This window comes from Paenibacillus sp. ACRRX (assembly GCF_022346885.1).
Classification (GTDB): Bacteria; Bacillota; Bacilli; order Paenibacillales; family Paenibacillaceae; genus Paenibacillus_B.
In genome coordinates, this window is sequence record NZ_JAKRNK010000005.1 from 230,686 (window position 1) to 288,356 (window position 57,671).

Genomic DNA, 57,671 nt, shown 5'->3' on the forward strand with positions numbered 1-57,671 from the left:
TTATACCATTCCCTTGTAGTTGGATCAAAGTTGGTGTCTGTCGAGCGATCACTGTCATAAAATACCCCGTTCATGATCGTATACGCAGACAAAATATCATGATTGTCCTTAGCCATTCCTTGCAATCGATTCAACAATACCGATTTGTCTTGAATCAGACTCGCACGATCCTTCTCCAGACTGTTTATCATGTATTCAGCATCTTCATAAATGTCGCCCAGTACCTGTTCAATGGTTACTTTCATCTGATTGGCTTCATTACGAATCAGCTCGCGCGTATGACCTGCCGATGTTTCCGCAAGCCCGTACACTAAGCCCATTGTCGGCAGTACAATCAACACAATAAGCATAAGGATAATTTTCAATCTTAGCGATTTGCGTATGTTACGAACCCAACCGTAATTCATGATGCGCCCCCTCGTTGCTCTAAGTCCTGAAAATTACACATTTTCTTACCTTTATCGGTATTTTGGTCTTACTTGTGAATACTTGCACCACTATTAATAGCTAGGTAAATAATGGAATACTTATCACACTCGCAGCGTTTTCTTCATCCATTACATCCGCAAACGTCTTTATGCTGGCTCCCTACTGACAGTTCCAACCTAAAAAGGCCCCCGCTGCGCGAGGACCCAAAGGCTTAGCCGTTGCCTTAAGTTTGAAACAGTGAGGCTTCTCCACGTTCTATGCCACACTTCTATTCGACGGCCGCAGGGCAGCTGAACCGATGCCAAGAAATATAATTGTAAATAAGAGCAGTACACCGGCGTGGATCATTACTGACGCCATGCTGCCGCCAGATGCTAACTTTTCAATCGCATCCAACGCCCATCGCTGCGGGACAAAATAAGAAACCTTTTGCATATAAGGCTCCATAATAGATATTGGCCAGTAGCAGCCTCCAAGCATACTTGTTGGCACCACAAACACAAATCCAATCTGAGCATAGGCCTCCGAGCTCGGAAACAGTGCGCCAAGCATACAGCCAATGCTAAGTCCCGCCCATAGAAACAACTCCAAGAACATAAATTGCTCGATACCCGATATACCCATATCAATACCGAGCAGCACCCTTGTTAATAATAAAACAATACCAATCTGGATTGAACCGTACACAACCGCGCCTCCAAAGTATCCGACAGAAATCTCCCATGATCGAACTGGAGCTGCATACGTGCGAATCATCGTATATTTCTGCTTATCCTCCAGCATGACTGTGATCGAATTCAAGCCTGTCATCAACATAAACATCATAAATAGCCCCATGGAAATTCGTAAATTGACAGGTATTTTCTGACTGTTATCCAGCTTCTCTACTACAGGTTTATTGTTCATGTAGGCATGTATGCCCTGCTCGGCATGTGCCTCACTATCCAACTTACCGGATTGCGCCAACGCCGATGCCAATGCAGTCCATTCTCGTGTTCGCTGCTCCAGTGCCAATTGGATCATCACGCTGCTTTCATTTACACCAAGCCGCATCAGTCGTACGTTCGGCATTTGACCAGCCATCAGACGATCACCATAATCTTGAGGGATAAGTAAAGCGTGGCTCAACTTTCGGTCCGTTAATTTGGTTTCCATTAAGCCAGCATCGGACTCAGCCGACAACACAAACGATTCGCCCAACTGCTTAAGCAGTGCTTTGGACCACACGCTTCCATCCTGATCAACATATGCAACCACAGGCTTCGCTTCCTGGTGTACATTAACTTGAAACATAATAAAAGCAACCAGACAGGAGGGTAATATAAATGTAAAGACCCACGAACGTTTATTCATGAGCAGTCGGTATATAAAGTGACGTGCAATATGAAAAGTGTTCATCGGATGACCGCCTTTCGGTGAAGAAGAAATGAGATCACAGCTATAATTCCCGTAATAAACGACAGCTTAAGCACCGATGCAAATACCTGCACGGAACCTTTTCCCATCATCATATCCAGCAAAGACTGCATCCCCCAGTATGGGATCGTATAAATGCCGATTGATTCTTGTATAGACGGGATCACAACGTAACCACCACTGACAGCAACCATCGAAATGATCAAGGTCTGCATAAAAGAGAACATCGTTTCCTGATTCTTGAACCAACCAACTGCCAGTAAGCCTATACAAAGAGAACAAAAGATGATCAAAGCTGAGACAGCCGTTATGATCCCCAAACCCCCATGCCACTCCACTCCAAACACGAAGCGGGATACGAACACGATGACGGCAGCTTGAACAAGCCCAACTATAAAATGGCCCAACATCTTGCCGAGTGCAATCTCATACGGTCTAGTAGGAGCGGCCACCATACGCATTAACGTTCGATTTTCCCGATCCTTATACATGGATGCCCCAAAACTCAGCCCCGTATAAAATAAGAACATGACTAGTATGGACACGGAATAGTACTGCATTGCGCTAACTGATCGGCCAGCTGTCGTTCCCACCACAACACCATTTGTAGCATTTACCGCACTGACAGTCTCTGTCGGCTTGAACTCTATTTTTTCATGAGGCTGCAAGGAAGCTATGGTTTGAACCGCACCCATTTCACTAACAAAATATTCAAACATCGTCTCCATAGTCATATTAGCAACACTATCGTTCCCGCGTATTGTCACCAGCTTAAGAGGAAGACGACTTGATACCTCTGCAGCGGGCACGATTATCCCATAATCAACTCGTTGATCCTTTAATTCATTATCCAGCTCCTTACGATCCGAATAACTTTTGAATGCTGCATACTTCATCACTCGTTCATCTTTCGTCCAAGCCTCAAACGCTTTTTTTAATGCACCTGTATCCTGTTGAACGACACCTACTTTAACCACCTTGATCTCACGTTCCGTTTGCTGAAAGACTTCCATCCCTGACAAGGAAGAGCCGAGAAGAAAAATAAGCAACACCGGCATTATAAAATTGCGAATATTGGATCCTTTATCACGGTAACGAAGCGCCAGCTCATGACGTGCAATTGTCCATATTGTCACCCGTAACTCCTCCTTAGTCTCTGAGTTGGCGTCCAGTTAGCGTCAAGAACAGCGTCTCCAGATTGGGCTCTTCTCGCTTCATCGAGCGGATCGACAGTTGATGCTTTGTCATAATAAACAAAATATCTTGTAAACTTCCTTCCCCTGGCTTTAACAAGAGCTCCATCGTATTTCCAACCAAACTTACTTGACGAACATGCGGGTGCTTCTGCAGTTCGTCAATAGCTGCCGCCCCATTGTGCTCGAGCGCTTCAACAGTCTCAATCGTGAGTTTATCGTCTGTTCCGAACTGTTGGCGAAGCTCCGCTTCCGTCCCGGTGGCGATAAGCCGCCCGTCATTCATGATGCCGATTCGAGTGGACACGGCAGACACCTCTTCCATGTAATGGCTCGTATATATAATCGTAGAACCATCCTCGTTCAGCTTCTTCACCGAGTCCAAGATGTGATTGCGCGAGTGCGGATCAATCCCTACCGTTGGTTCATCCATAATGATGAGTGGTGGTCTATGTGTAATCGCACAAGCAATATTAAGTCGACGCTTCATGCCGCCCGAGAATGAAGATGCCAAATCATGCTGTCGTTCAAACAGCCCGACACGTTCCAAGGCTTCATCAACCCGTTCTTGCAGCAGCTTGCCGCGAAGTCCATACAAACGTGCAAAGTAAAGCACATTATGTCTTGCAGATATCATTTCATAGATAGCCAGATCCTGCGGCACGATGCCAATCTTGCGCTTCGTCTGAAGCGGGGATTGTTTAACCGATTTCCCCTCCAACACGATATCGCCACTATCAATGGGAAGCAGCCCCGTAATCATCTGGATAGTCGTACTTTTGCCCGCTCCATTAGGACCAAGAAGTCCGTATATTTCACCCTTTTCGATCTGAATATTTAAATGATCTACCGCTACGCGGCTGTCAAACCGCTTTACTACTTGCTCAATGCGCAACAAGCTCATGTACATACAACCTCCCTTATTTTGCAGTCAACTCATATCGGATCTTTCTCGTTATCCCGAGTTCAATCAACACTTATCGTCATATCCGGTTCTTGGTTCAAATATATCCCATTCCTGTCTTTACATCAGGTAGAGCAAGTCACTTCATAGGGATGACTTAAGTCATATTTACATCCGTTCGCCATATGACTCTCCTCCAGCATGATATAATAAATCAAATAAACGAGACGATGAAAGAAAGAGAAACAAAGGAGTCGATACACTCTTGGCCGTGTGGATGCAGTTTTTGTTGCGATACAGCTTTACTCTTGTTCCGTTTGTATACGTATTGTATTCGGACATCTTTCCTTATCAGGGGGATGACGTGCAGCATTATATGTTTGGTGGTCTGCTGATCATGGGCTTAACCGAATTCCGTCGAGCATGGGGTGGGCCTTATGTGCAATTGCTCATCTTTCTCGGCGAGATCGTAACAGCCGGCTGGCTGACGTATACTTGTTCCGGCATACTCGCGTTCCTTATGATGGCTTCGGTCATATCTCTGCCTACACACTGGTCCCGTTCCATGGCCTTTGGCGGCTGTTCTACCGCTTGGATTGGAATGAACCTCGCGCTGCAGCCTCATGAGCCAATGTGGTATGTCGTCATGAACATCTGCATGCTGGCTGTCGCCGCTTTTGTCATGCACACCTTTTATCAGCAGCGGCTACACAAAACGATTTTAGACAACAACGATGACCTTCGCAGGCAAACGTATGAGTTAACGCAGGCAAGACAAGAAGTGATGCAGTACGCGCGCATGGTAGAACATATCGCTCAGGCAGAAGAGCGCAATCGAATCGCGCATGATCTGCATGACGAACTTGGACATCAGCTCGTCCGATTAAAGATGATGATGGATGCCTCTGTTGAAGTGTCACGTATGAATCCCGAGCAGTCCGTAAAGCTGTTCTCGGAAGTACGAGACCAATTAAGCGGATGCATGGAACTGATGCGCTCCACCGTCAAGCGTATTAAGCCTTCTGATGCAAGCATTCGTGCCTATTCGCTTGAAAAGCTTGCGCTTGATAGTGGCAATTCCCATCTGAGGGTGACATATCAGATAGCGGGTATCCCATACACCTTATACCCAAGCATGGAGATCACGTTGTTTCGTAACGCGCAAGAAGCAATTACGAATGCTATCCGTCATGGAGACGCGACTGAAGTTCATCTGATGCTTCAATATGAACCGGATCGGCTCATTCTTGAAGTGTCCAATAATGGAAAGATTCCTGAGACTTTGATTGCCGCAGGAATGGGAATTAGAGGAATGAATGATCGGGCCGCCGCTCTGAAGGGGCGGGTGGAGACCGTATTTGAACCCGCATTTTTGGTTCGGACCATTGTGCCGCTGCATGATACAGGTACTGTCAAGGGGACATCCTAATTTAACGTTAAGGGGACACAAGAGGATGAACAAGTCAATCCGAATCGTCATTTGTGATGATGATATATTTATACGTGAGAGCTTAAAATTAATCATTAATTTGCAGCCCGATATAGAGGTAATAGGAACTTGCAGCAATGGCCGTGAAGCCGCAGACCTTGCATCAGCTACAGCCGTGGATCTTATCCTAATGGATATGCGGATGCCGGAATACGATGGTGTAGAGGGCACACGCCTCGTAAAATGTGGCAGTCCATCCACACGCGTGCTTATCTTAACTACGTTTGACGATGAGCAATACATTATTGACGCGCTGCGGTATGGGGCAAACGGCTATCTCCTAAAAAACAGCCCTCCCGAACGACTAATTGATTCGATACGCAGCGTGCATGCAGGGAACGTGCTTATGGACCCTGCCATAGCGCTGAAGCTGACTCAGCTTCTTCAGACACCGAAACAGCAGGAAGCGGCCATGCACACTTCCGGTGCAGCTTCGCTCAGACCAAATTGGAGCAGCTTCGACCTGACCCCGTCAGAGCAAGCCGTCATTAAACATATTGCGGACGGCATGACAAATAAAGAAGTTGCCTCTGCCCTATTTTTAAGCGAAGGAACCATTAAAAATTATGTAACTGACATATTGTCCAAACTGGCACTTCGTGACCGAACACAGTTGGCTATCTGGTATTGGAAGCAGCGTGACCACGCCTAGCACAAGTAACTGCTGTAGGACTGACTTCTAAATGCTAAATGCTTCTAGGTGCTTCTAACTACTTGCGGCTTGTTTTTACGTACTTGCCCTTATTTTCGGTTGTGCTGCTCTTGCCCTCGTACTCTCGCTGTATTCGCTCTTCCCTTGGAACTGCGTCTCGTACAGCAACGCGTACAGTCCGTCCAACTTAAGCAGCTCTGCGTGATGTCCACGCTCTACAATACATCCTGCCTCAACGACCAAAATCTGATCCGCTGTCAAAATGGTCGACAAACGGTGGGCGATCACAATGGTTGTTCGCCCCTTCATCAGTTCGGACAGCGCTTGCTGGACATAGGCCTCTGATTCAGAGTCCAGATGCGAAGTTGCTTCGTCCAAGATGAGAATGCGCGGATCATTCAGAATCGCGCGCGCAATCGCCAGCCGCTGGCGCTCACCGCCTGACAGACGGTGCCCGCGTTCGCCAACTATCGTGTCATATCCTTGCGGCAGGCTTGCGATTAAGTCATGAATATGCGCCTGCCGGCAAGCATTTTCCAGTTCCTCTTGCGTCGCCCCTTTCTTGGCAAACCTGAGGTTGTCTCTGACCGTCGCATGAAACATAAAGGATTCCTGTGTGACATATGCAATTTGTGCGCGCAGTTCCTTTATCTGTACATCTCGGACATCCAAGCCATCGATACAAACCGCACCCCCGGTCACGTCGTACAACCTGCTTATCAATTGAATAAGCGTAGACTTCCCTGCGCCACTGGGACCTACCAATGCAATCATTTCACCTGGCTGTACATCAAACGACACATGCTTCAGCACAGCTTCATCGTTCAAGTCATAGGCAAATGATACATTATCAAATGTGATCCTCCCCATCACTTGCGGCAAAGGAAGTGCATCTTCAGGACTCGTTACGGCTGGCTGCATATCCATATATTCAAATATACGTTGAAATACCGCTTTTGCCGTATTAACCTCAATTTGCAAATTGAGCAAAGTACCAAAGGGCTGGTACAAGCGGGACAAATAAGCAGCAAACGCTACTATAGCCCCAATTGACATCTCACCCTGCATCACCGCGTATCCCCCATACAAATAAATAATGGCTGTGCCAAGCGGGCCTAGCGTCGTCACGAACATAAAAAACCAACGGCCGACGAGATTCAGCCTAATTTCAAGGTTCATAACCTGCTTATTTTGCGCTTTAAACTGTTCTGCCTGCGAAGCCTCTCTACCAAATATACGAGTTAGCGTGGCTCCAGAGATACCAAACACTTCTCCAAGCTGGGAGGACATATTTGCCCTTACGCGTTGTGTCTCACCGCGCAGTCTCTTCCGGATCTTGGATACTTTACGAACTGGAATCATAGATAATGGCAAAATAAAAACGGCAATCAACGCAAGCTGCCAATCGAGTGCAAATAATATCACGACTGTGGACACCACTATAACCGCCTGCGTCAGGGAGGAAACAATGACACTTGTGACCACATTTTGTATGGCAGCAACGTCATCTGTCACCCGCTGTATAACTTCACCAGAACGTGAAGCGGTGAAGAAACTTATCGATTGACGCTGTAGATTGCTAAATAAGCCTTCTCGCAAATTGGCCATAATGCTTTGTGTTACTTGCGTGTTCAAGTGGCTTTGCCATACGCTAATGACCCCGCTTAACACAGGTAGTGCGACCAGAAGTCCCGCCATCATGATCAGCGCACCTGTATCTCTCGCTGGTATCGACACATCAATAATTCGCTGAATTACAAGCGGAGGCAGCAAGCCAATGATGGCCGCTCCAAGCGCCAAACTTATAATAAATACCAGTCGACCGCTATATGGTCGGAACAACCCCCAAATTCTGCTAAATGGTACCTCATCGACTTCCGTCTGATCCCCTGAATGCTTAGGCTCACGATATCGAATCGTGCTCCCGTCCCATGCATGACGCATGTAATCCCCCTCCAGCCATATAAAAATATGTAAAATTTTTATGGTTGCTTAGGCCAAACCCCATCTTATATACTGTTCAGTATATTGTAAAAATGATGCGCTGCATCATCATAGTGCAAATAAATCCTCATCCAATTCTGATGAGGTAGAGGTTGCGATCGTTAGGAGTACCGCCGGCGGAGACAGGAAGTGTCGCTGATGCCGCGGAAAAGGAACGACCGCCGAAATCCATAGGTCCGCTTCCGGGCGTAAGGGTTGGGGCTGTTGCCGAAAGGTGCAGCACTGTCATGCAAGTATTACCCGTATCTGCATGGTGCGCTATCTTTAAGGAAGGGTATGATGGGGACGGCATAGGATTAACCGTTTAAGCATCTAACGCTTTTATCGGTTTTTTTGTGTTGTAACCTGCTCCTTTCCAGCTCATACTACACGTATTAAGGAGTGAACTGGACTCATGAGTCAAGGCAACCAACAACAATTAAAAAGGCATCTCAAGACGAGACACCTTACGATGATCGCGCTTGGCGGTTCCATCGGAACAGGCCTTTTTCTTGCCAGCGGCGGCGCTATTGCGCAAGCAGGACCGGGCGGAGCACTACTCGCTTATGCCGCGGTCGGCATTATGGTTTATTTTCTGATGACAAGCTTGGGAGAGCTTGCAACGTATATGCCGGAATCCGGCTCCTTCAGCACGTATGCAACTCGATTTGTCGATCCAGCGCTTGGCTTTGCGCTCGGCTGGAATTTCTGGTTTAACTGGGCGATTACGATCGCTTCTGAATTAGTAGCAGCAACCCTGATCATTAAATATTGGTTCCCTTCCAGCAACTCCTTTTTTTGGAGCGTACTGTTTCTTGGAATTATCATGTTCTTGAATCTCCTGTCTGTTAAAGGCTATGGAGAATCGGAATACTGGTTTGCCATTATCAAGATTACAACCGTTATTATTTTTCTCGGCGTCGGTATTCTCATGATCTTTGGTATTCTTGGCGGCGAAAAAGTTGGTTTTATCGGGTTCGACAACTTTACGATAGGCGACGCGCCGTTTCATGGCGGATTTTTTGCACTGCTCGGGGTCTTTATGGCGGCAGGTTACTCATTCCAGGGAACTGAACTCGTAGGGGTAGCAGCTGGTGAAAGTGATAACCCACGAGAAAGTGTTCCACGTGCCATTCGCCAAATTTTCTGGCGTATCCTATTGTTTTATATTTTAGCTATCTTTGTAATTGCCATGCTGATCCCCTACACAAGTCCGAACTTGCTTAAGGGTGATCTTACCGATATTAGTGTAAGTCCATTTACGTTAGTGTTTGAAAAAGCGGGCATTATTTTTGCCGCTTCTGTGATGAATGCTGTTATTCTGACTTCGGTACTGTCTGCCGGCAACTCCGGCATGTACGCTTCTGCACGTATTTTATGGGTACTTGCCAAGGAAGGGAAAGCGCCTCGTTTCTTGGGCAAATTGAGCAAGCGTGGCATTCCAGTAAACGCTATTCTCATGACAAGTGCAGTTGGTATGATTGCATTTCTGGCTTCTTTCTTTGGTGATGGCGTCGTCTATTTCTGGCTGTTGAACGCATCCGGAATGTGTGGATTTATTGCATGGCTAGGCATCGCCATCAGCCACTATCGATTCCGTCGCGCCTACGTAAAACAAGGCAGAAGTCTCGCCGACTTGGCCTATACGGCTCGTTGGTTCCCATTTGGGCCTCTATTCGCCTTTGCCTTGTGTATTGTCGTCATCATCGGCCAATCACTGCCTATTGTGACAAGCGGTGACTATCACTGGCTTGACCTGCTTATGCCTTACATCGGTTTACCGCTGTTCCTGCTGGTATGGCTGGGCTACAAGTTAAAACATAAGACTAAAATCATTCCATTGGAGCAATGCCAATTGGATTAAACATGTAACAATTCTAATTTATACAAATGTTATCAAGCTCGTCTCGACCCTTACTTTAAGGTTGCGGCGGGCTTTTTTTGTGCAACTATCATGCTATTTGCACATAGACCACAACCCACACCAGTTGCACAGTTAGCAGCACTATAAACTAGATGGAAACTGTTGCATAAAAAGAGCATTACATCCACACACTAAGACCGTAAATTGGAAAATGGCGGAAGGATGGTTGATGTAGACGTGGATGCAGTAACGATGGCCCGTGCCTTGTTTGGCACTTCAATGGCCTTTCATATTATATTTGCCACGCTTGGCGTAGGATTGCCCCTTATGATTGTGTGCGCGGAGATCATGTACTGGAGGCGTAAAGACCGAGATTACGCGATTCTTGCCCGCCGTTGGACAAAGGCGCTTGGCATACTGCTTGGTGTTGCGATTCCATCGGGCACAATTGTTGGTGTCATGCTAGCACTGCTTTGGCCCGGATTCATGGAAATTGTAGGACAGGTCATTGCGCTGCCCTTCCAAATCGAGATGTGGGCTTTTTTCTTTGAGGCATTGTTTATGGCCATTTATATTTACGCAGCGGACAGGTTGTCCAACGGCTTGCGGTTGCTGAGTGTCTTCTTTGTCATGGTCGGGGCCAGCGCGTCAGCCGTCCTGATCACGGACGCGCAGGCCTGGATGAATACACCTACAGGATTTAAGATTATTAACGGTCAGATTACAGATGTTGATCCGTGGGCAGCTTTCTTTAATCCTAGCTTTTTTACCTCCGCGCTGCATGTGCTTACAACCAGCTATATGACAGGTGCCTTTTTTATCGTGACCAGTGCTGCTTATTATTTGCTGAAGCGCAATCAGGAAGCGCGAGTTATTGCCTATCATCGTAAAGGCCTGATGCTTGGTATCGTCGTTGGTTTGATCATGTCACTTTTGACGGCCATTAACGGCCATGAGACAGCCCAAGCCTTGCACCGCAACAACCCTGAGAAGCTGGCCGCAGCCGAGGCGCTGTTCGAGACGACAAGGCATGCGCCGCTGCTGATCGGCGGCATTGTGGATGCAGACACGCAGACCGTGAAGTACGGCATCGAAATCCCTGGTTTTCTCAGCTTTTTGGCAGGAAACTCCTTTGATACTGAAGTAAAGGGATTAAACGAAGTCCCGCGTGAAGACTGGCCGCCACTTTTCGTCCATACATTATTTAACTTAATGGTAGGAATCGGATTTGGCCTGTTAGCACTCGCCCTGTTTACGGTATTTTGGCGTTTCATCTACCGCAAGTCGGAACGGCAATTTCCGCGCTGGGTCGTATACGTCTTTTCACTGACAGGCCCCCTATCGCTGCTTGGCATTGAGATTGGCTGGATCTTCAGCTGCTCAGCTAGACAACCATGGACCATTTACCATGTACAACGCACATCGGAAGCTGCTCTGAAAAGTGACAGCATGGGCACTCTCTTTCTGCTGTTTGTGTCTGTCTATGTGCTGCTGCTTATCCTGACTTCACTTGTCATGCGATTCTATTTCAAGCGTCATCCAGTGTCGTCTGAATTGCGTGAGCACAAGGAGGCCTCCTTATGACAGATGCTACGATTGCCATTACCATTCTGTGGGTGTTTTTGTTTATTTACTCACTGCTTGGATCAGTCGATTTTGGAGCAGGCTTCTGGTCCATGCTGTTCGGTCGTGACACTAACGATAAGGATGCGCGAGCTGCTGTAGTCGCCAACAACTTCCTGTCACCATCCTGGAAAGTAACGAATACATTTCTTGTCTTGTTTGTGGTAGCACTGGTTGGCTTTTTCCCCGGAGCTACCTATTCACTGGCTTCCTTGCTGCTCGTCCCCGTCTGCCTTGTGCTTATATTGCTGACCATACGAAGCGCCTTTATGGTATATGCATACTCAGTATCCAAATACGGCCGCACGCTCCGAATTATATCGGGTATAACCGGGCTGCTCATCCCCGGCCTGCTTGTCGGTGTACTAGCCGTGACACTTGGCGGCTTTGTAGAGGAACTGCCGGATGGTGCCTTAGCCTTGGACTACGGCGCTCTGTTAAAAAGCCCTACGTTGTATGCACATCTCGCCTTCGGCTATGCAACTGAACTGTTCTTTTCCGCTTTGTTTCTGGCGGATTATGCACAGGAGGCGCACGATGCATCCACATACCGTGTCTATCGTCGTCTTGCTGTCATCTTCGGACCACTTAATCTGCTGACGGCCTTGCTGGTCACCTGGTCCATGCCAGCTGAAGCATCTTGGCTCGTCGAGAACCTGAAGCATGAGATGTTATGGTTCCTGCTGTCCATAGCTGCTTTTGCTGTTGGCTATTTTTTCTTGTTCGTGAAGCGAGCAGACGGCTCTATTGGACGCACCCGTATTACGGTAATCTGTGTTGCTATACAGTATGCAATAGCCAGCTTCGCATATGGTAGAGCACATCTGCCATACATTCTATATCCGTATGTCACATTGGAGTCCGGCATCACCAATCCGGCCATGTTCCGCTCACTCCTGATCGGTTATACCGTTAGTACAATACTGCTTATCCCTGTATTTATACTGTTTTGGAAACTGTTCTTGAAAGATAAGCGTTACCTTAAACAAGAATAGTTAGCACAGGGAATAACATAACAATCTGCATCTCTAAGTCGCACAATAAAGAAGTCCCTCTAGTTCGATAGACATGACATTTCGAACTAGAGGGACTTCTGCGTTATGTTCTATTCTAATACCTGCTTATTCCGTACAATCTCACTCGACACGTTCCTGCCGACCTGTCATAATGCACTTATTTTATAGAAAAAGCTTTGTCGGCACGGGGTGCTTTTAATAAATCCCAACTATGATCAATCCTCATTTCTTCATCTGACAGTAAGAAATAAGTGTACCGAATTCCATCCTTCTGATCTGGCACCGGATCATCCCACGTCGTATCGAGATGATACCATAGCCCCTCCACCTGCACGATATTCCAAGCGTGCAGCGTATCTCCAGCCTGACCTTCCAGCACAATGCTTGGTATGTCCGCTTCTTCCAGCAAGGCTTGCATCAACAAAGCATAACCTTGACATACGGTCTTCTTATCTACTAACGCCTCGTAAGCGGTAAACTTTTTCAAGCTTTCATCATAAGCAACATGAAGTACGACATAATCGTGGAGCCTCTTCACTGCCTCATAGTCGGACACTTTCACGGGCAGCAGTTCCTTAACGATTCGTTTTGCCTCTTGGCGGACATATAAAGACTCTGCATACGTTTCACGGTATTCAACGGTCACTGTAACCAATGCCGACTGCTCTGAACCTTTCCAATGAAAAGAATAACGGCTGACATTATAACGAATAAAGGGATCTGAGTGAAGAGCGACATTTATGGCCTCAGACAAATTTGCGGTCAGCTTCCCTGTATCTCCACTATAGTTAAATGCAAACATGCCTTCACGCTCAGCCAACTGTTCTGTAATCCACTGTCTCATTGAAGTCGATTCACTAAAGCTCATCTTGGCAGATTCCGCTTGCGCTGTAGACCATGATATGGTCTGAAAGACAAACAGAAGCAGCAAAAGCGTAACCAGCAGGCCTCGTATCACTTTGCTCCATAATCGTTTCGGACGAACTCGTCTAAGCTGCATGCCCACATGATCAGGGGCTTGACCAACGTGATGCCGACACACTTTCCCATTCAATACGATCACCTCCGGTACTGGCAAGCCCTTTACGGATGCGGTGATAAGAATGGTATCATAGCCCTTGTGAGAACACTGTCTAGTTATGGGAATGTTGTTACTATTGCCATTCGCTGTTGTTCGCTCCCACTCGACATTGACTGTCAAGACGCAACCTATGCCGCTTCTCATTCTCTTCACAATGGCATATTTGAGCAGGTTGGAACCCCAACTATTTGGCGAATGCAGACGTGAATTGACTGAAAATACTTTTGAAATGGCAGTATTTTGATCATCTGGCTTTGCACAAGCTCAACATTACAACCCCTGCCCATAAAAAAAGCCATCACCTCACGATGAACATGAGGTGATGGCTTCTCTATTAATCATCCTGCCAACAGTGCTGGACAGCATATAAGCTAACTTTATTCACGGGGAGCAAAATGTCCCAGTAAACTACACATCAGTAGACAACCGCGAGTACATCTGAAGGTCATTAAATGAACCTTTAGATCGTTCACACTGTCTAAGTGTGCCTTCATACGTAAAGTGGAGCTTTTGCAGCACTTTAATGGAATTAAGATTGGCCGGTTCTACTCTTGCTTCAATCCGATGCAAATTCAATTCTCTAAATGCATGCTCGACCAGGCAGCTGACCGCTTCGACAGCATAACCTCTGCCCCAGCATGGCTTGGCAATATCATATCCTATCTCGACCTTGCCGTGTTCGAAGTCCAGCTCGTTATAGCCACAGGAGCCAATCACTTCACGAGATTCCAGATCAACCATCGTATACCGAATAGCTTGGTTAGTCTGGGCAAGTTCATCTAAATATGTAATCATCGCGACTACCTGTTCTTCACTCGTAAAAGGACTAATATTCATAAATCGGGTCACATCCGGATCAGACCAGATGGTCAACAAGCTGGACGAGTCTGCTGCCTGCATTTGTCTCAGACATAATCTGTCTGTATACAACTCTGTAATCAACACTTTTACCTCCATTATTATCAAAATGTCTGGTTAAAATATTGATATCCATCTGCGCATCGTTCAGTCCCTTCGTAACAAAAGATATGCATATTATACTATATATTTACAAGCAAACAACAGCATCCATTCACTCGTATGTCTATACCGCTGCCGGTCTGTCTTTAACATACGTATCATAAAACGGCAGCACCGCGTCCCAGAACCGCTCATCTTGCTCGGAACAGCTATGTCCTGGTGTATCTACCAGAACATGCGGCTGCTGGTACGGCAAACGTTGTATCGTCCCTGTCAGTTCCGTTGCCGGAATAAATGTATCACCATTGGAATGCACCATCAGCACCGGAACTTGAGCATCGCCCTTATGCGCATTATTGCTAAGTGTAGATGCTAGATTCAAGCGGTCATAATCTGCCCATGGAATACGTGCTCGCCAGAGCCATATTCGTGGAATCATCCACGCGAGCGGGAATAATGGCAGCTTGCGCCTTCTCAACTCGGCAGCCACCATTGTAAAAGGCCTGGACGGCATCGAATCCGTGACGATTGCTGCCACCTCCAGTCCCTCATCAAGTGCCAGAAGTGTGCCGAAACCGCCCAATGAATGCCCCAGAACACCGATTCGTGCTGGATCAATCTCGGGGCGATTCCGCAAATATTGAACCGCAGCCTTTATATCGTCCCGAAACAGCAGGGCGGAAGGCGCTCTGACTGCTTCGCTTTCCCCATGGCTGGTCACATCATACAGCAGCAGGACATATCCCGCATCCGACAATCGATCTGCGTATCGAAGCACACGGGCTCTGTTAGACCCCCATCCATGCGAGATCACAATTGCAGGATATCGCTCTTGCTTGTCACTCGACGAATGCTTGATTTCGTCTGGCCAGACCAGCCAGCCAGTTAACTGTGCATTCCCCTCAAACGTTACAGTATCGTAGCGCTGCTCCGGCTTGCGGTGAATCGGAGCTCTGCGAGGAGACTGACTCTTGGCAGCAAGCCACCATATCACGCTCCAGCATGCTAGAAGCAATATTGCTGCCACAGTAATGACGATAATGATTATGCTCATGTCTACGCCTCCTCTATCATATCCGATTCAGCAGCCTTACAGTTGTCTCTGTACTTACTCTCTGTCACTATACCTAGGATAAACTGTATTCCCACTTACATATCACATCTATTGTAACATGGAATTTAATGTAACATAATATTTCTGATGCAACTTTACACTGTGACTTTATCTTTTATGCAGCCCTTATTTAGGAAAGCAATACTGCATCCCATCGCCATACCGTCTTAAAACGACTGCACCGTCTGTACCCAATGCCTGGCGTGATCCTCCAACTTATCGAACTGACGATTATGAATATAATCGGCGCGCGCCAGCTTCGAACCGAGGCCAAACGCTGATGCTCCCGCTGCCCAATAAGAGGCTGCGTTCCCAAGATCAATTCCTCCTGTTGCCAGAATCGGGATATGTGCAAGCGGGCCTCTCACCTCACGGATATACTCAGGCCCGAGAGCACCAAGTGGAAATAGCTTCAGCGCCTTAGCGCCCGCCTTCCATGCACGAACCATCTCGGTAGGTGTAAACACACCCGGCCATACATCTATCCCGCGTGCTGAAGCATATTCGATCACCGCTTCATCCAAGTTAGGTGAGATTAAAAACTGTGCACCACTTGAGATTGCTTCACGCGCCATCTCTACATCCAGCACAGTTCCGGCTCCTATAAAAGCTCTATCCTCATAAAGCTGCCTCCATCTGTATATGATGGCTGGAGCGCCTTCCGTATTCATCGTCACCTCCAATAGTCGGATGCCGCCCCTTATTAATGCTGAAGCAGCTTCATCCGCCTGATCGCCGGTATAACCACGAAAAATGGCCACAATCCGCTCTGCTAACAATCGTTCCGTTATACACCCAGATCCATTTGTTTGAGTGCTTTGTTCAGGTATAAGACTGGACATGAATGGCCCTCCTTCATCTTTATGTTCGATTAGACGTGAGATTAGACGTGAGTTGCGTCCCCATAAGGCACATCAGACCATTTTTCTACCCGACTTTTCGCAAATGCCGCACTGCCAATCACGCCGCCATCATCAATAAGCTCCCCTTGACGAATCGTCAATCGCTCAAGATAGCCATGATACACCGAAGATTTTAAAGTCTCGCGAACAGAGGCAAGCAAACGTTCTCCAGCCAGCGATGCGCCGCCACCAATGACGACTACGTCGGGACTGTACAATGTGATCGAATAGGCCAACCCTCTGCCTAGCACTTTCCCCGTGTGCTCCATTATTTCCTGTGCGAGCACATCCCCTTCATCATACGCTGCTGACACGTCAGCAGCCGACAGTGTTCCCTGCTCATATGCAGCACGCAGCAAGCTGTCTTTGCCTGCTTCCAGCGCTTCACGAGCTTGTCGCACGATCCCTGTTGCTGAGACAACCGTCTCTAGACAGCCTACCAAGCCACAGCCACATGGCGTCTTTTCCCCATCAATGACCACATGACCAAGCTCGCCTGCCATAAAGTCGCCGCCGTAATAAAGCTCCTCGTTCACCACTGTCGCACACGCAAGCCCTGTACCGATTGTGACGCCGTGCACTACGTTTGCACCGCGTCCTGCGCCACTCATCGCCTCACCAAATATATACATACGAACGTCATTATCGATAAATACGGGAACGCCAACTTTATCTCCTAATATCCGTGACACCTCAACGTTGTTCCACTTTAGGTTAGAAGCGAATACGCTTACACCACGCACCGGATCTATAAATCCCGGACAGCCCGCGCCAACCGCAATAAGATCTTGGCGATCTACCCCCGCCTTCGCGAGCAGCTCCCCAATCATATTAGCCATCTTGGTCAGAACATGCTCACTGCCAAGCGCAGCCTCTGTAGGTGCTTTTATTTTTTCAACCAATTCATAATGCTCGTTCACCAATCCACATACAATATTCGTCCCGCCCAAATCCATGCCTACCATATAACGCATGATTTCTCCTCCTCAGACAACGACTCTAATTGATTTATGACATAACCTATATTATAGCATTATCATACTAGCTGTTGATTGAAAATGTAATTGATTTTGTTTGAATAAAAAGCGGCGTCTTCCTTCCACACTTCCAGAATTGTCACTATTAATCCAAAAAATTGACGCAAAATTGACGAAAAAAAAGCAGCACTAGGATTGGCTGTAAGTTTATAATAATGTGTATACGCAGGTGTGATCTACATCACACCACAAAGGCGGCGATACGCCTGCATTCTGGATTGCGATACAAGAGGTGGAAAGTATGACCTACGTCAATATTAGCGACATTAGCCCACAGTTGTTTGTCACGGTGCTATTTTTCTTGCTCATCGTTTGTCCTTTAATAAGCTTAGGCGTCGTACGTTTATTTCAACAAAGAGTAAAGAGTGGCATCAGCTATATTATTTCTGCCATTATCTCCTATGTTGTGTTTATGATCATAGCCGAGATTGTCGCAAAAACGTGGGGCTGATCGTCTATTGCCCTGACAAGCTGCTCCCAACTGCATAGCTTATTCCTGCAGCTCCCTTCTGAGAAGGGGGCTGTTTTTGGCAGATGACAGATACAACTCCTGTCATGATGCAATAAAAAACATCCTGCTCTAGGATAGACACAGGATGCTCATACTCCTATCGCATCGCATATACGAAGTCCTCTGCTGCTTCTGCCGTACAGCTTGATCTATACAGGCAGCAGATGAATATTAGCTTGCTCACACGACTCGATCACATGCTGCGGCCACACCGATACTTGTACCTCCCCGATATGGGCTTTATTTAGCAGAAACATACATAAGCGGGACTTGCCGATACCTCCACCGATTGTATAGGGGAGCTGGCCTTCAAGCAGTGCACGGTGAAAAGCAAGTTCAGCACGTTCCGGACATCCCGCTGCAAGCAATTGAGCCTTCAAGGTAGCTGCATCCACTCTAATTCCCATCGAAGACACTTCAAATGCGATCTCCAAGAGGGGATTCCACAGTATAATATCGCCGTTAAGCGACCAATCATCGTAATCGGGTGACCTTCCGTCATGCTTAAGGCCTGACTTCAATATGCCTCCAATCTGCATTACGAAGATAGCGCCCTTTTCTTTCGCATAGGCGTCCTCACGTTGTTTAGGAGTAAAATCAGGATACATATCCTCCAGTTCCTGCGTCGTCACAAAATAAATGTCCTTTGGCAGCTCGAGATGCAGCTGTGGAAACTCGTCTGCTATCGCCTTGCCGATCGTCTGCAGCACATTGTAAATACGCCGAACCGTATCCTGAAGAAAGTCGAGATTACGCTCCTTCACGGTAATGACTTTCTCCCAATCCCATTGGTCGACATAGATGGAATGCAAACTATCCACGACCTCGTCTCGTCTAATCGCGTTCATGTCCGTGTATAAACCTTCACCCGGCGCAAAACCTAATCGCTGCAAAGCCATACGTTTCCATTTCGCCAAAGAATGCAGAAGTTCAAGCGGCTGGTCTCCTACATCCGGTGCTGTAAATGCAACAGGTTGTTCCGTTCCATTCAATTGATCATTAATGCCAGTATAAGAAGGGACAAACAGCGGTGAAGGGACTAGCGTTACTTGCAAGGCCTCTGCAAACAAGGAGTCAAACAATCTTTTTACTGTATTGATGGCGGTAATGGTCTCCCTGTCACTCAATGTTGACTCATAGCTTTCCAGTAAAATGAGAGACTTCTCTAACGCTTTCATAGGTCAACTCCTTCTATCACATTTTGGCGAATCCTTGATTATTATCAACTTAATTGCTGCTCTATTAAAAAAAAATACTCAAATTATTGAGTATGATGCAGTTCATTTAGCACGTGCACCCATCAGGCAGCGGGAATCGCACATTAAATCGCGTATGCTGATTGCCCGACTGCACCTCCAAGTTAGCTCCATGTCGATTCACGATACTTAAGCAAATAGGAAGGCCCAGTCCCGCGCCATTTTCCTTGGTAGTTAAGAAAGGAGTGCCTAGCTGTTCTAGAATGTGGCCTTCGATCCCTCTTCCCTGATCCTCAATTATTAAGTTCACACCGTCAGCTGTCTTCATCGTACGAATGAAAACAGTTCCCCCTTCGTCCATCGCCTCGATGCTGTTGCGTACCAAATGATGAATTAATTTTCTAATTTCCGCCACATCCAACTGAAGATCAGGCACTGACTGCAGCTCTAGAAGTACAATCTGGCCATATTCAGCAGCTAATGCCTGCAGCAAAGGATACATCTGATAGAGAATCGAGTTTAGGCTTTGTCGCTTTAGCTCCGGCACTTTCTCCTGCGTAAGCAGCAAATACTCGGTCAAAATCGAATCCATGCGCTCGGCTTCTTCCATCATCATATGAAAATAACGCGCATCCTCCGCATATAGCGGCTTCAAGCTTAAAAAATGAAGAAAAAGTCGGATAGAGTGCAAGGGATGCCGGACTTCATTCCCCATCGTGGAGGCCATCTGTCCAATAAGCTGAAAGGAGCTTACTCGCTTCAGTTCCTCCTCCATACGATGATTCGTCCGCAAATTCTCGATCATAACGTTCAGACGCATTGCCAGTTGACCGATTTCATTGGAGGCTTGCACTGTTATACGCCGCGTGAGGTCCCCTTGGGATACGGCTTCTACGCCGTCTAATATTTGAGATAATGGATTTGATACCGATCTACTGACCCATGTTCTAACAATTTTGTAGCACAGCACAATTAGACACAACACAGTGGCAATACATCCAAGTAAAATATAAATAAGTTTACGCTCAATCAACCGTTCTGGAACTGCAACAATTAACGACCAATCAGCAGCAGGAATATGAGCAGAGAAAAAGTACATACCGTTTCTATTTACCGGTGTTAGATTATGTTTAAGTTGATTAGCTATGATGTCTTTGTATAACGTAACAAAGTCAGCATCATAGTTCTGATATACATTTAAATTCATCGTCAGTTTGGCATCTCGATGATAAATCACCCCGCCGTCTTTCCGTGTAATCAACGTGTAGCCTTGCTGCTGCTCTGTTAACTGTGCACCGAGTTGATACACTTCATCCAGCATCAGATTCATTCCCGCAACTCCCATCAATTGCTGCTGATTATCATATACAGGACTGCTGACTGAAATCATAGGAGTGTACATATAAGGATCAATATAGGGTGAAGTGATGTAGGTGTTGCCGGTTCGCTTGGCGCCGAAGTAAAAATCATAATCTGGATGATCCTTATTCTCAGGTTGAGAAGTATCTGCATCGTTGGGATTCATGAGGTCTTTGGAGTTATTTTGTACGATAGTGTTGTTTCTAGTTCTAGTATATCTAATATCCCCTTGGCCTTGATCTCGATAGGAGGAGTCGTAGGTGAACCAATAACCCTGAATGTGGTTACTCTCCTCCTCCATTAAATTATGAGTCACATTTGCAATTCGTTGACGATGATCGGGGGTATCATACAAGTACTCTATGCTTCTTGCATAGTGCTCCACAATAGTAATGTTCTTAGTAATAATCTTGTCTACCTTACTTGCCAAGGAACTTACTTGGCTGTTTTTGCTGGATACCGCATAATCTAGATATGTGGTTCTTGCCACCTGGTAGACAAATAAAAATAATAGAATAAACGCCACAACCAGCGAGATTGTAATCTGCAATACGATCTGCCAGTGAATTCGATATCTCATGAATTACGTTCCGTCCCCATCTTCAATTCATCGTTTGGTTAGAAAAGCCCCATTTTCTTGGCCTTATCTACCAGTTTCTTGGAATTATTTGTTCGCCAGCCTAACTTCTTTGCGATTCGTTGAAACTTGTTGCGAACCGACTGAAGCTCCATTACTTTTTTGTCTGCAATCTCTGAAAAGTTTAGTCCTCTATCAAAGTACTGCAGCAAATCTTTATCATCTAAACTGAGCTTGTTAATCAGGATTTCACGGTAAGTCCTTCTCATCTGCTCCCGCAAAATGTTCGAGGCCGATGCGTGAATGCTTGAATGATTCCCATGAGCTTCACGGATGGCTAGTGGAATGTCGAGATAGTTGTCCTTGAGGATATAATTGTAAGCACCATTGATGAATACTTCGGCTACAAGTTCCGGTTCGATGCAGCCTGATAATACGATAATTTTAGCGTTGCGGTCATAGTAATAAAGATCTAAAATTGTATCCATACTATCCAGCTTGTTAGGATCTAACTGCATGTCCATTAAGATCACATCAACATGCTCTTGCGCGTATAGCGCTAGCGCAGCTTCCCTGGATGAGCACACAGATATAAGCTGAATATCTACTTCCTTGTCCAATTGAGCGAGTAGTACACTTCCCCATGCCGGATCGTCCTCTAACAGCAGTACTTTAATGTTGTTCATTGCACATTCCTCATCTTTGCAATGTGATAGTTAAAACGGTGAAACTTTCGTTTTGTAGGAAATGAGTAACTATAAACTAACAACATAAAGCAACATGGTGTGTGTATCTTGAAGATAAGTCTCAGAAGTGTATCGCGAGGTGTATGTGACAGTAATACGTTAAAGTAGGGATTAAAAGTATTATCAAGGGAAAGAAGCATATAATCAAGTGTTTTAGGACCTAAACGGCATAATTATTATTTCTTTTTTGCTTATCGGACGCCTCTCCTTCCAATTACACAAACTTCCAATAAAAAAAGAAGGGTATTCACCCTTCATTCACCTTCTCTTCCGTTGTTCCTGAAGAGATGACTTCTGTAGGTTGAATACCCGCTGCTGTATAAAACTTCTGCTTCTTCTCATTAAATTGCTTAGTAAAATCGTTAAATTGCTGCTTCAGTTGTTCTACCTGCTGAAACACTTGGTTGCGAGCTGCAACCGATTCCTGAATAGACTTGATGTTTGTATCCGATGTCTTTAGCGCCTCATACACAGATTTCTCCGCTGCAATCAAATCCGTATACTGCTTATGAAGCGTTTGGAATGTATCATACCGCTTCGTATATGCCGTGATTACTTCGTCCGCCTGCTTCTTCAACTGGTCATCCTTAAGCTTATCTGCCGACTTCGTAAAACCCGAAGCCACCTTGTAACCTTCATCCAACTGCAGCTTTGCGTCATCAAGTGCTTTCTGACGATCATCTAATGCCTTGGACGTATTATCAATAAGCGTCTTCACGTTAACGTTGTTCTCTGCACCATTCGTCAAAATATTACCATATTGATTCTGATCCTTCGCTTCAAGCAGCTTTAATTGCTCAAATGAAGCAGGAACTGTCGTTTCCAATGCCGATGCCTTCTCAAATGAATCGAACAACTGTTGTGTCGGTGCCGTACCGCAGCCTGCAAGTGCAACGATAAGTGATACCATCATAGCCGTCGTACCGACCAACTTCTTCATAGCTGTCAAACTTGTTCCCTCCTATCCCAATCAAAGACGCTCATCTTTATGGAAATTGCATACAAAATGAGCATTCGGGTTGTACACTTCAAATTCATAGCCTTCAGAACGAATATAATCGATGACTTGCTGCAATTGGTTCAGCGTCTGCTTCCGATCATGCATTAATATCACTTCTGTATCTTCCGTCAATGTCGCCTTCACTTGCGCCAGAATTGCAGATGGATTGTTCGCATATTTCCAGTCCAACGTATCCAGCGTCCAGTCCCACATCTTAAATCCAGCATTAGCAATATCAGTACGGAAATCTTCCTTTATCTGTGGCGCACTGCCATAAGGAGCACGAATCAATATCGGCTTAAAGCCGGTTATTTCCTTCACAATGCCCTGTGCTTCTGTAAATTCATCGATAAAGTTCTTGCTGCTGCCGCTCTTGTACAACTTCGCAAAATTATGCGTCATACTATGCAGTCCCGGATAGTGTCCTTCTTCATACATACGCTTAACCTGATCCGGATTCTCTCGCATGTTATCGCCGAGCATAAAGAAAGTAGCCTTAATATTATTCTGCTTCAGCACATCCAGAATCTCATCTGTGTGGCTGTTCGGCCCATCATCAAATGTCAAATAAGCAACCTTACGCTTCAAGCCATTATATAAAGTAGGTGATTGCTTCTCCTTTGCAGCCGTTGCAATGACCGCAACCTCTGTCACAACCGTCGACTTCTGCTCTGAAGCTGCGTTAGCCGTTGTTCCCCACAGACTTTGACCTAGCGAATAAATACCGACTCCTATCGCTATGATCAAAAACAATAAAATGGTGCGCCCTATTAACTTCTTGTTTCTTCGCTGACGTCGGCGGCCTACCGACACGACGTTACGTCCTCCCATGTTGCAGCTCACTTCCTTTATAAACTTGTTTCGACTAAAAAATAGCTTTCGACAATATACTATATAGCAATTCTACCAGATGGTAATGACAGATTCATTACAAGAGCACTAGATTCGACAATAAAAGAGATACAATGTTGTTACTAAATGGAGAGCTAAATATGCTTATGACTGTAAATGCAAGGATATCATTTCCACACCAAATAAATTTGCGTCAAACATGAGCAGGCTTTGATTGTTACTCAGGAATGAAGTCCTAGTTCTGACTTCTTGCTGTCGAAACAAAATGGTACATACAAAGTTATACAAGATTTGCGAATCATTTGTTGCGATAATAAAAGTAAACGTTTTGTGAAAATGAGGAAAATTCGCTGCCTAATGAAGATATCGTCCGATGCATGCTGTGGTCGATCTCCCGATTTTTAAAAGCTGTTTTAGTTGTATGTAATGCATGCAAAAGTGTGAATGGACATGATCTGAATTACACGTTCCATGCCCCAAAACATACAAAAGCACCTCCACATCCAGTTAAATCCCAGGAAATGAAAGTGCTACGTATTCACAACAATCACATGTTCATAGAAGTCTGTTCCACTTTTTACTTTGGATCATGCAAGCTTCGGACAAGCCCCTTTAAAACCGAATGCCCGGCCAAATACTTCTAGCCAACTGTATTAATAGGACTACCAGCCAAGTATGCCTGAATATTGTCAGCCGCAATCTGCAGTAATCTGCGCCGTGCATCCTGTGCCGCCCATGCCATATGCGGAGTGATGACTGCTTTCTCCTGCTGCAGCAAAAGCTGACCTTCAGCAGGCGGTTCTTCTGTCAATACATCCAACAACGCAGCAGCTAACAACCCTTGCTGAAGCGCATGCGCCAGATCGGCTTCGTTTACAAGTGCACCACGAGCCGTATTAATCAATACCGCGGAAGATTTCATCTGCGCAATGAAATGCTGGTCTACCATTTTCCTTGTGTCCGCAGTTAATGGGCAGTGAAGCGACACGAAATCTGATCGATAGAGCAGTTCCTCCTGGGATACAGCCTCAACATGCGGGAACAGCATCACATCTGGCGAGCGTCTGGTCGCAACCAACACATGCATGCCAAAAGCATGCGCTAATCTGGACACTTGCTGCCCGATGCGACCGAAGCCGATGATGCCAAATGTCTTCCCCGCCAATTCCACCTGCGGGGAGAGCCAGAAACTGAAGTCTGGCTGCCGCGACCAGCGGCCACGCTTAACGGCATCGTCATGCCGTTCAATGCGATGGCACCAGGAGAGCAGCAGTGCCATCACGTACTGTGCAACCGCATCTGTACCATAGGATGGCACGTTGGTCACTACAATCCCTTGCTGCCCAGCAGCATGCACATCCACAACATCATAGCCAGTCGCCAAGACACCGATATATTGCAGCTTCGGCAATTGAGCAAATTCCGTACGACCAAGTCTTGTCTTATTGGTAAGAATGATATCCGCTTCACTAGCTCGTTCTACAATTTGATCCAGAGCTGTCCTCTCGTATACATCCATTCGAACCTCATTAAGAGGCAATCCGCCCGCCGCCGCGGCTGAGCGAATCTTCTCCCAGCTCAGATCACCGGGATTAAGTGTATAACCATCTAGAATAACAATATTCATGATGTCCCTCCCTCCGTTAAGAACAAGCGCCTGATCCTTATTCCGATTGTTGCTTTTCTAGAGCCGCCTTTAATAAGTCGCCCAAGTTAGAGCCAATCGACTCCTGTTTGCTGAATTGCTGTACAAGCTTACGCTCCTCGTGCTTACGCAGTTTTCCGCCGCTCGCGTCCAATTTCTCCACGAAATTACACGGCAAGCATTGAAAGAATTTGCCGGCCTTCCCTTGCTTAATTTCCATCTTCTTATGACAGGTTGGACACCGTCGATTAGATAACTGCTTCTCCGCTGAGCGCTTATATTCACACTCTTTGTTAGAGCAAATGAGCACTTTCCCTCGTTTGGTCTTGCGCTCCATGAGCCGTGAATTACAGTCCGGACAATGGCTGTGCGTTAAATTATGAGGTTTATATTCTGCCTCACTCTTCTTCACGCCACTAACTAATTGTTCGGTCATCTGACGAATTTGAGCCATAAAGTCTCCCGATCGACGATCACCACGGGCGATACGTTCAAGCTCCTGTTCCCACTTTGCCGTCAATTCCGGTGTTCGCAGCTCCGAGGATACCAGCTCAATCAACTGCTTGCCTTTGCCTGTCGGCTTCATCTGATTACCAACACGTTCAATCGTATCACTAGATATAAGCTTCTCGATAATGTCCGCACGTGTAGCGGGAGTTCCCAAACTATGCTTCTCCATCTGTGTTAATAGCGTCGCCTCCGTGTAACGGGCAGGTGGCTTGGTGCGATCACGCTGCACATACACACGTTTCACGGAAACCTTGTCGTTCTGCTGCAGCTGAGGCAGACGTTCTTGATCACGTTGTTCCACTTTATGAGCCTGATCCTCATCTTCTTCTTGCCAGTCGTTGTCATATGCCTGGCGCCAGCCGCTCTCTAGCGTAGTACGTCCCTTGGCTGTAAAAGTCTCATTCCCAATAGCTAATGACAACGACACTTGTTCATACACCACAGGTGACATAAACAAAGATAGGAATCGACGGGCAATCAAATCATACAGCTTGCGCTCTTCATTAGTCAGCTGTGAATAGCGGAGCGGCTCATCCGTAGGAATAATCGCATGATGGTCGGTTACTTTGCTGTCATCCACAATACGTTTAGTAACCACAAGCTGCGTCCGCTTTAACTGTTTGGCTAACGAAGCATATGGACCGACAGCCATCCCCTCAAGCCGATCCTTTAACGTTCCAACCATATCGGAAGAGAGATATCGGCTGTCTGTGCGCGGGTAGGTGACCACTTTATGTTGTTCGTACAGACGCTGCAGCACATTAGAGGTTTGCTTCGCCGAGAAGCCATATTTGCGATTCGCATCACGCTGCAGCTCAGTCAAGTCATAGGCAAGCGGATGCGGCTCCTGCTTCTTCGTCTTCTTGATCTCCCTTACAATCGCTTGCTTACCTGATAATTGCGCAAGCTTCTGCTGCGCTTCTGCCAAGTCAAACATCCGAGCATCTCCGCTGCTTCCACGCCACATTGCCTCAAATCCACCACAATCCGCAACAAGCAGATCGTATTCCTGCGAGCTGAAGTTCGCGATCTCACGCTCGCGTGTCATCAGCATGCCAAGCGTTGGGGTCTGAACACGGCCAGCTGACAATGGTGTCTCGAACTTACAGGTAAGAGCCCGGGTTACATTTAGTCCGATCAGCCAGTCAGCTTCCGCTCTACAGCGGGCAGACTCATACAGCCGATCAAAATCCGTACCCGGCTTTAATTTACGGAATCCCTCGCGAATGGCTTTGTCTGTCTGGGACGAGATCCACAGCCTCTTAAACGGCTTGTTCCACTTCGCCATCTGCATGATCCAGCGCGCAAGCAGTTCTCCTTCACGGGCTGCATCAGTAGCCACGATTAACTCCTTCACGTCTCCACGCTTGCATAACTGTTGAACAGCCTTATATTGATGTGCCGATTCCCGTAATACGGTCAGCTTCATTCGCTCGGGAAGCATCGGAAGATCTTCGAGCTTCCATTGCTGGTATTTACGATCATAATCCTCCGGTTCAGCCAGACCAACCAGATGACCAAGAGCCCAAGTCACAATGTACTCGGGACCTTCGATATAACTTTTATGCTTGGTGCTGCAACCGAGTACCCTTGCAATTTCGCGTGCTACCGAGGGCTTCTCTGCCAATACTAAAGATTTCATACGTTCTCCTTCCACTACGCACACATGATGTATTTGCTGCCTATATTACAATTCCAATCCTTTATTCGTGTGAATGCTTTATTCTAATCGCAGCTGTTATCATGAATGTCCATGACCGCCCATCCTATTCCGATTAATCTGGATGGCATTGTCATCATACAGCAGGGGCCAGTGACAGGCATTCATCCAATACGCCCGTATCACTCATTATATCATGTAGAGTTAACCGCTCACCTGATGACTACTTGGTTAAAACAAATACAGATAAGCCAGGAAATGCTGATTCAACACTACTTTAGAGTGCACGTACCGCTCCGCCATCTACCAAGAACGCTTGTCCCGTCATATAACTATTTGTTGGTGAAGCCAGAAAAGCAATCAATCTTCCCATTTCCTCTGGTTGACCATAACGTCCCAATGGGATTAACGCTTTCTCCCGCTCCTCAATAAATGATTGATCAACACCTTCATGATTTGCCGCCAGCCGATCCAGTTGAATTACACGATCCGTCGCGTATCTGCCTGGCCCCACTGTGTTGATCAGAATTTGATCCCGCGCCAAGTCAGGCGCAAGCGTCTTGGCTAATCCAAGCACACCTACACGGAAGGTAGATGACAGCATCAAGGATTCAATTGGCTGCTTATGTGTGCTCGAAGTCATGTTTACGATCCGTCCAAATTGCTGCTTGCGCATGTATGGCAGAACGGCTCGAATCGAACGCACATAACTTAGCAGCGTTAACTCGAATCCTTGCTGCCAAGCCTCATCGCTGAGCTGATCAAACGTGCCAGGTGACGGCCCGCCGCAGTTATTGATCAAAATATCAATTCGTCCACGCTGCTCCATCGTATTAGCAACAATACGCTCAATATGCTCGGCTTTTGTGATGTCTCCCTGAATCAAAATAGGCTTGCTACCCGTTTGCGCTAGCATTCGGGCCTCTGCTTCATGCAATACCGCTTCATTTCTGCCCACTAGCGTAACCAATGCACCTTCTCTGGCTAGTTCCTCAGCAGCCGCATATCCTAATCCCTTGGAGGAAGCCAAAACGATAGCAACCTTACCTTGCAATTGCAATTCCATGACAGGCACCTCTTTCAAATCGAATGAGAAAATTGCTGTAACCATATCTGCTTCTAGTTTAGGATATTATAACAAATAGAGCCACCATCTTCAGTCTGCCTTCATCTCTATCCCTTTCCAGACCAGCACATCTCCTTTCACCACCTTATGTACAAAAGAACGAATGAGTTGCACGTTGGCGTGACAAGCTAAGCTAATGCAGCATTCTAGCTCTAGCAAGTCAGGTCACTTATAGTTGGAGGGCAATGGTTTGAAAATGATGAGCGGCAGCGGTCAGGAGAAACGCCCCGTGTGGCGAGACACACTCGCCTTTTTCTATAAATTTATACGGCATCCTCATGAGATTGGCAGTCTCATTCCTAGCTCGGAAGCACTCGCAACTGCGATGACATCCTGCCTAATTGGTACAAACGTAACTAAGGTTGCCGAACTTGGCGCAGGGACGGGTGTAATCACTCGCCATATTATGAGACAACCCCAACTGGAAGCGGCCCTCATTTTCGAAAAAGATACAGAAATGAGGACTTCCTTATGTCAGCAATACAGCAAAGCCGTATGCGAGGAAGATGCAACTCAGCTCACCCGTATTATGCAAAGAGAAGGCTTGCAGCATCTAGATGCTGTCATCAGCGGTCTTCCATTTGCCATGTTCACAACTGAGCTCCGCGAGCGAATTTTGGACGAGGTGGATGCGGCCCTTGTCGTTGACGGCTTATTTATTACGTTCCAGTACTCCCTCCAAATGAAAGCTATGCTTACAGAACGATTTGACATGGACAGTATCCGGCTTGTCCTGTGGAACTTCCCGCCCGCATTTGTATACTGTTGTCGCAAACGAAGTTAATGGTCTATCCTTATACGTCGCTGCTTGTAGCGCAGTCATCATTCGTTTTATGATGAGTACTAGACGAACGGCTATCGGGCTCGTGCGCAGGTCACACTTGTGTGGAGCGCGGCAGCCGCAGCAAAGGAGCTTCAGCGAATGCGATTAAACAGCTTCCACTTAAAAATAATCGGACTGCTGCTTATGATCGTAGATCATATTCATCAATTCATACCGGGAATGCCCGTATGGATGAATTGGATTGGGCGTATCGTGGCACCGATTTTCTTCTATCTTGTTGTCGAGGGATTCTATAAGACAAGCAGCCGTAAACGTTACATCAGCAGAATGTTAACGGCTGCAGTCGGGATGGCGATTGGAAGTCAGCTTCTCATGAGCCTGTTTCCGAATCCGGAGTATCCAATCTTCAACAATATTTTTTTATCACTTGCCTTTGCTCTCCTTCAGCTCACCGCACTAGAATGGACAAAAACAAGTGGTCGAACGGAACTCGGAGGTATCTTTGTGCTATTGTCTTCAATCGGAGGATTGATGACGGAAGCCTCTTTACTTGGTGTTGCAAGCGTATTTATTTTCTATGCTTTCCGTGACCAGAAGCATTCGCTTATCGCTGCATACACTCTAACTATCCTCACGATCAACATCGGACTCGACCTGACTGTATTGCCTTGGGTTGAGGTATTCACATGGGATAATCTCCTGTATGTTAACTACCAGTGGATGATGTGCGGGGCAGCCATACTCTTTGCTTTATACAATGGAGAACGTGGGTATCAGGCTCGTTGGAGTAAATATATGTTCTACGTCATCTATCCCGTGCACATCTGGCTCCTTTATGGGATTAGTTACGCCCTATTGAGCTGAAATATTATCTTATCCGAGGTGGATTCGAATAGAACCCCTCGCACGGATAATTAAATTGTGCACAATTGAATTATGAACGATTTATATGTATAATAAACGCAATCAGGGATTCATTCCTATTTTTATAACAAAAGGAGAGGGTTATCTTGTCTACTATTTATGATATTCAAGTCAATAAGCCAAATGGCGAAGTGCAATCCATGAATGATTACAACGGAAAAGTGTTGTTAATCGTCAACACGGCCAGCAAGTGTGGATTTACCCCACAATTTACCGAATTACAAGCACTCTACGAGCAGTATCAAGATCAAGGTCTTGTTGTCTTAGGCTTCCCTTGCGATCAATTTAACAATCAAGAATTCGATAATATGGAAGAAACGATGGAGTTCTGTCAACTGAATTTTGGGGTTAACTTCCCGATGTATGGCAAGGTGGATGTAAAAGGGGAACAAGCTTCTCCTTTGTTTACGCATCTGACACAAGCAAAGAAAGGTCTGCTCGGTTCCGATATCAAGTGGAACTTTACAAAGTTCTTGATCAACCGCAGTGGTGAAGTTGTAGATCGTTATGCGCCACAGACTAATCCCTCGAAGCTGGCAAAGGATATCGAGAAGTTGCTGTAAGGAGTACTCATCATGCGCGAGTTTACACAGAAGAAGCTTACGGCAGCTACGGATGAACAATTAGCACTTGATAACCAGCTGTGCTTTATGATTTATTCCGCTTCACGGGAAATGACCAAGTTATATCGTCCCCTGCTGGAGAAGCTCGATCTAACTTATCCGCAATATTTGACCCTGCTTGTCTTGTGGGAGCAAAATGGAATAACCGTCAAAGAGTTGGGACAGCGTCTCTATCTCGACTCTGGCACGCTGACACCACTCCTCAAGCGTATGGAAACGCAGGGCTTGTTGAACCGACAGCGTGATCCGGCAGATGAACGCAAAGTGATCATTACGTTAACGATGCGCGGCCAATCGCTCAAGGAGGAAGCCCGCTGTATACCAAGCGAGCTGTACAGCCATGCAGGTCAGTCAGCAGATGTACTCGAGCGGCTGTTCGCTGACATGAAGGAACTGCTCGCTCACCTGCATCAGGCCAACCTGCGCCAAGACTAGCACGGTCTGCCCGAGATACATCGTTGGCTAGCTCTACAGTCATAACTAGAACGTCCGACGACCCATGCAATCGTCGGACGTTCTTCTATTGTAGTGCCAATAGTCCATAAGCCCGCAGGGTGCGGAGCGCTTGAAGCGTCAGAACGCCCTGCCATTCCCGCTTCGCTTGCGGCCATTCCGATTCGTATTGCCCCCATGACCATGCTGGGTGCCAAGCTCCATCCGGCTGCTGCTGCCGAATCAGAAACTCCAGATTCGTTGGAAGTATAGCTGCGAATTGTTCATAGTACGGAGAATCTGGGCTGTCGGCAACTTGCAGCGGTGTGAGGCAGTATCCGTTCCAGGCCTCAGGATCTACAACGACACATTGCTGGACCATCGTTTCGATCTGTGGACGAATGTGTTCCAGTTCCTCCTGCGGCAATCGAGCAGCCATACGCAATGTACACAACAGCTCATGGAATTCGTTCAATGGGGAACGATCCAACAAATATTGTACGGCATGCTCGGTAATCTTCTCCCTGAACTCCATCGCAACGTGAGGGTATTCATAAAGGTAACCGACAATCTCAAGGTTCGGATTGCCCCACCCGTCGTAGATATCGCGATAATCCCACCACGGTGCGCGCGGATGCTCGTCTACCTCGTCTGGTACGATGTTCCAGCCTTGCTTGCCTGTCTGGTAAGCATCCAGCAAATAGGTAATCGCATCAGCTGCTAGTGGATGCTCTACGGGCAAGTTCACATATGACATCGTTTGCAGCGCTACAGTGGTTGCAATAACCGATGAATTGTTCATTCGAATATCCGGTTCGAGTGCTTTGCCGAACCCGCGATCTTTATTTTGAAATAAAGCCAACTGCTCGATAACCGCCTCAACCGAACCCGCTTCAAACTCCCACTCATACAGCACTCTTTCTAACGGTCGTGCTTCCTGCTTTAGAAATAAAACTGCACTTTTCGCCTGCTCTGATGACCACGTTGTCATAAGTTTTGCCTCCTTTTCTCTTATTACCAATTTAATACTATTCCCTAAACCTATACAACCTATAACTTTCTAAATGGGATGAACATAAAAAGAGAGGCAGCTCCTCGTCATCATGGATAACGTAGAGCTGCCTCTCTTGCTTGCTGGTGTTATTTCACGAACTGAACATCGTAACCTTTTGCCTTTAATTGATCAATAATCATATCCTTAATAACAAAATGGCCTGCGCCGACAACTACAAAATGAGTGGAAGAGCCTTCCTTGTCCAGCAGTTCCATCAGCTTTTTCGCCATATTTTTATCGCGTTCCCCGAATAATCGCTGAGCCTGTTCGCTTTGTACCATATCTTCCGAGCTAGTGAAAGACTTCGTAAATTGCTCAAGTTCAGCTTTCGCCCATTGCTTCTGCCATCCCTTAAACGCTTCTAACACTTCGTTCGATTTCTCAGTCGGGGTTAGAATCTGATCCAACGCATCATTTAACTCTTTCTCTTGCACAGCAGCCGGCACGTTGTTAAAGAGATCGCCCTGCAGCTTCAATCCTTCAAGCTCATGAATCGGCTTGCCCGTCAATAATGCTGACGAAGTAAAGTACATATCGATTCCTAGTGCTGCCGCCTGCACCATCTCGTCAGAAGATCCTGTCATCATGGACATAGAGAGATTATTGGAGATCGCCCATGGCTTGAAAGAATCAAATGCATCTTTTGACACGTTTAATTTGTCGAGCGCCTTCTGCAGCTTCTCGTAAGTTTCCTTCGAGATATGCTCACTCAGCTTTGTGCCGTCCGTATAAAACATCAATTGGCTGAATTCAGCCATTGCATCTGGATTGCCTTGCAGATCCACCTCTACCCACAGGGAGTCCGACTGTTTAAATGCATCTCTAACACTCTTTTGCATCGGATACATAACAGGGTCACCCAAGTGAATCGAGCCTAGCAAATACATTGTATTATTTCCTTTTGTTGCTTTCCACAGCAGTCCTTTTGACCCGCCTCCGACAGCATCATAAGCATATTCAACAAGTCGGCTGGCCATAACAGCCGCCTGCTCGACCGTGCTTGGCTTATTCAGATCAAGCCCTTTACCTGTACCGTTAATAATGCCTTTCGTCTGCAAATAAGCGATCGGCTCATATTTATCAATTTCCAATGTTTCAGGCCATTCGTACTGTGCCAACACACTGTACACGGAAGTCATAACCGTTTCTCTAGTAATCATGCCAGTAACATGAGGTGCAGCAAAAGTATGTTTTTTCTTTAGTGCCAGTGCATCCAGCTTGGTAGATGTCGCTGTTATAAGAGATTGAAACTTGTCTTGTGTGATTGGTTTCTGGAAAGTGCCGTCATAGTACCACGTTAGTGGGAATATGCCATACTTTTCCCCTTCATTTAAAACTTTGATCGACCATGGGCTAATTTGTGGTACAGAAGCAGACGCCTCATTTGCTTGTACGGGTACGACGACACCCAATATAGCGATCAAGGCAATTAAGCCACTAGCCACACTACGCTTCAACATATTCCATTTGCTAGTCTTCACCAATATTCCCCTCTCGATAGAATATATGTAATATAAAACACCTTCCCGATTATAGCCTAAATCTATTTAATAATACAAGATTCGTAAGGAAGGATTCCCCTAATTACGAAGATCAGTTTCCATTCTATGTGATAACTTAGTGAATTTATTTTAACTACTTACTTTTATATAGTTTATATGATACACTGGAACTAATCTATTAATTGTAACCGAAAATATACATACTAAGGAGCCATCCCCATGCATACATTTGAAACTATTGTTAAAGATCGTCGTTCCGCGAATAAATTTAAGACTGATGTTGAAATTAACAGGCAGGATTTTGAAGACATCTTTTCATTAACCAAGTATGCACCTTCTGCCTTTAATCTGCAGCACACACGTTACATTGCTGTTACAGACCGCGAGAAGCTGGATCAAATATATGAAGCTGCCAACAAACAATATAAAGTCAAAACGGCTTCGGCCGCTATACTTGTGCTCGGGGACACGCAAGCGCACAAGCAGGCTGCCAGCATTTATGAAGGCATGCTGCACCTTGGGATATGGACGAAACAAGAGTACGATATGAACGTAGAGAGCACGACGCAATTCTATGAGCAAAGAGGCGAAGCATTCCAACGCGAAGACGCTATTCGCAATGCAAGTCTGTCAGCCATGCAGCTAATGCTCATTGCCAAGGACAAAGGCTGGGATACTTGCCCGATGATTGGCTTTGATCCTGAGCTCATGCGTTCCATTCTGAGTGTGCCGGATACCCATGTGCCCGTCATGTTGATTACAATTGGTAAAGAAGATACCTCCAGCCGCAGACCACGTGGATACCGCAAACCCGTTGGGGAGTATGTCAGCTATAATGCTTTCTGAGCCCACCAGGATCACAGTTATAAGTAAGCTGATCGATCTGTAATTCATAAAGGCTGCCCGCAGTTCATTCTTCATGAATAAATTGCGGGCAGCCTTTTATGCAGCAGTATGCTATTGGGTTAGGAAGGTCGATTAGTTCATGCCTTAAGAAGTGAATCTAGGCTGCTCTTCTGGGAAACCAAAGCTTACATTCTGCGCGCCACATCGGAAAAGTAGAACTTGTCCAGACGATGTCGTGATTCCGTATATTCAAACTGTGTGCCATCATATAAATACGTAAAATTTTTGACGACTACAACATAGTCTGTGCCATTCAAATCCAGATATCTGCGATCGTCGTCCCCACACGGCTGAACCTCTATGACACGATGCGCATAGCTGATCTGCAAACGAAGCTGCTGTTCAATGTATGCATAAATGGAGTCTTCCGCAATCTCTTTGGTCAGCCCGCTTATCATATCGGTCACAAAATAATTGATGTCTAGTATGACATTCTCATTTTCCGTCCGTCTGACTCGCTTGATCAAATGCAGATCTGTCTTTGACTTCACGCCAAGCAGCTTGGCTGTCTCCCGATCTGCCTTAAGATGTAATATCTCTTTTACATGAGTCGTAAAGCCGCGCTTTAACCGTTCATTCGCTTCCTTGAAGCTGACAATTCCGCCAAAGCTAAGCTCGATATTTTTCTTGCGGGTGACATACACACCTTTGCCGTGTATCTTCTGGACGTAGCCGCGTTCCTGAAGCAGATCCACGGCTTTGCGCACCGTACCGCGACTCGCCGCGTAGCCCTCCATCAATTCTGTCTCCGATGGAATCTTGACACCATCTTTCCACTTTCCATTCTCGATATGTTGAATAATTTCATCCATAATATGTTCGTACTTGCTCACGACGTCATCCCTCGTTCCTGCCAACGTTCTGGTTGGAACTATCGTATCATACTCCTGCCGTCCGAATCATCTGCCCCGTTATTTTTTAAGATAATACACAACGGATTCATAAGGTCTTAAATTTATTTGTCCTAAGCATGAAGCCTCTTCTCCTGGTGCTGTATCCGCATGTTCGTAATTGCTCAGCAGCATTTCGCAGCCCCAACCAACATACAAGTCCTTCACCTTTTCATCCAGTGTAAAAGAAACCGACTTGCCGTAGTAATTGTTAAGCACGATCAGCGCTTCGTGCTCCATCACTCTTGCATATGCCCATACTTGCTTGTCGTTCTGGTCCAAACGTTCGTATCTCCCCATCGTAATGACAGGCATCTCGTGACGCAGCTGAATGAGCTTCTGATAGTAATAAAAGACAGAATCAGGCCGTAAGAGCGCGTTCTTTGCGTTTACATCTTTATAATTCGACGCTGCTTGAATCCACGGCTCGTGATCAGAGAAACCAGCATACTCCGAATCGTCCCATTGCATGGGGGTACGAGAGTTGTCACGCGACTTCTGCTGAATGGCGGCCATCAGTTCATGAAGCGGTATCCCCTCTTTACGTTTCAGATCGAATATATTCAACGTCTCCACGTCACGATAATCTTCAATACATTCAAACTTCGGATTGGTCATCCCAATCTCTTCACCCTGATAAATATAAGGTGTGCCCTGAAGCATGTGCAGTGAAGTAGCCAGCATCTTGGCTGACAGCTCTCGGTATTCACCATCGTCCCCAAAGCGGGATACGATGCGCGGCTGGTCATGATTACACCAGAACAGCGCGTTCCAACCTCCGCCTGCATACATGCCTTCCTGCCACTCGGACATAATCTGCTTTAATTGCTCAAAGTCAAACTCTGCCTGCGACCATTTCTCTCCATTTGGGTAATCCACCTTTAAATGATGGAAGCTGAACGTCATAGAGAGTTCGCCGCGCACAGGATTTGAGTATTTAATGCAGCTATCTATCGACGTGGAGGACATCTCTCCGACCGTTAATAGGTCCTTGCCGGCAAACACCTCACGGTTCATTTCCTGTAAATATTCGTGCACGCGTGGTCCATCTGTATAATATTTGCGCCCATCTCCAACCGTTCCATCTGAGCCGATGTCATCTGGAAATGCCTGATCTTTGGAGATGAGATTAATAACGTCCAGCCGGAAGCCCGTCACACCCTTCTTCACCCAAAAGCGCATCATCTCATACACATCACGGCGAAGCTCTTCATTTTCCCAGTTTAAGTCGGCTTGTGAGGTATCAAACAAATGCAAATAATGCTGACCCGAGACTTCGTCATGTGCCCATGCCGAGCCGCCGAACTTGGACTGCCATTGGTTGGGCTCATCCTGCCAGATGTAGTACTCGCGATAAGGCCCCGCCTGATCTTTAATCGCCTCACGGAACCAATGGTGATCCGTAGAAGTGTGATTCACTACAATATCAAGCATAATTCGAATACCACGCTGCTCCGCCTCTGCCACCAAACGTTCAAAATCGGCCATCGTGCCATAGCTCTCATCAATCGCGAAGTAGTCGCTGACATCATATCCGTTGTCCCGCTGCGGCGACTTGTATATCGGCGTAAGCCAGATATAATCCACGCCAAGCTGCTTTAAGTAGTCAAGCTTCATCGTCACACCGTTTAAATCGCCCGTCGCTTGTCCATTGCTGCTCTTAAAACTCTTAGGGTAGATTTGATACACAACCGACTTGCGCCATTCATCCATCGCCCACGCTTCCTTATGATCAGAACCTGTTACCCGGTCCGTTGACAGTTGTTGTTTCTCGCTCTGCATGCAGTCCATATCCGGTCACTCCTATCTCTATACTTATCCATTTATCGGAGACGATAAGGTTTCCCTCACGTTCCGACCTTATCTATATTTGGTGATGTTCAAGTCATAACGGTTCAAGTCTATATTCCTATAACGCAATTAAGCGTTGATCAACTGACATGCACCCACTTGTACCCTATCCCTCTAACAAAAGGGGCTATCCCTCATTTCCTGCGACACTTTCGGGACAGCCTATAATGAAACAGAACGTGTATTATGCCTTATTGTTTAAACGTTTGGAACGTGACAGTACAAAGGTCATTACGACTGGGATAACAACGGCAATCACCATGCCGACAAAGAAGCTGGCCATGGAATTTGGCATAATTGAGATAAATGCCGGCAGTCCGCCAACCCCAATTGCAGGCGCCAGTACGTCATTGAGCGTAATAAATATGGCGGCTGTCGCCGATCCGATAATCGCCGCATAAAACGGATATTTATTCGACAAGTTGACCCCAAACATCGCTGGCTCCGTGATGCCGAAGTAGGCGGACAAAGCAGACGTCGACGCCATGCTCTTGTCATTCTGCTTCTTCGAGATCCAGAACATTGCCAGTGCTGCGCTGCCTTGTGCAATATTAGAAAGGGCAATCATCGGCCAAATAAATGTGCCGCCATTCTGTGTGATCAACTGAAGGTCAATCGCGATAAACATGTGATGCATTCCCGTTATTACTAACGGCGCATAAAGAGCGCCGAACAACAATGCGCCTAATACCGGAGCAAAATCAAATACGTATACGATTCCGTCCGCGAGCAAGTTACCGATATGTCTTGTTACAGGACCGATAACGCCGAGGGCGAGTACACCTGTAACAACAATTGAGGTAATCGGTACGACAAGCAGCTGAATCGCACTTGGTACACGTTTCTTTAACCATAGTTCTACTTTGCTTAATACATAAGCCGCCACTAAGATCGGCAATATTTGTCCTTGGTAACCTACTTTTTCAATAGAAAACCATCCTAAAATATCAAAATAGGGCAATTTAGCTCCATCTAGACCTGCTGCTGCTTGACCATAGTTCCATGCATTAAGCAAATCGGGATGAACTAGCAGCAGTCCAAGTACGATACCAAGAATCTCGCTGCCGCCAAACCGTTTGGTTGCCGACCATCCGACCAAAGCCGGCAAAAATACAAATGACGTGTTCGCCATCATATTAATGAGGTCCCATACCCCTTGTAAATTCGGATACACTTCAAGCAGGTTCTTACCTGCAAAGAAGAGATCCTTGGCACCAATCAAGTTGTTTAGCCCCATCAGGAGACCTGCGGTAATAATGGCCGGTAAAATAGGCATAAACACATCAGAGAATATCTTGACTAGCTTCTGGAGCGGGTTCAGCTTCTTTGATCCCATTTCTTTCACGTCTGCTACTGTCGCTGACTTCATCTGTGTAAGTGCGATTAATTCAGCATACACACGTTCCACTTCGACAGGTCCAATCACGACTTGGAATACGCCGGCATTCATAAACGCACCCTTCACCAGTGAAACCGATTGCAACTGTTCCAATTGAACCTGCGACTCGTCTTTAAGTGCAATACGCAGCCGTGTCACGCAATGCGCGGCTTGTTCAATGTTGTCTTTGCCACCAAGATACTCTATGACTTGCTCAGCCGTCTCACGGTAATTTTTCCCCATTGATGTCATCTCCTCTTCCATTCCCCGCTTGTAGCAACAGCTAGCTGTTACCGCTTACAAGGAAATATTAACTCGTATATACGTGTTTGTCAACACTTATATATACGAGTTGTCAAAGTTTGAATTTCACTTAGAACAAACAATGCTGCGTCACATCGATCAACTATCAATCCCTACCCTCATTTATGCATAGGTTATGTCTTTTATACACAAAAACACCCTGCTTGTAATCATAAATGAGCTTCTCATTTACAATTCAGCAAGGTGTTATCGCTGTATTTCCTTATGATGGATTACATTGTTCGCAGCTCAATTCTGCTACCCGTCGGATCGATTATAGTCGGATGCAAAGCGGAAGTGTCTACCGGGATACCAAGCTGCTGCAGCCGGGATACCGTCTGGTTCAGTACTGCTAAGTCTGGAAACAATAACGAGTACAGATACAACCCTGTGCTATTTGCAGGTGGTCGTTCCGTTCCGGCCCAAGTATTCAAACCAATATGGTGATGATATCCGCCAGCACCAATAAACAGCGCATGATCAGCCATGCTCATCTCGATCTTAAATCCCAGCTGTCCAACGAAGAAACGGTCTGCTTCCTTCAGGTTGCCAACGTGCAGGTGAATATGACCTATGATTGTCTGCTCCGGCAGGCCGAGCCATGATTCGTTTCCTTCAGCAGCACGAAGCAGGTCCTCTACTTGAAGTGCCTCAGTCGTGCCCACCTGTTCCACTCTGCCCTCCCAGTCTGAACGAGGACGATCCGCATAGATTTCAATGCCATTTCCTTCTGGATCACTTAAATACAAAGCTTCGCTGAAGCCATGATCCGAAGCTCCCTGCATAGGCGTCTTCTGCTCCGCCAAGTGTAATAGTGCCCGGGCCAGATCAGCACGTTCCGGCAGCAGTATGGCAAAATGGTACAGCCCTGTCGTCCGCTGTGGTTTTAATATAAGGCCCTCGCGCTGCTCCAGAACAAGCAACGGCTTACGGCCATCAGCTGTAAAGGTTACTTTTTGTGCATGTTGTTCGGCAATTTTAAAACCAATGACATCTCGGTAAAAGCGCGTCATGTTTTCCAAATCAGCAACGAGCAAGTGCACATGACCTATCATTACTTTGGGATGAATAGATACTGTCATCATATTGTGCCTCCTTTTAATAGCTATATAGTCATTATGCTTCCGTCAATACGCTAAGGCTTCATCACTTCTAAATCAGGGTGCATGAGGAATAATTAATTATCAAATTATTCTAGTTACTTTTTGTTAGTTAGTATACATTAGTTATTTTACTGTGTCAAATCAATTGTCCTTTTCTGTACATTTTTTGGCATTTCTGACGAATAAGATTATAATGAGGTTATATTTATAGAAATTAAAATAATGAGGGACTGTATCTATTCATGGCGAGATTAAGTAACAAAAACAAACGCCCTCGTTTCCAAATGACGCGAGAATTGTTTCGTGTATGGAAACATGCGGGTCGTTCTTTTATTTTGTTTGAGCTTGCATACAAGCTTCTGACGATTGGGCTGTTTGTCCCTTTTTTATCGATCCTTTTTAATAAAATATTGGATCTTGGCGGCTTCCAGGCTGCGGCTAATCATGATCTGCTTCGATTTGTGTTCAGCCGCTACGGGTTGTTAAGTCTGATTGTGTTGGCTCCGCTTGCTTTTATAATCATCTATACCGAGTTTGCGGTACTGACCTATATTGCGTATTACGGTATACAGGGGCAGCGTGCACGTATTCGTGCCGTCTTGCTCCAAGTAATATCTCGACTGCCCAGGCTGCTTGGAATTGGTAGTATCGGAGCGGCGGGATATTTATTATTGTTGTTTCCACTGCTTGATATCGGATTCGGAGCTTCGCTGCTGCCAAGCATTAGAGTGCCCAACTTTGTTACCGGCGAATTGATGAAAAGTTTATGGGGTCTTGCTGTTCTTGGTGTATTTCTGACTGTCGTGGTGCTATTCAATCTGCTGTGCATGTATGCCCTGCCTATTTTAGTATTAGAACGCAACGGACGTTTCTGGACTACCTTCAAGAAGAGCAGCCGTATGTTCTGGCGCAGCAAATGGACACTGCTTCTAACGACTCTGGAATGGCTGGTCTTTGGCATTATTGGAATCATTATTGTATTCTTGCTGCTGATCGGTATTATTGTTTTGCTTAGCTTGATTTCCGAAGATTGGGCTAACGAGTTGGCTTTTGGTTTTGTCATCAGCGTCGGCGTATATGCCTTGTCATTGGTGTGGACCCCGCTGTTTATGACCAATCTGACCTGCTTATATGTCAAATTTGCCAATCCCTACGATATTGACGTCCACATCGACGGACTCGATGCCGCGCAGTGGGAACGGCGAAACGTGCAGAATCGCACCTTCATACATCGCCATCGACGGAAATTTGCAACGTTTAGCATGCTGCTGCTGCTCACAGTAGGATGGGGAATTACGGCTACACTGACCGACTGGGGGGAGACCAAGGATGACTTTGTCATTATGGCCCACCGAGGTGACGTACGCTCCGGTGTCGAGAATACATCCGGTGCCTTCGAGGGAGCTATTCGTGCAGATGCGGACTATATTGAGCTCGACATTTTACAAACCAAAGATGAAAAGCTTGCCGTTATTCATGATACCAATTTGAAGCGGCTGTCCGGTCGCAATGTCAATGTATATGACCTTACGCTAGCGGAACTCCAGAAGGCCACGTTAAAGCAGGATGGTTATGTGGATCGGATATCCTCACTTGATGAGGTCATCGAACAAACGAAGGGACGCATCAAGCTTAATATTGAGCTCAAGACCCACGGTCAGGAAACGTCCACCTATGCAGCGACTGTTGTAGATACGTTGCGCAGGCATAAAATTGAGTCTGAAGTTATTCTCCAGAGCCTTGATTACGACCTCGTCCTGCAGCTTAAAGCTTTAAATCCACAGCTTAAGGTTGGATATCTTATTTTTGCAACCTTTGCAGACTTGAATCGGTTTCAGTGTGATTTCTTTGTTGTTGAGGAATCGTTTGTTAACGCAAGACGAATTGCATCCGCAAAGCTGGCTCATAAACCAATATACGTATGGACAGTCAACGATGTGGAATCTGTTGAACACTTTTATACCCTTGGCGTTGATGGCATTATAACAGATATTGCAGCTGAGGCCCGTGATCAAATTAATCTGCTCAAGCAGCCTGGGGACCGTCTTACTACGCAGACCATTGATATCGGTCAATAACACTACGTCTCAGATAGACCTGAGCGCGTATGGAGGACAGGTATCCTGAAACCACGAAGAGAGGAGTGAGATATAATAAATGATAACTATTCCTGAGCAATGGAAGCAGACAATTCTCTCAGTACATGATCAACAAGGAGCGCAGTGGTTGTCAGGGCTAAGGGGATTAATTGCTGCTTGTGAAGCCAAGTGGCATATACAGGCTGGTTCCCCCTATACACTCTCCTATAATTATGTTGCGCCCGCTCAACATACAGATGGGACTGCCCTTGTGCTCAAGCTCTGTATTCCTGGGCAAGAACTACGAAGTGAGCTTGCCGCGCTCGATTATTATGACGGTCAGGGCGCAACTAGACTTGTTGCGTCAGATGTAGAGCAGGGCGTGCTTTTGTTAGAGCGTGCAGCGCCTGGACAAGAGTTGAGAACGGTTCGGGATGACGAAGTCGCAACCCGAACCGCCGCCGCCGTCATTCGACGGCTGCACGAGAACAAACGCTGGGATAGGGGGGCGGTGTCCCCCTTCCTCAGCGTAGCGGATTGGGCGCAGGGGCTCGCTAAGCTGCGCCAGACGTATAACGGCGGCACTGGTCCGCTGCCGGAGCATGTCGTGCAGCAAGCCGAACGCTGCTATGCGGAGCTGCTCTCTTCCACTCGTGAGTGGAAGCTGCTGCACGGGGACCTGCATCACGGGAATATATTAGCTTCCCATCGTGAACCTTGGCTCGCAATTGACCCGAAAGGAATCATCGGTGAGGCAGAATATGAAGTCATTCCATACTTGTTAAATGAGGTGCCTGCCAGCTTTGAAGAAGCAATTGCCGTTACAGAGCGGAGGGTGTTCATATTCTGTGAAGAGCTTAATCTGAATCGCGAACGCTTGTTGGATTGGGCTTATGCCCATAGTGTATTATCTGCATGGTGGTTTGTAGAAGACGGGATGGACGGGGTAGACAATGCGCTATTCAAAACATCTATTTTTGAGCAGCTTCGGCTGCAACGATAAGCAAGAGTTGTCATCTATGCTTGTCGTTTCCCATTCCCTCCGATAATCACATCTTCTAACCATAAAGCCCCTTCCATAAGGACCGCAGCTGCAGTCGTTATGGAAGGGGCTCTACATATTTAGAAAATGAAACTTTTGCGCATTCCATTTCCGACAACGACTATTGTCTTGTCCACTACCTAATTAGAACGCCGCCAAAAGGAATAACTTCTCTTAGCACACGCCGGACAAAACCATCACCTTCAATATCCCGCTCCAGTTGACCGTCGTTTCGTCCCGTTTGCAGCAGTACATAACCTTGTCCAGTCATTTCCCAGTGGTAGTTCATATGTTGGCTCGCAATTGAATTGCCGTACACACAGGGCTTCAACGTTGCATTTTCTGGATAGGCCACCAAGCTGCCAATATCTACAAAAGTAGGTTGTTCCTCATCCAGCTTCATAGGATGAAGAGGACCATTGGATACAATGCCTAACAGGCCGTCTTCAGCCGAAAATTTCATTTTAACAAGTTCTCTTGTGATCACCGCGTTTTTAAAAGTTTGGACTTTACGCTCGACACGCATACCTTCCGTGTAGAACAAAATATGTTTCCATTCAAACAACAGATCCGAGCCCGCTGTAATCGGAATCGTCTGCATACAGAAACCAGCAGGAAGACCCAACATAAACTGAGCGGGACCACTCAGTCTGGATTGGATCAACTTACGCTTGCGGTACATTCCTGCAATGTCCATAAACCGATCTTCACGCTGCGAAGATTGTCCCTGAAACGATATAATTTGCCTTGGATGCAGCACATTCAGCATCTCTCCATCTTCCAATCGAATCGTCACTGCTTGGGAAAGGACCGACTCGGCTTCACTCTGAATATGCAATTCCATTCCTCCATATCCCTAACGCCGCCGCTGCCATACCATGACACGCAGCACACGTGTTAATACAAAATACAACAAGAGAAGCCCAATGCCTGTAATCACTACAGCTGCTATGCGGCGAACCTGCTGCCTCTGCTCCAGATCCTTCGTCTCAAGCTGCAGTATACGCTGCATCAACTGTTCATTTTGTCCGCGCAGCTTCTCATTATCAGAGGCTAGCTGCTCCGTTGCTTCTCTATAGTGTTGTTCGCTCTTTATAATCGATTGTTCCATCTGGTCATACTTAGATCTAAGTTGCTCTACCTCTGAAGGAATCTCAGTTACACCGGTCACCCAATCCCAAAAGCCAGCTTCCGCTTGAGGGACTGGTCCGAATGCAAAGGCTAGGCCCGTAAACATCAGCATTAATAATAAAATAGCCTTTGTACGCTTATAGATATTTATAAGCTTGTCCCCCTCTCATCACGGATATATAGGATTAGACAAAACATAAAGCAATGATTCATGTGGAAAATGACTGCTGATATGGAATATATACGATATTTGTCGAAACTAGTTTCTTTTCCTGCTGTGTATATTTTATATATAAACCGAATATAACATCCATGCAACTACTTCCTTCAATTGTTATTTTAATCCTGTATGTTGGGCCAAAGGAAACACATAATAAATGAAACCTGTCAGGCTTATTATTAAATGTCTAATGTCTAAGCACATCAAAATGAGGTCGGAGAAAGTCTCCAACCTCTTCATAAACGTGTGATTATATTAAAGGTGATACTTCTACGGCTGGCAACAATGTTACTTTTTGCTCCGCAGCAGTAAATATACAAAATAAGGGACACCCACAATAGAAATAACAATTCCAACAGGCAGCTCAGCTGGAGCAAACACGGTCTTCCCGATAAAGTCGGAACCAACTACAAGCAGCATGCCAATGACTCCAGCCACAGGTATTACCCGGGCATGTTCAACGCCAACTAGACGTTTGGCAATGTGAGGGGCAATTAAGCCTACAAAACCAATACTGCCCGATACAGCTACACAAGCACTAACAAGCCCTACACTGCACAAGAGCAGCAAGAATCGATCCCGTTCAAGACGAACCCCAAGGCTCTTAGATGGCGCGTCACCTAACATGAACATATCAAGTTCTCTCGACTTCACCATAATGACAGGAATCAGCAAAATCAACCACGGAAGAACTGTTAATATGTACATCCAGTTTGCATTCCATATACTGCCCGTCAGCCACACTGTCGCCATTTCGAAATCATTTGGATTCATCTTTAACGACACAAACAAGGTTAAGGCACCAAATGCTGATCCTACCGCAATACCTACAAGCAGCAAGCGCTGTGGGTCCAGTTGACCATGACGCCATGACAGTGCATAGATGATAAGTGCAGAAAGTACACCTCCTACCCATCCGAACAGTGGCATCGCCATCACGGAAGCAAAGCCTGCTTCTTTCAGCGTACCGCCGAAAAAGAGCATAAACATGACAATGGCAGCCCCTGCGCCTGCATTGATGCCAAGCAAACCCGGATCTGCCAGGCCATTACGTGAAATCCCTTGGATAACCGTCCCTGCTATGGCAAGCCCAATCCCCACCAATGCGGCAATGACGATACGGGGTAGGCGGAACTCGAAAATGACCAGATCATGTTCTGGCACAGGATTATGGCGCAACAGCGTGTTTACCACATCTGTAATGGTCATATCGAATTCACCATTCGTCAGACTGACGTAGATCATAATCAATGTCAGGGCAATCCCTGTTCCCAGAACGAGCCAGAACCGGCTGCGCGTTAACAAGCTAGGCATGCTCACGTCCTCCCTTTTTTCGGATCAGATAAAGGAAGAATGGGACACCGATAATCGCTGTCACCACACCTACTGGCATCTCGAACGGATAATTCAAGAACCGACTCAACACGTCGGATAGTCCCAAGAACACAGCACCAATAACCCCTGCGCAAGGAATGACCCACTTATAATCGACACCAATTAAGAACCGTGTAATGTGCGGGATAATTAGCCCGACAAAACCTATCTTACCAGCAAGCGCTACGGCTATCCCCGTCAGAAGAATAACACTAAGCATGGTAACCATCTTAATAAGTGCTGTCTTCTGTCCTAGACTAGTCGCCACCTCACTCCCGAGGGACAACACAGTGATAGAGTTAGCGATAATGACGGCGAGCGCTATACCCACAACAGCAAACGGAATTGCAAATTTGATAAGCTCAGGGTCCATCTGATTCAAACGTGCGTTATACCAGAAGCTTATATTTTGTGATATTTGAAAATAAGTTGCAACTGCAGCTGACACACTGCTGAGAAACGTCCCGATAATGGTGCCCAGAATGGCCATTCGAACAGGGGACGTACCTCCCGGTATGATGGACGCCAGCCCAAATATAATGCCTACACTAAGCGCGGAGCCAATCAACGAGCCGATAATCATCTCCATCGAGGAAGCTCCAGGCAGCATAATCATCATCAAGGTGATGACAAATGCCGAGCCGTCGCTAATCCCGAGAATCGAAGGTGATGCCAAGTAGTTGCGAGTCATCCCCTGCATCAAAGCCCCAGATATGGCAAGGAACGCCCCAATAAGGAGCGCTCCAATCACACGTGGCAAGCGAGAGTGCATGACGATTTGGTGGTTGACATTATCAGGGTCAAATCTGACAATGGCTTCCCACACCGTGCTGGCGTCGATATTTTTGGCACCATACAGTACGGACAATAAAATGGTCAGTACGATAGCAAACGGAGCCGCTATTAATATGATGGCCGTTATCGATTTTGAACTACGCATGATGTTATCTACTCGCTTTGCTATTAATTAGTTGTGCAGTTTTTCTGCTGCCGCTTCAATAAACTTAATCTTGCTTAACGCAGTTCCACCTTGAGCAAGCGGATCTACCACGTTTACGTATACTTTGTTGTTCTTCACAGCGTTCATGCTCTTCCAGATTGGATTGCTCTCTAGATCTTTCAGAGCGTTTGGATTGTCTTTGCTCTCAGATTCAGCAAATTGAACAAATAATACATCCGGATTTATTTCACTCAATTTCTCCAAGGAAACCTTTTCTTGAGCTTTAGCAGCCAATACTTCTGCTGGTGGCGTCAATCCAAGATCAGAGTACAATATCGGGTTAAAGAATACGCCTTGTGGATAGATCATGATGCTGCCCGCACGAATACGGAGGCTTACTACTTTCTTGTCTTTTAAGCTATCGCCGATTTTAGCCTTCGACTCTTCGATACTCTTTTTGTACTTCTCCAGTTCTTCGCTTGCTTTCGTTTGCTTGCCTGTCAACTCAGCCAGCAAGTTCAGGTTCGCTTCCCAGTCCGTTGCAATATGGGAGACCGGAATATAAGTAGCGATTTTGTTTAACTTCTCGCCTACTTCTGGCTTAGCTTTTGTGGAACCAAGAATAACGTCCGGTTTCATCTTCAAAATGGCTTCAAAGTTAGGCTGCATCTTTTCCCCTGAAGATTCTGTCTTAGCTGTAACAGATTGGAACAATTCTGGGAACTTTCCTCCCACCGTAATACCGCCAACAGGTTCAACGCCTAGTACAACAGCATCTTCCATCGATTCCATGCTGCCTGCGATTACGACACGCTCCACTTTAGAAGGAACTGTATATTCTTTATCTAAATACTTAATTGTAACGGTTTCTTTGGCTGCATCTGCTTTAGGCTGTTCTGTAGTCGTTTGCTCGGCAGCCCCCTTTGTATCTGTTCCCGTAGTTGCTGCAGTATCTGTTTTGGAACCACATGCCGAGATCACGAGCACAAGAGCCAATAACAGCGCCCAGCCCATAGCTTTCTTTGTCTTCATTGCTTGAATATCCCCTCTCTATTTGTTGCATCCAATTGATAACTATTATCATTATCAATGAGAATTATATACGAGCTGACTCATCTGAAACATGGACGAATCACGGAATTGTCATGGACATTTTTCATTAAACAGCTCTAAAGTATGTTGTATGATGCTTTCATGCGACCACGGAGAGCTCTCTCGCCATGGCTCAGAAGTGATCCGATAAGTACGATTCGACTTCACCGCCCTGATCTTGCTCCACTCTGGCGAGCTTTGAATATCCTTCCAACGTGCTAACGACTCATTCTCCTGGCATACGAGTACTAAAATGTAATCTGGATCGAGTTCTTGAAGTTGAGCGATACTTGTCGGTTCATTTAGCTCCGGCGATTGCAACGGACACCTTGACTGAATACCAAGATCACCATAGAACACCTCTGTCATCGCCTCATTGCTGTAAATATGAAATTCATGTTTAAAAATACGCACGATGAGACAAGTAGCATCCGCAATACGCTGCTTCAGAATAGCTGCGGCGTTGCTGGCTTGGTGATCATACTGATGCAGCCAACGCCTGGCTTCTTCCTCCAACTGCAGGTGCCCAGCGATTGTCATGAGTTGATCCCGCCAATTCAACTGATGCGGAACTAGTAGCAACGGCGCAATTTCCCGCAGCTTCTCACTATGTTCTGCCTCCAAGTTGTCATAACAAAGAATCGCTTCCGGTTTCGCCTGTCGCAGTGTCTCAACGTTGTCATCCCAGTATTCGTTGTACCGATAAGCACTAAGATGTACAGGGATATCATTACGATACGTATCATAGTAATAAGCTCCCCATTTCGGGTGAAGGGGTGCCGCGTAGGGAATAAAATGAAGTGGAGCGAGATACCCAAGCAGGTTAATACCTCCGAATACCGCTATCTTGCGCTGCCTGTTCTTCATATAAACTGTTGGAGCTACACCAACCTGCTGCTTAAACTTGCGACTGAAATAAAACTCGTCCTGATAACCCACCTGAGCTGCCAGGTCTTTGAGTTTCATTTCGGCTCTTGTAAGCAGTTGCTTGGCCCGTTTCATTCGTACGGAAGTCAAATAATCCAGCGCGCTCATGCCATACATTTTCTTAAACAGCTCCGCATAGTATTTGGCGCTAATATCCGCCATACGGGCGAGCTGATCCATCGATAGACTCTGATCATAATGGTTGTCCATGTACAGCTTAGTTGCTTCCAGTGCCGTCAGACTATCCTTAGGGGAATTTCGCAGATGTTTCATCATGTGATATAACATCTCCTGAAACATCGCGTGCGCACGGAACCGCTCAAGTCCATCGCCCTTTTGGAACCATCTCAACAGTTCGGTGCCGTACATCGTCCACGAGACTGATGCGTTCAGCATTAGCTCCCCTTCATTCGGGAATAAGTCGTGCGGAGGGGCAACACATTTAGGCTCTCTAGGCATCCCGCCGTCTTCCAGCACTTCATAGGCGATCGCCACAAGCTCAATCGTATCTGAAGCTGCTACATAAGCGCCGAAGGTCTGTCCAGGCGGACAGGCAAATACGGAGCCACTCTTTGCTGTATGCTCCTGCTCACCAATCGTTACTTTTCCAGCCCCCGATAGCACGATGATTAAAATATGAGTAAAGGTAAACTGCTGCGTCCACCGGACCTCACAATTGCGATGAATTATATTTACATCTCTAAGTCGAATAATCCATGCATCCACATCCTCTGCTGGGAACGATAGGTTCTCTGTTATTGCCGCTTTACTATCCATGAAGGTCCACCACACTTATGATTAATTGACGTTTGCCTGTTTACAGTCCAATGAGATGACGTTATCATTTAGCCCCATCATCACATTCGTAATTGATAATTGTTATCATTTATATGAGTATATCAAAAATTTCGCTGGAAATCGCCTCATCGCTTTTGATTAAGTGTGGGAAGATGTCAATGGTTATCGATATTGCGCGGATGACGAGTCCACAATGCAGTTGTTGTTATAATTCACACCCAACTACAGGCAGTTGAGCACAGCGCATCCTGCCAACAGTAGGCAGTTCAGTAAGTCAGCACAGCTTATTAATACCTATTTGAAGCTGCTTAACATGCATTAAGATATCATTTGTGCGCATAGTAAAGCAGGCGGTAGCCTGATTGGCGACGCCTGCCTACATTGCAGCGTTCTAGGAAGAACCTGCGGGCTCATATTAACATTTTGCCAAGGTGAACGGACACCTATGGCCCCGTAATAGACAATTACAGCATTGCATTGCAATCGTTCGGTGAGGACTTCAACAGCCCTCTAATTGAACCTCGGCAAAACAGTGTTCCCGTTCCCACCAGAATTCACCTCGAATTACTATACTACTGATGCGTCAAGTCATACAAATAATGTATATAGTCAGTAGCAGTACCTGCCTGCCCTAACTGCCGCAGCATCGCTGTAACGTTGCCACGATGATATGTGCCATGATTAACGACATGCTGAATCAAGTCCGAGTAGCTGGTGTCCAAAGTCCCATAATGAGGATGCGAGATTTGCTTGGCTTCATCAAGATCGCCCTGCTGCTCCATAAAGTCAACGTAACGCCCAGCTAATGTGTGAAATTGTGCTTCTAATTGCTCTATGTTCCAAGTTTCCGATTCTGTTCGAATACGGCCAACCTCGGTTATCATCTCGTCAATATTGATAGTGTCATTGCTGACCGTTAACAGCCATACGTTGTCTACACTGTAGATATGCAAGAGCGTCTCCCGAATGCTCGGAAACACACTTTTCACCTGCTGAGTCCATGTAGTCGTATCTGGTAGAGCTTTCAAATGCTTTATTAGCTTTTCATTGGCCCATACATGATAACTATACAGCTTTCTGGCGTTACTCCCCATCAATACCACACTCCCATAATTGGATCTAGCCCTTTTATCATACCTTCGCTTTACTGACAATTACGGTCAGTCATGCGCAGACTTTCGTAATAATGAAGCATACGTGTCGTCACTTGAATTAGTTGGTCAATAACAAATTCAGGTTCAGTAACACGAATTGTGCCTCCATATGATAACAACAAGTAAGGCAAAGTCTCCAGCGTGCGCTCATCAAGGCAGAAACGAGCAGCAGTATCCGAGCGAGCGACCAACGCATGTCCCAATAACCAATGCGCACACAGGTCGTCAAGCGCCTGCTCCCTGCCTTCAATAACCAAAGTTACGAGCTGTTCTTTATTGTCTAAATTCGGAAGGAGCGACTGCATAAAGAATTGTTTCGCAGAGAAATCTTTTGGTTTCTCATACTGAATCTCCGTGCGATGGATCATCTTGATCCGATCCACTCGAAAGCTGCGGATCTCCTCCCGCAGGTGGCAGTGGCCCACTGCATACCACTTGCTCTTCCAATACACGAGGCCATACAGATTAAAGAGACGTGTCTCAATCACAGTCCCATAACCTTTCATATATTCAATGGATACAGCAACAAGATCCACGCCCGCAAGCTCTAACTCCTGAAGAGTCCCTCTAATGGATTCATCAACAGGGGGATGGATGACGTCCAAACCACCCGAATATCGGTTCATCGCGCTGATCTGCTCTTCGTTGCTGTACAGCCTCAGTTTCGAGATTGCCCCTTGTAATACGTCTTCATGCGGATACCCTGCTTCAATCGCAAACTTTGCTGCATGGATGAGCGTTTTTTGCTCTTCATTGTCAAACATAAGCGGAACGTCCTGAAAGTGAGCTAACAGACTGTATCCACCATGATGACCCGAATCCGATACAATCGGTACTCCGCTGGCGCACAAAGCGTCAATATATCGATACACTGTGCGAATATGGATCTCGAGCTGCTCCGCGAGCTGCTTCGCCGTCATCCGCCGCCTTGTCTTTAACAGCCATAGGATAGATAGCATGTTATCTACTTTTGACATATATGCCGCATCCCTTCACTCGATGATTAACTGGTCAAGTTGGCTGTGATACCTTATTTCATCTGAAAAGCAATCAGATACTTTACTTCATCTTAGAGGCAATCATCATCACCCATCGCAGATACCTCTTTGACACTATTTGTGTCATTTAGTGTATGCTTTTTATTATGCGATCTTGAGAGATTGCCGACATGTGGGTACTCTGAAAGTTCTACACTTGCACAAATCAGCCTCATCCTTATGGATATACCTCTCCTCAATCTCCCTGTCCTACCATTTAATCAGGGTAAACGGTATACGGCCAATGGCTTGCCATGCTTGAATTTTTCACTTATTTCATCCAACGCCTGTAGGGTGCCACTATCTAAGTTCAGCTCCACGCTGCGGCGATTCGCTTCCAACTGCTCAGCTTTGGTTGCTCCTACAATAACCGTAGACACGGCCTGCTGATGCATCAGCCACGCCAATGACAGCTCACTCGGGGAGCACCCCAAGTCCGACGCAATAGAACGAACACGTTCCACCAACGGAAGAGTCGAATCGTTAATGAACCGTTTAATATGATCATCCTTCTCCGCACGAGATCCAGCGGGAACTACTTCTGATGATGTATATTTTCCCGTTAGAATTCCACCTGCAAGCGGGAAATAAGGAATAATACCGACTCCTTGATCCAGACAACACGCCACCAACTCTTGCTCCGGTGTCCGATCGGCTAAGGAATAACTTGTCTGTGTCGACACAAAACGGTTCAAACCGCATTTTTCACTAATACCAATCGCTTTCATCAGTTCCCATGCCGCGTAGTTAGAAGCGCCGATGTACCTTACCTTTCCCGAGCGAACCATATCATCGAGAGTCCGCAGCGTCTCTTCAAGCGGTGTCTCTGGGTCAAACGTATGGATCTGATACAGATCAACGTAATCCGTTTTCAACCTGCTCAAGCTCTGTTCCAACTCCAACATCAGATGATATCTGGAGGAACCGCGCTCATTAGGACCTTGTCCCTTGACCAATCCTGCTTTTGTCGCCAGTACTACCTGTTGCCGTCTGCCAGCAAGGGCATTGCCAATGATCCGCTCCGATTCCGTATGTGCGTAGATGTTCGCCGTATCGATAAATGTAATGCCGCTGTCAACGGCGTGATGCAAGATACGGGCGGATTCCGTTTCATCCGCTCGTTTGCCAAAAGAATTCGTGCCAAGCCCTAATATCGATACCTTCATCCCGCTGCTGCCAAGCCTTTTATAATTCATGGTTAGTTCCTCCTGCTGAAATAGGATCTATGACTTGATGTTAAATTGAGGAAGTTACAGTCTGTATTTTATCAGAATACTGTATAAGAAGTGTAATTCTTGAAACGTCGAAGTTGATTTCTAAAATTCAAGGGGTATAATAGTATAAAATTACATCCGAATGTTCAATGATCGGGAGAGTAGTTCATGGTGGTAGTCCAAGCGAGCCGGGTTGGTGGGAGCCGGTACATTGCCAGGAATGAAACGGACCCGTGAGAAGATGCGCTGAAAGAAAGCTTAGCAAGTACGCGCGTCCGGCCAAGACCGTTATCCTGTCAGAGGGGTCAAGCTGCGGCTTGGCAACAAGAGTGGTACCGCGAATGCAATAGCCTTCGTCTCTTTTATTAGAGACGGGGGCTTTTATTATGTTTATAAGGAGGAAATCGCATGTTAAGTCAAACGCTGTTAACCCATTTAGAGCATGCTGCAGCTGCAATTTTAGAAGAATCCGGTAGTCCCATTGCGACATTCAATCCAATCACAATCGAGCAGCCATCACGTATGGAGCACGGTGATTACAGCACCAATATCGCCCTCCAATTAGCCCGCTCGCTGCGCAAAGCTCCGCTTCATATTGCTGAACAGATCAAGACAAGACTGGAAGAGGACGGGATGTTCGCAGGGCTAGTAAATAAAATAGAGGTTCTGCCTCCTGGTTTTATTAATTTATTTATCAATTGGACAGTGTGGGCTCAGCAGGATATGCCCGTTTCCCATGCGCATAAAACAAAAATCGTAATCGAACATACGTCGATTAATCCTAACAAATCTTCGCACATCGGGCATCTTCGTAATGCCTGTATCGGAGACACGCTTGTCCGGATGCTTCAAAGAACAGGCTGCACGGTCGAAGTCCATAACTACATTGATGATCTCGGCAACCAACTTGCTGATACGGTAGTTGGCATGCTGCATACACCGATTAAGCATCAGCATGATCGTTTTGGCGATTTCTGCTGGGACTTGTATGCTCATGTGAACAAACAATACGAGCAGGATATGGAACTTCAGCAGCAGCGCTCTCATGTACTGCATGCCCTTGAAGAGGGTAACAACAATCTTGCATGGACTGGCATGCTCGTAGCTGAACGGATCGTACGTGAGCACATCGAGGAAATGGGCAGCTTCGGCATCTGCTATGACTTGCTTGTATGGGAGAGCAATATCGTCAGAGAGGGCTTCTGGAACTCAGCCTTTGAATTGCTCCAGCAGACAGACTCATTTTATCAGATCGATAAAGGCAAGCTTGCCGGATGCTGGGTGCTGCGACAGTCTGAACATGAACCACAGGGAGATGGCGCGTCAACTCCTGATGATACGACAGCCGATTCCGAGCATCATCAGGACAAAGTACTCGTTCGTTCGAACGGCATCCTAACGTATACGGCCAAGGATATCGCTTATCATCTATGGAAGTTCGGACTTCTGAACCAAGATTTCACTTATTCACCGTTTACAAATTCCTTATGGACGACTCGTGCCGGAGGAACTACACGTTCATACGGACATGCAGATGTAGTCATTAATGTAATCGATTATCGACAACAATACCCTCAAGCAATGGTCAAGCAAGCGCTGCAAACGCTCGGCTTCACGGCCCAGGCTGAGAAGCTGCATCACGTGAGCTACGGTGTGGTGTCGCTAAGCCCAAATGCCGCAAGCGAGCTGGGCATGGATACTTCTGATGGCAGATCCTCTTATGCCATGTCTGGTCGTCAGGGCATTGGGATTAAGAGTGCCCAACTGCTCGATTTAATGGAGAAGGTGATCACAGACAAGCGCTCAGATCAGACTGGTATGAGCAGCCGTGATATTGCGGCCGCAGCCATTCGATATTACCTGCTGCGCTTTAATCTCCAGACTGAAGTTGTACTGGATCTTCAGCAAGCAACAGAAATTACAGGCAACACGGGCGTATACGTCATGTATGCACATGCACGTGCGACGACTTTACTGCAGCGTGCAGCACAGGAGCATCGTATCGAGCCAACTGCACCGAAAGATATCTCCCATCTCGAAAAAGCAGAATACGCGCTGCTGCGTCATATTGCCAAATGGCCAGATACATTACAGTCCGCTTGCAAAGAGCTAGCACCGAACACGATCTGCACATATGCGTTTGAGCTTGCAACGCTGTTTAACAACTTCTATGCGGTGTGCCCTATTCTGAAAGCAAGCCGCGAGAGTCAAGTCTTCCGTGTATGGCTAACAGCCAAATTCAAGGAAACACTTTGTGACGCGCTCCAAGTGTTAGGCTTGCCGACACCGGAACGCATGTAAGCCGGCCAGGTATGGCGGGCTATTTCGACAACGGATCGAATAGCCCGCTACCATGTAATCAGCACATTGGCCCCTCACAACACTCGCATTACACCTGTTCCAGTACCGCTTGGATATGCAAGCAAGCCTTTTCAACCGTCATGATCTGCTTTTCGCCGCTAGAGCGCTCTTTCAGCTCGACTAGGCCGTTTGCTGCATCCTTGCCTATCACTATACGCAGCGGTATGCCCATTAAGTCGGCGTCTTTCAGTTTTACGCCAAGCCGCTCATCCCGGTCATCAAGCAGCACCTCAACGTGATGCCGGCGCAACCATTCATACAAATGCTCTGCTACTTTGGTCTGCTCTGCATCTTTTACGGACACTGGAACGAGGTGGACCTGATAAGGAGCAATCGCTAGCGGCCAAATAATCCCGTGCTCATCATGATGCTGTTCAATGGCAGCTGACAACAAGCGGGAGATCCCAATGCCGTAACAGCCCATGACCATGTTCTGTTCTTTTCCTGCTGTATCCAGAAAAGTCGCTGCTAACGTCTCGCTGTACTTTGTACCCAATTTAAAAATATGTCCTACCTCAATCCCTTTGCTAAACTGAAGTGCACTCTCACATCGAGGACAACAGTCGCCTTCGACTGCATTCCGGTAATCCCCTATTCTCTCTAAAGTGAAATCACGTCCAGGCACTACGTGATCATAATGATAATCCACTTCATTGGCTCCCATGAGCGCGTCCTTGACCCCCGCCACAGCTTCATCCACAAGTATTGGAATAGACAACCCTCTAGGTCCTGCAAATCCTACAGGTGCTCCCGTAACACGGGACGTTGTCTCTGCATCGGCAAGTTGGAGCTCTGCTACACCAAGAGTATTCTTCACTTTAATCTCATTGACTTCGTGATCGCCTCGAACAACAACCGCAACCGCCTGTCCATCTGCCACATAAATCAGCGTCTTTATCATTTGTTGCGAAGCTTTACCCAACGCCTGTTTAAGCTGTCCGATCGTACGAATATTAGGGGTGTGCAGCTTAGTCATTACTGGATATGGTGTGATTGACTCCCCATCTGCTGTCATCTCACATTTGTTCTCATTCCTTGAACTGTGTGCAGCAATCGATTGCGCCTTCTCTAAATTAGCGGCATATGCACACGAAGAACAGGAAACAATCGTATCCTCCCCGATGGCTGCCAACGCCATAAATTCATGTGTCCCTCCCTCTCCGCCAATAGAGCCCGGATCTGCTTCTACTGCACGGAACTGCAACCCCATACGGGTGAATATCTGATGATAAGCCTCGTACATATTCCAGTAAGAGCGATCAAGCCCTTCCCAGTCCGTATCAAAGGAATAAGCATCTTTCATCAAAAATTCACGTCCTCGCAGCAGCCCGAAGCGAGGGCGCCGTTCATCCCGGAACTTGGTCTGAATTTGGTACATCGTCAAAGGAAGCCTGCGATAGGAATTCACCTCGCCCCCAACTAACGTCGTGATCACTTCTTCATGCGTAGGACCTAACGCAAACTCTCGTTCATGCCGATCATGGAAACGTATCAGCTCAGGACCGTAAAGAGCATATCTTCCAGATCGCTGCCATAATTCAGCTGGCTGGATAGCAGGCAGCAGCACCTCTTGAGCCCCAGCCATGTCCATTTCTTCTCGCACAATGTGCTCCAATTTACGAAGCACACGCCGTCCTAACGGCAAATAAGAGTACACCCCTGCCGCCGTCTGCCGGATATACCCGGCTCGCAGCAATAACTGATGGCT

48 protein-coding genes, 1 riboswitch and 1 other annotated feature (2 of these 50 only partly in view) are annotated in these 57,671 nt (G+C 46.5%); of the genes, 14 read left to right on the forward strand and 34 right to left on the reverse strand.

What is annotated here, in order from left to right:
• The 4 genes from MH117_RS16670 to MH117_RS16685 all read right to left on the reverse strand — a co-directional run.
• On the reverse strand, positions 1–407 hold the start of the coding sequence (locus MH117_RS16670) for a methyl-accepting chemotaxis protein (protein WP_239330299.1). 1,567 nt of this gene lie to the left of the window's left edge; the window shows 407 of its 1,974 coding nt (coding positions 1–407); the start codon lies at positions 405–407; its stop codon lies beyond the left edge, outside the window.
• A gap of 277 nt (positions 408–684) precedes the next feature.
• Positions 685–1,827: an ABC transporter permease gene (locus MH117_RS16675; protein WP_239330301.1), complete on the reverse strand. Its 1,143-nt coding sequence runs from the start codon at positions 1,825–1,827 to the stop codon at positions 685–687.
• Entirely contained in the window at positions 1,824–2,981 is a 1,158-nt protein-coding gene (locus MH117_RS16680) for an ABC transporter permease (protein ID WP_239330303.1), read from the reverse strand. Before MH117_RS16680 ends, MH117_RS16675 begins: the two co-directional genes overlap by 4 nt.
• A gap of 13 nt (positions 2,982–2,994) precedes the next feature.
• Complete coding sequence (locus MH117_RS16685; RefSeq protein WP_239330305.1) at positions 2,995–3,942, reverse strand: ABC transporter ATP-binding protein; 948 nt, start codon at positions 3,940–3,942, stop codon at positions 2,995–2,997.
• Between the two features lie 271 nt (positions 3,943–4,213).
• Between MH117_RS16685 and MH117_RS16690 the strand changes: the two genes are divergently transcribed.
• Positions 4,214–5,371, forward strand: a complete 1,158-nt coding sequence (locus MH117_RS16690) for a sensor histidine kinase (RefSeq protein WP_239330693.1) — start codon at positions 4,214–4,216, stop codon at positions 5,369–5,371.
• Positions 5,372–5,396: 25 nt separating this feature from the next.
• Positions 5,397–6,083 carry a response regulator gene (locus tag MH117_RS16695; protein WP_239330307.1) on the forward strand — a complete coding sequence of 229 codons (687 nt, stop codon included), beginning with the start codon at positions 5,397–5,399 and terminating at the stop codon, positions 6,081–6,083.
• 75 nt (positions 6,084–6,158) lie between these two features.
• On the opposite strand, the gene MH117_RS16700 is transcribed toward MH117_RS16695, so the two are convergent.
• On the reverse strand, positions 6,159–8,027 hold the full coding sequence (locus MH117_RS16700; protein WP_239330310.1) for an ABC transporter ATP-binding protein: 1,869 nt from the start codon (positions 8,025–8,027) through the stop codon (positions 6,159–6,161).
• A 138-nt stretch (positions 8,028–8,165) separates the two neighbouring features.
• Positions 8,166–8,356: riboswitch (Lysine riboswitch) on the forward strand.
• 125 nt (positions 8,357–8,481) lie between these two features.
• On the opposite strand from MH117_RS16700, the gene MH117_RS16705 reads away from it, so the two are divergent.
• The 3 genes from MH117_RS16705 (at position 8,482) to MH117_RS16715 (ending at position 12,548) form a co-directional block, all read left to right on the forward strand.
• Positions 8,482–9,930, forward strand: a complete 1,449-nt coding sequence (locus MH117_RS16705; protein WP_239330313.1) for an amino acid permease — start codon at positions 8,482–8,484, stop codon at positions 9,928–9,930.
• 237 nt (positions 9,931–10,167) lie between these two features.
• Positions 10,168–11,514: a cytochrome ubiquinol oxidase subunit I gene (locus MH117_RS16710; protein WP_239330695.1), complete on the forward strand. Its 1,347-nt coding sequence runs from the start codon at positions 10,168–10,170 to the stop codon at positions 11,512–11,514.
• Positions 11,511–12,548, forward strand: a complete 1,038-nt coding sequence (locus tag MH117_RS16715; protein WP_239330315.1) for a cytochrome d ubiquinol oxidase subunit II — start codon at positions 11,511–11,513, stop codon at positions 12,546–12,548. Before MH117_RS16710 ends, MH117_RS16715 begins: the two co-directional genes overlap by 4 nt.
• A 178-nt stretch (positions 12,549–12,726) precedes the next feature.
• Here the strand turns inward: MH117_RS16715 and MH117_RS16720 are convergent, their stop codons facing one another.
• From MH117_RS16720 to MH117_RS16740, 5 genes are all read right to left on the reverse strand, one after another.
• On the reverse strand, positions 12,727–13,770 hold the full coding sequence (locus tag MH117_RS16720; protein ID WP_239330317.1) for a transglutaminase domain-containing protein: 1,044 nt from the start codon (positions 13,768–13,770) through the stop codon (positions 12,727–12,729).
• A gap of 288 nt (positions 13,771–14,058) precedes the next feature.
• A complete protein-coding gene (locus MH117_RS16725; protein WP_239330319.1) occupies positions 14,059–14,592 on the reverse strand; it encodes a GNAT family N-acetyltransferase in 534 nt (177 codons plus the stop codon).
• A 142-nt stretch (positions 14,593–14,734) separates the two neighbouring features.
• A complete protein-coding gene (locus tag MH117_RS16730; RefSeq protein ID WP_239330321.1) occupies positions 14,735–15,664 on the reverse strand; it encodes an alpha/beta hydrolase in 930 nt (309 codons plus the stop codon).
• Positions 15,665–15,891: 227 nt separating this feature from the next.
• A complete protein-coding gene (locus tag MH117_RS16735) occupies positions 15,892–16,566 on the reverse strand; it encodes a bifunctional 4-hydroxy-2-oxoglutarate aldolase/2-dehydro-3-deoxy-phosphogluconate aldolase (protein ID WP_239330323.1) in 675 nt (224 codons plus the stop codon).
• Between the two features lie 41 nt (positions 16,567–16,607).
• Positions 16,608–17,600, reverse strand: a complete 993-nt coding sequence (locus MH117_RS16740; RefSeq protein ID WP_239330325.1) for an ROK family protein — start codon at positions 17,598–17,600, stop codon at positions 16,608–16,610.
• Between the two features lie 304 nt (positions 17,601–17,904).
• On the opposite strand from MH117_RS16740, the gene MH117_RS16745 reads away from it, so the two are divergent.
• The gene (locus MH117_RS16745) at positions 17,905–18,114 is read left to right on the forward strand and encodes a hypothetical protein (RefSeq protein WP_239330327.1); all 210 of its coding nucleotides are present in this window, start codon (positions 17,905–17,907) and stop codon (positions 18,112–18,114) included.
• A 209-nt stretch (positions 18,115–18,323) separates the two neighbouring features.
• Here MH117_RS16745 and asnA read toward each other — a convergent pair whose 3' ends face one another.
• The 8 genes from asnA to MH117_RS16785 form a co-directional block, all read right to left on the reverse strand.
• On the reverse strand, positions 18,324–19,352 hold the full coding sequence (asnA, locus tag MH117_RS16750; protein ID WP_239330329.1) for an aspartate--ammonia ligase: 1,029 nt from the start codon (positions 19,350–19,352) through the stop codon (positions 18,324–18,326).
• Between the two features lie 106 nt (positions 19,353–19,458).
• Positions 19,459–21,309, reverse strand: a complete 1,851-nt coding sequence (locus tag MH117_RS16755) for a sensor histidine kinase (protein ID WP_239330331.1) — start codon at positions 21,307–21,309, stop codon at positions 19,459–19,461.
• A gap of 38 nt (positions 21,310–21,347) precedes the next feature.
• Positions 21,348–21,992, reverse strand: coding sequence for a response regulator (locus tag MH117_RS16760; protein WP_239330334.1), 645 nt, complete (start codon positions 21,990–21,992; stop codon positions 21,348–21,350).
• A gap of 307 nt (positions 21,993–22,299) precedes the next feature.
• Entirely contained in the window at positions 22,300–22,992 is a 693-nt protein-coding gene (locus MH117_RS16765) for a YkyA family protein (protein ID WP_239330697.1), read from the reverse strand.
• A 30-nt stretch (positions 22,993–23,022) separates the two neighbouring features.
• Positions 23,023–23,883: a polysaccharide deacetylase family protein gene (locus MH117_RS16770; protein ID WP_239330335.1), complete on the reverse strand. Its 861-nt coding sequence runs from the start codon at positions 23,881–23,883 to the stop codon at positions 23,023–23,025.
• 661 nt (positions 23,884–24,544) lie between these two features.
• Entirely contained in the window at positions 24,545–25,531 is a 987-nt protein-coding gene (locus tag MH117_RS16775) for a D-2-hydroxyacid dehydrogenase (RefSeq protein WP_239330336.1), read from the reverse strand.
• A gap of 37 nt (positions 25,532–25,568) precedes the next feature.
• The gene (locus MH117_RS16780) at positions 25,569–27,701 is read right to left on the reverse strand and encodes a DNA topoisomerase III (RefSeq protein WP_239330337.1); all 2,133 of its coding nucleotides are present in this window, start codon (positions 27,699–27,701) and stop codon (positions 25,569–25,571) included.
• A 295-nt stretch (positions 27,702–27,996) separates the two neighbouring features.
• The gene (locus MH117_RS16785) at positions 27,997–28,785 is read right to left on the reverse strand and encodes an SDR family oxidoreductase (protein WP_239330338.1); all 789 of its coding nucleotides are present in this window, start codon (positions 28,783–28,785) and stop codon (positions 27,997–27,999) included.
• A gap of 256 nt (positions 28,786–29,041) precedes the next feature.
• On the opposite strand from MH117_RS16785, the gene MH117_RS16790 reads away from it, so the two are divergent.
• From MH117_RS16790 to MH117_RS16805, 4 genes are all read left to right on the forward strand, one after another.
• Positions 29,042–29,629, forward strand: coding sequence for a class I SAM-dependent methyltransferase (locus MH117_RS16790; RefSeq protein WP_239330699.1), 588 nt, complete (start codon positions 29,042–29,044; stop codon positions 29,627–29,629).
• A 138-nt stretch (positions 29,630–29,767) separates the two neighbouring features.
• On the forward strand, positions 29,768–30,493 hold the full coding sequence (locus MH117_RS16795; RefSeq protein ID WP_239330339.1) for a TraX family protein: 726 nt from the start codon (positions 29,768–29,770) through the stop codon (positions 30,491–30,493).
• A gap of 146 nt (positions 30,494–30,639) precedes the next feature.
• Positions 30,640–31,116, forward strand: a complete 477-nt coding sequence (locus MH117_RS16800) for a glutathione peroxidase (RefSeq protein WP_275444691.1) — start codon at positions 30,640–30,642, stop codon at positions 31,114–31,116.
• A gap of 12 nt (positions 31,117–31,128) precedes the next feature.
• On the forward strand, positions 31,129–31,611 hold the full coding sequence (locus MH117_RS16805) for a MarR family winged helix-turn-helix transcriptional regulator (RefSeq protein WP_239330340.1): 483 nt from the start codon (positions 31,129–31,131) through the stop codon (positions 31,609–31,611).
• An 85-nt stretch (positions 31,612–31,696) separates the two neighbouring features.
• Here the strand turns inward: MH117_RS16805 and MH117_RS16810 are convergent, their stop codons facing one another.
• Both MH117_RS16810 and MH117_RS16815 read right to left on the reverse strand, forming a co-directional pair.
• Positions 31,697–32,599: a hypothetical protein gene (locus MH117_RS16810; RefSeq protein WP_239330341.1), complete on the reverse strand. Its 903-nt coding sequence runs from the start codon at positions 32,597–32,599 to the stop codon at positions 31,697–31,699.
• A 149-nt stretch (positions 32,600–32,748) separates the two neighbouring features.
• On the reverse strand, positions 32,749–34,143 hold the full coding sequence (locus tag MH117_RS16815) for a TraB/GumN family protein (protein ID WP_239330342.1): 1,395 nt from the start codon (positions 34,141–34,143) through the stop codon (positions 32,749–32,751).
• A gap of 240 nt (positions 34,144–34,383) precedes the next feature.
• Here MH117_RS16815 and MH117_RS16820 point away from each other — a divergent pair, with 240 nt between their 5' ends.
• Positions 34,384–35,010, forward strand: a complete 627-nt coding sequence (locus tag MH117_RS16820; protein WP_239330344.1) for a nitroreductase family protein — start codon at positions 34,384–34,386, stop codon at positions 35,008–35,010.
• A 185-nt stretch (positions 35,011–35,195) separates the two neighbouring features.
• Here MH117_RS16820 and treR read toward each other — a convergent pair whose 3' ends face one another.
• The 4 genes from treR to MH117_RS16840 form a co-directional block, all read right to left on the reverse strand.
• Complete coding sequence (gene treR, locus MH117_RS16825; RefSeq protein ID WP_275444692.1) at positions 35,196–35,927, reverse strand: trehalose operon repressor; 732 nt, start codon at positions 35,925–35,927, stop codon at positions 35,196–35,198.
• 54 nt (positions 35,928–35,981) lie between these two features.
• Positions 35,982–37,673, reverse strand: coding sequence for an alpha,alpha-phosphotrehalase (gene treC, locus MH117_RS16830; protein WP_239330706.1), 1,692 nt, complete (start codon positions 37,671–37,673; stop codon positions 35,982–35,984).
• 322 nt (positions 37,674–37,995) lie between these two features.
• A complete protein-coding gene (treP, locus tag MH117_RS16835; protein WP_239330345.1) occupies positions 37,996–39,432 on the reverse strand; it encodes a PTS system trehalose-specific EIIBC component in 1,437 nt (478 codons plus the stop codon).
• Positions 39,433–39,725: 293 nt separating this feature from the next.
• Positions 39,726–40,574: a VOC family protein gene (locus MH117_RS16840; RefSeq protein ID WP_239330347.1), complete on the reverse strand. Its 849-nt coding sequence runs from the start codon at positions 40,572–40,574 to the stop codon at positions 39,726–39,728.
• A gap of 263 nt (positions 40,575–40,837) precedes the next feature.
• On the opposite strand from MH117_RS16840, the gene MH117_RS16845 reads away from it, so the two are divergent.
• Both MH117_RS16845 and MH117_RS16850 read left to right on the forward strand, forming a co-directional pair.
• Positions 40,838–42,673, forward strand: coding sequence for a glycerophosphodiester phosphodiesterase (locus MH117_RS16845; RefSeq protein WP_239330349.1), 1,836 nt, complete (start codon positions 40,838–40,840; stop codon positions 42,671–42,673).
• A gap of 79 nt (positions 42,674–42,752) precedes the next feature.
• The gene (locus MH117_RS16850) at positions 42,753–43,676 is read left to right on the forward strand and encodes an aminoglycoside phosphotransferase family protein (protein WP_239330351.1); all 924 of its coding nucleotides are present in this window, start codon (positions 42,753–42,755) and stop codon (positions 43,674–43,676) included.
• Positions 43,677–43,851: 175 nt separating this feature from the next.
• Here MH117_RS16850 and MH117_RS16855 read toward each other — a convergent pair whose 3' ends face one another.
• The 9 genes from MH117_RS16855 to MH117_RS16895 all read right to left on the reverse strand — a co-directional run bounded on the left by MH117_RS16855 (position 43,852) and on the right by MH117_RS16895 (position 53,584).
• Positions 43,852–44,559, reverse strand: coding sequence for an AIM24 family protein (locus MH117_RS16855; RefSeq protein WP_239330353.1), 708 nt, complete (start codon positions 44,557–44,559; stop codon positions 43,852–43,854).
• 12 nt (positions 44,560–44,571) lie between these two features.
• Entirely contained in the window at positions 44,572–44,958 is a 387-nt protein-coding gene (locus tag MH117_RS16860) for a coiled-coil domain-containing protein (RefSeq protein WP_239330355.1), read from the reverse strand.
• 396 nt (positions 44,959–45,354) lie between these two features.
• On the reverse strand, positions 45,355–46,380 hold the full coding sequence (locus MH117_RS16865; RefSeq protein WP_275444693.1) for a FecCD family ABC transporter permease: 1,026 nt from the start codon (positions 46,378–46,380) through the stop codon (positions 45,355–45,357).
• Entirely contained in the window at positions 46,373–47,380 is a 1,008-nt protein-coding gene (locus MH117_RS16870) for a FecCD family ABC transporter permease (protein WP_239330357.1), read from the reverse strand. Before MH117_RS16870 ends, MH117_RS16865 begins: the two co-directional genes overlap by 8 nt.
• Before the next feature lie 27 nt (positions 47,381–47,407).
• Positions 47,408–48,412: an ABC transporter substrate-binding protein gene (locus tag MH117_RS16875; protein ID WP_239330359.1), complete on the reverse strand. Its 1,005-nt coding sequence runs from the start codon at positions 48,410–48,412 to the stop codon at positions 47,408–47,410.
• 111 nt (positions 48,413–48,523) lie between these two features.
• Positions 48,524–50,176: an ABC transporter substrate-binding protein gene (locus tag MH117_RS16880; RefSeq protein ID WP_239330362.1), complete on the reverse strand. Its 1,653-nt coding sequence runs from the start codon at positions 50,174–50,176 to the stop codon at positions 48,524–48,526.
• A 593-nt stretch (positions 50,177–50,769) separates the two neighbouring features.
• The gene (locus MH117_RS16885; protein ID WP_239330365.1) at positions 50,770–51,291 is read right to left on the reverse strand and encodes a DinB family protein; all 522 of its coding nucleotides are present in this window, start codon (positions 51,289–51,291) and stop codon (positions 50,770–50,772) included.
• Between the two features lie 50 nt (positions 51,292–51,341).
• Positions 51,342–52,328, reverse strand: coding sequence for a helix-turn-helix transcriptional regulator (locus MH117_RS16890; protein ID WP_239330367.1), 987 nt, complete (start codon positions 52,326–52,328; stop codon positions 51,342–51,344).
• Positions 52,329–52,609: 281 nt separating this feature from the next.
• Positions 52,610–53,584, reverse strand: coding sequence for an aldo/keto reductase (locus MH117_RS16895; RefSeq protein ID WP_239330369.1), 975 nt, complete (start codon positions 53,582–53,584; stop codon positions 52,610–52,612).
• Between the two features lie 158 nt (positions 53,585–53,742).
• Positions 53,743–53,966, forward strand: a binding site (T-box leader).
• 44 nt (positions 53,967–54,010) lie between these two features.
• Here MH117_RS16895 and MH117_RS16900 point away from each other — a divergent pair.
• Entirely contained in the window at positions 54,011–55,903 is a 1,893-nt protein-coding gene (locus tag MH117_RS16900; RefSeq protein WP_239330371.1) for an arginine--tRNA ligase, read from the forward strand.
• An 88-nt stretch (positions 55,904–55,991) separates the two neighbouring features.
• Here MH117_RS16900 and MH117_RS16905 read toward each other — a convergent pair whose 3' ends face one another.
• Positions 55,992–57,671 carry the 3' portion of a proline--tRNA ligase gene (locus MH117_RS16905; protein ID WP_239330373.1) on the reverse strand. It continues 63 nt past the right edge of the window, so the window shows 1,680 of its 1,743 coding nt (coding positions 64–1,743); its start codon lies beyond the right edge, outside the window; its stop codon occupies positions 55,992–55,994.

Bases quoted from the DNA above. Each gene is read 5' to 3' on its own strand.
- MH117_RS16675 (WP_239330301.1), bottom strand. From the start codon at position 1,827: ATGAACACTTTTCATATTGCACGTCACTTTATATACCGACTGCTCATG.
- treC (WP_239330706.1), bottom strand. From the start codon at position 37,673: ATGGATGAATGGCGCAAGTCGGTTGTGTATCAAATCTACCCTAAGAGT.
- MH117_RS16745 (WP_239330327.1), top strand. From the start codon at position 17,905: ATGACCTACGTCAATATTAGCGACATTAGCCCACAGTTGTTTGTCACG.
- MH117_RS16880 (WP_239330362.1), bottom strand. From the start codon at position 50,176: ATGGATAGTAAAGCGGCAATAACAGAGAACCTATCGTTCCCAGCAGAG.
- MH117_RS16685 (WP_239330305.1), bottom strand. From the start codon at position 3,942: ATGAGCTTGTTGCGCATTGAGCAAGTAGTAAAGCGGTTTGACAGCCGC.
- MH117_RS16845 (WP_239330349.1), top strand. From the start codon at position 40,838: ATGGCGAGATTAAGTAACAAAAACAAACGCCCTCGTTTCCAAATGACG.
- MH117_RS16820 (WP_239330344.1), top strand. From the start codon at position 34,384: ATGCATACATTTGAAACTATTGTTAAAGATCGTCGTTCCGCGAATAAA.
- MH117_RS16895 (WP_239330369.1), bottom strand. From the start codon at position 53,584: ATGAATTATAAAAGGCTTGGCAGCAGCGGGATGAAGGTATCGATATTA.
- MH117_RS16875 (WP_239330359.1), bottom strand. From the start codon at position 48,412: ATGAAGACAAAGAAAGCTATGGGCTGGGCGCTGTTATTGGCTCTTGTG.
- MH117_RS16760 (WP_239330334.1), bottom strand. From the start codon at position 21,992: ATGAACAACATTAAAGTACTGCTGTTAGAGGACGATCCGGCATGGGGA.
- MH117_RS16695 (WP_239330307.1), top strand. From the start codon at position 5,397: ATGAACAAGTCAATCCGAATCGTCATTTGTGATGATGATATATTTATA.
- MH117_RS16890 (WP_239330367.1), bottom strand. From the start codon at position 52,328: ATGTCAAAAGTAGATAACATGCTATCTATCCTATGGCTGTTAAAGACA.
- MH117_RS16805 (WP_239330340.1), top strand. From the start codon at position 31,129: ATGCGCGAGTTTACACAGAAGAAGCTTACGGCAGCTACGGATGAACAA.
- MH117_RS16850 (WP_239330351.1), top strand. From the start codon at position 42,753: ATGATAACTATTCCTGAGCAATGGAAGCAGACAATTCTCTCAGTACAT.
- MH117_RS16765 (WP_239330697.1), bottom strand. From the start codon at position 22,992: ATGAAGAAGTTGGTCGGTACGACGGCTATGATGGTATCACTTATCGTT.
- MH117_RS16715 (WP_239330315.1), top strand. From the start codon at position 11,511: ATGACAGATGCTACGATTGCCATTACCATTCTGTGGGTGTTTTTGTTT.
- treP (WP_239330345.1), bottom strand. From the start codon at position 39,432: ATGGGGAAAAATTACCGTGAGACGGCTGAGCAAGTCATAGAGTATCTT.
- MH117_RS16705 (WP_239330313.1), top strand. From the start codon at position 8,482: ATGAGTCAAGGCAACCAACAACAATTAAAAAGGCATCTCAAGACGAGA.
- MH117_RS16870 (WP_239330357.1), bottom strand. From the start codon at position 47,380: ATGCGTAGTTCAAAATCGATAACGGCCATCATATTAATAGCGGCTCCG.
- MH117_RS16770 (WP_239330335.1), bottom strand. From the start codon at position 23,883: ATGGGAGGACGTAACGTCGTGTCGGTAGGCCGCCGACGTCAGCGAAGA.
- MH117_RS16740 (WP_239330325.1), bottom strand. From the start codon at position 17,600: ATGCGTTATATGGTAGGCATGGATTTGGGCGGGACGAATATTGTATGT.
- MH117_RS16810 (WP_239330341.1), bottom strand. From the start codon at position 32,599: ATGACAACGTGGTCATCAGAGCAGGCGAAAAGTGCAGTTTTATTTCTA.
- asnA (WP_239330329.1), bottom strand. From the start codon at position 19,352: ATGAAAGCGTTAGAGAAGTCTCTCATTTTACTGGAAAGCTATGAGTCA.
- MH117_RS16730 (WP_239330321.1), bottom strand. From the start codon at position 15,664: ATGAGCATAATCATTATCGTCATTACTGTGGCAGCAATATTGCTTCTA.
- MH117_RS16900 (WP_239330371.1), top strand. From the start codon at position 54,011: ATGTTAAGTCAAACGCTGTTAACCCATTTAGAGCATGCTGCAGCTGCA.
- MH117_RS16865 (WP_275444693.1), bottom strand. From the start codon at position 46,380: ATGCCTAGCTTGTTAACGCGCAGCCGGTTCTGGCTCGTTCTGGGAACA.
- MH117_RS16840 (WP_239330347.1), bottom strand. From the start codon at position 40,574: ATGACAGTATCTATTCATCCCAAAGTAATGATAGGTCATGTGCACTTG.
- MH117_RS16795 (WP_239330339.1), top strand. From the start codon at position 29,768: ATGCGATTAAACAGCTTCCACTTAAAAATAATCGGACTGCTGCTTATG.
- MH117_RS16790 (WP_239330699.1), top strand. From the start codon at position 29,042: ATGATGAGCGGCAGCGGTCAGGAGAAACGCCCCGTGTGGCGAGACACA.
- MH117_RS16855 (WP_239330353.1), bottom strand. From the start codon at position 44,559: ATGGAATTGCATATTCAGAGTGAAGCCGAGTCGGTCCTTTCCCAAGCA.
- MH117_RS16785 (WP_239330338.1), bottom strand. From the start codon at position 28,785: ATGGAATTGCAATTGCAAGGTAAGGTTGCTATCGTTTTGGCTTCCTCC.
- MH117_RS16700 (WP_239330310.1), bottom strand. From the start codon at position 8,027: ATGCGTCATGCATGGGACGGGAGCACGATTCGATATCGTGAGCCTAAG.
- MH117_RS16885 (WP_239330365.1), bottom strand. From the start codon at position 51,291: ATGGGGAGTAACGCCAGAAAGCTGTATAGTTATCATGTATGGGCCAAT.
- MH117_RS16755 (WP_239330331.1), bottom strand. From the start codon at position 21,309: ATGAGATATCGAATTCACTGGCAGATCGTATTGCAGATTACAATCTCG.
- MH117_RS16780 (WP_239330337.1), bottom strand. From the start codon at position 27,701: ATGAAATCTTTAGTATTGGCAGAGAAGCCCTCGGTAGCACGCGAAATT.
- MH117_RS16775 (WP_239330336.1), bottom strand. From the start codon at position 25,531: ATGAATATTGTTATTCTAGATGGTTATACACTTAATCCCGGTGATCTG.
- MH117_RS16735 (WP_239330323.1), bottom strand. From the start codon at position 16,566: ATGTCCAGTCTTATACCTGAACAAAGCACTCAAACAAATGGATCTGGG.
- MH117_RS16860 (WP_239330355.1), bottom strand. From the start codon at position 44,958: ATGCTGATGTTTACGGGCCTAGCCTTTGCATTCGGACCAGTCCCTCAA.